This window comes from Clostridium peptidivorans (assembly GCF_900205925.1).
Taxonomy (GTDB): Bacteria; Bacillota; Clostridia; order Clostridiales; family Clostridiaceae; genus Clostridium_AK; species Clostridium_AK peptidivorans.
Genome location: NZ_OAOD01000012.1, coordinates 57,672 through 105,441 on the forward strand (window position 1 = coordinate 57,672; position 47,770 = coordinate 105,441).

At 31.2% G+C, this 47,770-nt stretch carries 47 protein-coding genes and 1 pseudogene (1 of these 48 running past the window's edge); 34 read left to right on the forward strand and 14 right to left on the reverse strand.

Going from position 1 to position 47,770, the window contains the following annotated elements; translation table 11 throughout:
- Together CRN98_RS11065 and CRN98_RS11070 are read right to left on the reverse strand one after the other, a co-directional pair.
- Positions 1–66 carry the 5' end (the start) of a TraX family protein gene (locus CRN98_RS11065; protein WP_097027486.1) on the reverse strand. The gene continues 618 nt to the left of window position 1, outside the view, so only the first 66 of its 684 coding nucleotides appear in the window; the start codon lies at positions 64–66; its stop codon lies beyond the left edge, outside the window.
- Between the two features lie 311 nt (positions 67–377).
- Complete coding sequence (locus CRN98_RS11070) at positions 378–1,340, reverse strand: DUF4349 domain-containing protein (protein WP_179632108.1); 963 nt, start codon at positions 1,338–1,340, stop codon at positions 378–380.
- Between the two features lie 850 nt (positions 1,341–2,190).
- Between CRN98_RS11070 and CRN98_RS11075 the strand changes: the two genes are divergently transcribed.
- The gene (locus tag CRN98_RS11075; RefSeq protein WP_097027488.1) at positions 2,191–2,583 is read left to right on the forward strand and encodes a hypothetical protein; all 393 of its coding nucleotides are present in this window, start codon (positions 2,191–2,193) and stop codon (positions 2,581–2,583) included.
- Positions 2,584–2,702: 119 nt separating this feature from the next.
- On the opposite strand, the gene CRN98_RS11080 is transcribed toward CRN98_RS11075, so the two are convergent.
- The 4 genes from CRN98_RS11080 to CRN98_RS11090 all read right to left on the reverse strand — a co-directional run bounded on the left by CRN98_RS11080 (position 2,703) and on the right by CRN98_RS11090 (position 4,966).
- On the reverse strand, positions 2,703–3,188 hold the full coding sequence (locus CRN98_RS11080) for a hypothetical protein (RefSeq protein ID WP_097027489.1): 486 nt from the start codon (positions 3,186–3,188) through the stop codon (positions 2,703–2,705).
- 1 nt (position 3,189) lies between these two features.
- Positions 3,190–3,366, reverse strand: coding sequence for a hypothetical protein (locus CRN98_RS17760; protein ID WP_179632110.1), 177 nt, complete (start codon positions 3,364–3,366; stop codon positions 3,190–3,192).
- On the reverse strand, positions 3,360–3,776 hold the full coding sequence (locus CRN98_RS11085; RefSeq protein WP_097027490.1) for a hypothetical protein: 417 nt from the start codon (positions 3,774–3,776) through the stop codon (positions 3,360–3,362). Before CRN98_RS11085 ends, CRN98_RS17760 begins: the two co-directional genes overlap by 7 nt.
- Before the next feature lie 209 nt (positions 3,777–3,985).
- Positions 3,986–4,966 (reverse strand): MBL fold metallo-hydrolase, encoded by a 981-nt coding sequence (locus tag CRN98_RS11090; protein ID WP_097027491.1) that lies wholly within the window; start codon positions 4,964–4,966, stop codon positions 3,986–3,988.
- A gap of 201 nt (positions 4,967–5,167) precedes the next feature.
- Between CRN98_RS11090 and CRN98_RS11095 the strand changes: the two genes are divergently transcribed.
- From CRN98_RS11095 to CRN98_RS11130, 8 genes are all read left to right on the forward strand, one after another.
- On the forward strand, positions 5,168–5,863 hold the full coding sequence (locus CRN98_RS11095; protein WP_097027492.1) for a FadR/GntR family transcriptional regulator: 696 nt from the start codon (positions 5,168–5,170) through the stop codon (positions 5,861–5,863).
- A gap of 355 nt (positions 5,864–6,218) precedes the next feature.
- Positions 6,219–6,599 carry an L-lactate permease gene (locus CRN98_RS11100; protein WP_097027493.1) on the forward strand — a complete coding sequence of 127 codons (381 nt, stop codon included), beginning with the start codon at positions 6,219–6,221 and terminating at the stop codon, positions 6,597–6,599.
- A complete protein-coding gene (larA, locus tag CRN98_RS11105) occupies positions 6,600–7,874 on the forward strand; it encodes a nickel-dependent lactate racemase (protein WP_097027494.1) in 1,275 nt (424 codons plus the stop codon).
- Positions 7,875–7,989: 115 nt separating this feature from the next.
- A complete protein-coding gene (locus CRN98_RS11110) occupies positions 7,990–8,775 on the forward strand; it encodes an electron transfer flavoprotein subunit beta/FixA family protein (RefSeq protein WP_097027495.1) in 786 nt (261 codons plus the stop codon).
- A gap of 21 nt (positions 8,776–8,796) precedes the next feature.
- Positions 8,797–9,735: an electron transfer flavoprotein subunit alpha/FixB family protein gene (locus tag CRN98_RS11115; RefSeq protein ID WP_097027496.1), complete on the forward strand. Its 939-nt coding sequence runs from the start codon at positions 8,797–8,799 to the stop codon at positions 9,733–9,735.
- Between the two features lie 144 nt (positions 9,736–9,879).
- Positions 9,880–11,436, forward strand: a complete 1,557-nt coding sequence (locus CRN98_RS11120; protein ID WP_097027497.1) for an L-lactate permease — start codon at positions 9,880–9,882, stop codon at positions 11,434–11,436.
- A 43-nt stretch (positions 11,437–11,479) separates the two neighbouring features.
- On the forward strand, positions 11,480–12,913 hold the full coding sequence (locus CRN98_RS11125; protein WP_097027498.1) for an FAD-binding oxidoreductase: 1,434 nt from the start codon (positions 11,480–11,482) through the stop codon (positions 12,911–12,913).
- A 55-nt stretch (positions 12,914–12,968) separates the two neighbouring features.
- Entirely contained in the window at positions 12,969–14,111 is a 1,143-nt protein-coding gene (locus CRN98_RS11130; RefSeq protein WP_097027499.1) for an acyl-CoA dehydrogenase, read from the forward strand.
- Positions 14,112–14,387: 276 nt separating this feature from the next.
- On the opposite strand, the gene CRN98_RS11135 is transcribed toward CRN98_RS11130, so the two are convergent.
- Positions 14,388–15,266: a LysR family transcriptional regulator gene (locus CRN98_RS11135; protein ID WP_097027500.1), complete on the reverse strand. Its 879-nt coding sequence runs from the start codon at positions 15,264–15,266 to the stop codon at positions 14,388–14,390.
- A 298-nt stretch (positions 15,267–15,564) separates the two neighbouring features.
- Between CRN98_RS11135 and CRN98_RS11140 the strand changes: the two genes are divergently transcribed.
- Positions 15,565–16,524 carry a threonine ammonia-lyase gene (locus CRN98_RS11140; protein ID WP_097027501.1) on the forward strand — a complete coding sequence of 320 codons (960 nt, stop codon included), beginning with the start codon at positions 15,565–15,567 and terminating at the stop codon, positions 16,522–16,524.
- Positions 16,525–16,593: 69 nt separating this feature from the next.
- Positions 16,594–17,349 carry an aspartate dehydrogenase domain-containing protein gene (locus CRN98_RS11145; RefSeq protein ID WP_097027502.1) on the forward strand — a complete coding sequence of 252 codons (756 nt, stop codon included), beginning with the start codon at positions 16,594–16,596 and terminating at the stop codon, positions 17,347–17,349.
- 146 nt (positions 17,350–17,495) lie between these two features.
- On the opposite strand, the pseudogene CRN98_RS11150 reads toward CRN98_RS11145, so the two are convergent.
- Positions 17,496–17,747 (reverse strand): annotated as a pseudogene (locus CRN98_RS11150) (L,D-transpeptidase); the annotation flags it as partial.
- A 307-nt stretch (positions 17,748–18,054) separates the two neighbouring features.
- Here CRN98_RS11150 and CRN98_RS11155 point away from each other — a divergent pair.
- On the forward strand, positions 18,055–18,327 hold the full coding sequence (locus tag CRN98_RS11155; RefSeq protein WP_097027504.1) for an NAD(P)H-dependent oxidoreductase subunit E: 273 nt from the start codon (positions 18,055–18,057) through the stop codon (positions 18,325–18,327).
- A gap of 27 nt (positions 18,328–18,354) precedes the next feature.
- A complete protein-coding gene (locus tag CRN98_RS11160; protein WP_097027505.1) occupies positions 18,355–19,860 on the forward strand; it encodes a 4Fe-4S dicluster domain-containing protein in 1,506 nt (501 codons plus the stop codon).
- A 165-nt stretch (positions 19,861–20,025) separates the two neighbouring features.
- On the opposite strand, the gene CRN98_RS11165 is transcribed toward CRN98_RS11160, so the two are convergent.
- Positions 20,026–20,424, reverse strand: a complete 399-nt coding sequence (locus CRN98_RS11165; protein ID WP_179632112.1) for a L,D-transpeptidase — start codon at positions 20,422–20,424, stop codon at positions 20,026–20,028.
- A 163-nt stretch (positions 20,425–20,587) separates the two neighbouring features.
- Between CRN98_RS11165 and CRN98_RS11170 the strand changes: the two genes are divergently transcribed.
- The 11 genes from CRN98_RS11170 (at position 20,588) to CRN98_RS11220 (ending at position 33,335) form a co-directional block, all read left to right on the forward strand.
- On the forward strand, positions 20,588–20,905 hold the full coding sequence (locus tag CRN98_RS11170) for a hypothetical protein (RefSeq protein ID WP_097027507.1): 318 nt from the start codon (positions 20,588–20,590) through the stop codon (positions 20,903–20,905).
- A gap of 179 nt (positions 20,906–21,084) precedes the next feature.
- Positions 21,085–22,239, forward strand: coding sequence for an amidohydrolase (locus tag CRN98_RS11175; protein WP_097027508.1), 1,155 nt, complete (start codon positions 21,085–21,087; stop codon positions 22,237–22,239).
- Positions 22,240–22,329: 90 nt separating this feature from the next.
- Positions 22,330–24,129, forward strand: coding sequence for a MutS family DNA mismatch repair protein (locus tag CRN98_RS11180; RefSeq protein WP_097027509.1), 1,800 nt, complete (start codon positions 22,330–22,332; stop codon positions 24,127–24,129).
- A gap of 263 nt (positions 24,130–24,392) precedes the next feature.
- Positions 24,393–25,043, forward strand: a complete 651-nt coding sequence (locus CRN98_RS11185) for a beta-eliminating lyase-related protein (protein WP_097027510.1) — start codon at positions 24,393–24,395, stop codon at positions 25,041–25,043.
- Positions 25,044–25,061: 18 nt separating this feature from the next.
- The gene (locus tag CRN98_RS11190; RefSeq protein ID WP_097027511.1) at positions 25,062–26,660 is read left to right on the forward strand and encodes an ATP-binding protein; all 1,599 of its coding nucleotides are present in this window, start codon (positions 25,062–25,064) and stop codon (positions 26,658–26,660) included.
- Positions 26,653–27,345, forward strand: coding sequence for a response regulator (locus tag CRN98_RS11195; RefSeq protein WP_097027512.1), 693 nt, complete (start codon positions 26,653–26,655; stop codon positions 27,343–27,345). Before CRN98_RS11190 ends, CRN98_RS11195 begins: the two co-directional genes overlap by 8 nt.
- Before the next feature lie 319 nt (positions 27,346–27,664).
- Positions 27,665–28,840, forward strand: a complete 1,176-nt coding sequence (locus CRN98_RS11200) for an NAD(P)-dependent malic enzyme (protein ID WP_097027513.1) — start codon at positions 27,665–27,667, stop codon at positions 28,838–28,840.
- Between the two features lie 38 nt (positions 28,841–28,878).
- Complete coding sequence (locus tag CRN98_RS11205; protein WP_097027537.1) at positions 28,879–30,123, forward strand: dicarboxylate/amino acid:cation symporter; 1,245 nt, start codon at positions 28,879–28,881, stop codon at positions 30,121–30,123.
- A 36-nt stretch (positions 30,124–30,159) separates the two neighbouring features.
- Complete coding sequence (cuyB, locus tag CRN98_RS11210; RefSeq protein ID WP_097027514.1) at positions 30,160–30,861, forward strand: cysteate racemase; 702 nt, start codon at positions 30,160–30,162, stop codon at positions 30,859–30,861.
- Positions 30,862–30,887: 26 nt separating this feature from the next.
- Positions 30,888–32,300, forward strand: a complete 1,413-nt coding sequence (locus tag CRN98_RS11215; RefSeq protein ID WP_097027515.1) for an aspartate ammonia-lyase — start codon at positions 30,888–30,890, stop codon at positions 32,298–32,300.
- Positions 32,301–32,786: 486 nt separating this feature from the next.
- Positions 32,787–33,335, forward strand: coding sequence for an NADH peroxidase (locus CRN98_RS11220; RefSeq protein ID WP_097027516.1), 549 nt, complete (start codon positions 32,787–32,789; stop codon positions 33,333–33,335).
- Between the two features lie 102 nt (positions 33,336–33,437).
- Here the strand turns inward: CRN98_RS11220 and CRN98_RS11225 are convergent, their stop codons facing one another.
- From CRN98_RS11225 to CRN98_RS11235, 3 genes are all read right to left on the reverse strand, one after another.
- The gene (locus CRN98_RS11225) at positions 33,438–33,770 is read right to left on the reverse strand and encodes a HesB-like protein (protein ID WP_097027517.1); all 333 of its coding nucleotides are present in this window, start codon (positions 33,768–33,770) and stop codon (positions 33,438–33,440) included.
- Between the two features lie 28 nt (positions 33,771–33,798).
- Complete coding sequence (locus tag CRN98_RS11230; protein ID WP_097027518.1) at positions 33,799–34,122, reverse strand: DUF3784 domain-containing protein; 324 nt, start codon at positions 34,120–34,122, stop codon at positions 33,799–33,801.
- 188 nt (positions 34,123–34,310) lie between these two features.
- Positions 34,311–34,643, reverse strand: a complete 333-nt coding sequence (locus CRN98_RS11235; RefSeq protein ID WP_097027519.1) for a HesB-like protein — start codon at positions 34,641–34,643, stop codon at positions 34,311–34,313.
- 147 nt (positions 34,644–34,790) lie between these two features.
- On the opposite strand from CRN98_RS11235, the gene CRN98_RS11240 reads away from it, so the two are divergent.
- From CRN98_RS11240 to CRN98_RS11260, 5 genes are all read left to right on the forward strand, one after another.
- Complete coding sequence (locus CRN98_RS11240) at positions 34,791–35,867, forward strand: hypothetical protein (RefSeq protein WP_097027520.1); 1,077 nt, start codon at positions 34,791–34,793, stop codon at positions 35,865–35,867.
- 50 nt (positions 35,868–35,917) lie between these two features.
- Positions 35,918–36,721, forward strand: a complete 804-nt coding sequence (locus CRN98_RS11245; RefSeq protein ID WP_097027521.1) for an inositol monophosphatase family protein — start codon at positions 35,918–35,920, stop codon at positions 36,719–36,721.
- 33 nt (positions 36,722–36,754) lie between these two features.
- Positions 36,755–37,255, forward strand: a complete 501-nt coding sequence (locus CRN98_RS11250; RefSeq protein ID WP_097027522.1) for a GAF domain-containing protein — start codon at positions 36,755–36,757, stop codon at positions 37,253–37,255.
- A 135-nt stretch (positions 37,256–37,390) separates the two neighbouring features.
- The gene (locus tag CRN98_RS11255; RefSeq protein ID WP_097027523.1) at positions 37,391–38,017 is read left to right on the forward strand and encodes a hypothetical protein; all 627 of its coding nucleotides are present in this window, start codon (positions 37,391–37,393) and stop codon (positions 38,015–38,017) included.
- Between the two features lie 306 nt (positions 38,018–38,323).
- The gene (locus CRN98_RS11260) at positions 38,324–39,016 is read left to right on the forward strand and encodes a signal peptidase II (protein WP_097027524.1); all 693 of its coding nucleotides are present in this window, start codon (positions 38,324–38,326) and stop codon (positions 39,014–39,016) included.
- An 82-nt stretch (positions 39,017–39,098) separates the two neighbouring features.
- Here CRN98_RS11260 and CRN98_RS11265 read toward each other — a convergent pair whose 3' ends face one another.
- Positions 39,099–40,100, reverse strand: coding sequence for a YeiH family protein (locus tag CRN98_RS11265; RefSeq protein ID WP_097027525.1), 1,002 nt, complete (start codon positions 40,098–40,100; stop codon positions 39,099–39,101).
- Positions 40,101–40,309: 209 nt separating this feature from the next.
- Between CRN98_RS11265 and CRN98_RS11270 the strand changes: the two genes are divergently transcribed.
- The gene (locus CRN98_RS11270) at positions 40,310–41,185 is read left to right on the forward strand and encodes a LysR family transcriptional regulator (RefSeq protein ID WP_097027526.1); all 876 of its coding nucleotides are present in this window, start codon (positions 40,310–40,312) and stop codon (positions 41,183–41,185) included.
- A gap of 607 nt (positions 41,186–41,792) precedes the next feature.
- Here the strand turns inward: CRN98_RS11270 and CRN98_RS11275 are convergent.
- On the reverse strand, positions 41,793–42,725 hold the full coding sequence (locus tag CRN98_RS11275) for a phosphate/phosphite/phosphonate ABC transporter substrate-binding protein (protein WP_097027527.1): 933 nt from the start codon (positions 42,723–42,725) through the stop codon (positions 41,793–41,795).
- Between the two features lie 348 nt (positions 42,726–43,073).
- Here CRN98_RS11275 and CRN98_RS11280 point away from each other — a divergent pair, with 348 nt between their 5' ends.
- From CRN98_RS11280 to CRN98_RS11295, 4 genes are all read left to right on the forward strand, one after another.
- On the forward strand, positions 43,074–44,591 hold the full coding sequence (locus CRN98_RS11280) for a hypothetical protein (protein WP_097027528.1): 1,518 nt from the start codon (positions 43,074–43,076) through the stop codon (positions 44,589–44,591).
- Between the two features lie 239 nt (positions 44,592–44,830).
- On the forward strand, positions 44,831–44,995 hold the full coding sequence (locus CRN98_RS11285) for a zinc-ribbon domain-containing protein (protein ID WP_097027529.1): 165 nt from the start codon (positions 44,831–44,833) through the stop codon (positions 44,993–44,995).
- A gap of 279 nt (positions 44,996–45,274) precedes the next feature.
- Positions 45,275–45,445, forward strand: coding sequence for a zinc-ribbon domain-containing protein (locus CRN98_RS11290; protein ID WP_097027530.1), 171 nt, complete (start codon positions 45,275–45,277; stop codon positions 45,443–45,445).
- 235 nt (positions 45,446–45,680) lie between these two features.
- Complete coding sequence (locus CRN98_RS11295) at positions 45,681–47,282, forward strand: DEAD/DEAH box helicase (RefSeq protein WP_097027531.1); 1,602 nt, start codon at positions 45,681–45,683, stop codon at positions 47,280–47,282.
- Positions 47,283–47,770: the final 488 nt, after the last annotated feature.

Consider the following 47,770-nt stretch of genomic DNA (forward strand, 5'->3'; position numbering starts at 1 on the left):
AGCAGCGCCTATGTGGTCGATCAGCATACATAAACAAGCAAGTAATTTAATAGTAAAATTAGACATAGTAACCCTCCTTGCATGATTTATAGAAATTTATAATTTCGTTATAAATCAGCACATCTCAATTCATTGAGATGTTTCCTTGCATAATCTATGGAAATTTATAATTTAATTATAAATCACTTTAAAAATTGTTTATTAATTCTTAATAATTTGATAACTACTAGTTAATAATTATTATCTATAATTGATTATAGAGTATAAGTCACAAACAAAATAGTTTTAATTCAGAGAACCTCCCCCTTTTAATATACACAAGGGTGCTTAAAAAAGCACCTTATTTTTTTTATCAAAATAAGGTGCCGTAAAGCTAGTTACTTGTCATCTTTATCTTTTTTGAATGGATTTTTAATACAAAATTTCTTAGTGCTTCTTTTTGAAACCTGCTTTATTATGAGTATTACAGGAACTACAATTATAAGATATGGTATAAAAGCAATTACTACTACAACCGAGTTTTTTAGTACTTCAATTACATTATTTATAGAATTTAAAAATTTATATTGAATTTTTTCTCCTAAAGTACTTCCAGCATTTCCAAGAGAAAGTACATCAACTTCCTGAAGATTTACGTCTATAGTGGAGTAATCTATAAGGTTATCAAGCTTTTTTAGTGTTCCAGTAAGATTTTCAATTTCATAGCGTACAGTTGCAAGTTCTTTTTCTATTTCAAGTACATCCTTTAAAGTTCCTGATTTTTTTAATAGTTCCAAAAGTCTTTCCTCTTGAAGTTTAAGTGATTTTAATCTAGCTTCTGTATCAAAATACTGAGAGGTTACATCTTCACCAGTTATGCTAGTGGTTACAACATTGCCTATAACAGAGGAGCCTTCCATAAAGGAGTTAAAATGTTTAGTTGGAATTCTTAAAGAAAAATTAGCATGTCTTTTTTGAGAGTTATTTATATTTTCAACTCTATTTCCAGATATACTTGAGTTTTCAATATATCCTCCCAAAGCCTTTACCTTTTCATTAAGAGCACTTATGGATTTTTCAAATTCCTTTGTTTGAATTTCTAGATATCCTCTTTGTATCAGTTTTCTTTGTGATACCTTAGATGCATCAATATTTTCTGGAGTGGTGGCAGCTTTAGATTCTTGCTTCATTTTTGAATTTTGACCACTGCCTATATCAGCTTTAGCATTCATTTGGTTATAGTCTTGAGCTAATCGATTTTCAGATGAAGATGATCCCTTTTTTGATCCGCAGGCATTAAATAAAAGAATAGAAAAGGTTATAGTTAATAAAACTAAGAACAAGGGTGTTTTCTTTTTCAATATTTTCACTCCTTATAAAATTAGTAAAAATAGGTTTATTTACTAATATATACGAGTAAACTAAGAATATAGTCTGAATAAAAAGGAAATCACGATATTTTTAATGTTGAAGCTAGCGTATGGAATTTGAACCTAGGAAAGCGTTCATTTCGCTAAAAACGGCTAATATTTATAAAATTAAAATATCTAAGTCTTCTAAACTCGCTCCGCTCAGACAGTAGAAGGCTCTATACGATATTTTAAATTTATAAATAAAGCCGTTCTAAAGCTCATTCAATGCTTTCTACGATTCAAATTCCATACTGCATTCAACATTAAAAATATCTTCATTTTAAAACTTAGTACATAAAAATCTTTTAGGGCGGTAGCCCGTTAAGTTACAAGAATTTGTAAGAAATAAATAGAAAAATTCAATTTATAAGTTAAAGATAGGGTAGTATGATAAAAGATTCTTAATAGAAAATTAGGTGATTAATATTTTACTACCTATCGGTCTGAGGCCTTATCAGCTCTTTGATAAGTATATATTTAAAAGGAACTTTCGCTAAAGCGAAATTCCTTCCTTCAGTCAGTAAGTCTGAGTGATATTTTTAATGTTGAACATAAGTATGGAATTTGCATTGTAGAAAGCATTGAGCAAGCAATTAAAAGCTCTTTATTTCTGATTTTAAGGTGCCGCTCGGAGCCTTCTATTGTCTGAGCCATTGCGAGTTTAGAAGGCTTAGGCGCCTTAAAAGGAAGAAATATTAGAGCTTTTTGCGAAGAGAAGCTTTCCTAAATGTAAATTCCATACGACCCGTTCAACATTAAAAACGTCATAATATTTCAAAACAAGGGGGTGCATTATACATTGGCTGCTTATTCAAATAGAAGGAGAGATCACATTCATTTTATAAAGCAATACAATAGAGAAACTGGCGAGTATACTGGTGCTCGTATAGTTATATTTATCAAAAATAAAGGCAAATTAATATATGATATAGATAACTTTCAAAAGCATCCTTATAAAAGTCCTAAATCTAAAAATCATAACAAATCTTTATGGAAAGTTATCCATTGTGATATAGAAGGATTGATTAAAAAGGAAATGATAAATGTTAGCGAAGATAATAAATATATTATGAGACATGTATTATATGAAAATCCTAAAGGAGATATAGAGGAGTATATAAGGGAATTAATAACTGAAGAGACAGGAATAGAAGACTTTAAATTATCAATTGACAGCTTACAATTAATGTAGAGTTTTTACAAAAGTAAAATTTATCTTATGATTGAAAACTGGCAATTGATATTTAAGAAATATAAATCCGTAATCCCCATTCCGTTCTATTAAGTTGTTAAATTACTATTGGGAATTTATTAAATCTTCTCTAATAACTTATTAATAATATTTCTATCATTAACCAAGGCTTCAATCTGCTTCTGCTGAACCTTAATAACGGACATCATTTCATTCAATAACTTTTGCTGTGCATCATGGGATTCTTGAAGGTGAAGTATATTACTTTTATTCTCCATGATAGCTTTAAGTCCCTTATCAAACCTTTCGGTAAGGTCGGTAAACTTTTCCTCCATTTCTTCTTTAGGTATAATCCCTGTTTCGATAGTAGCTGTTTGTACCAATGAAGCTTTACCTGCTAAACCTCTGACTTTTCTCCACTTCCATTCAGATGCTGTTACATTAGCTTCCTTGTTAACTTCAACCTTGCCACCTTCTAAGAACTTGTACTTTAACATGATAGTATCAGTTTCTTCATCAAACCACCTGTCAGTTATCTCAAACTTTCCACCACCATTTTCATGGATACTCCCTATTGCATACTTCTTGCTTTCTTTTAATCCCATTTTATACACTCCACTCCATGATTCTTGCCCTTAGTACAGCTTCCTGTTGCTTTAAGTTATGTAATTGCTGACGGATATTAGCATCCTCCTGGTACTCCAAAACTGCTTCAGCCATATCAATAGCTTCTCTTACCTCAACTAACTCCATTCTTAAATCATCTACTTTCTTTTCTACCATCTGTTATACCCCCTGCATTTGTAATCTCTTCTTCTACTACTTCTTCTACTTCTTCTCATACTCGCTGCTAACCCTTCCATTATTACGGAAGCCAAGGCATATTTGAACATTCCTTTTCTTGAATTTGGCTTAGGCTGATTTGAAGCAATCCACTTGTTTATCTTTTCTCTTCTTGCCTTCCTCTTAGCTTGTGTGATAGCATACTTAGCTTCCCATTCAGCCTGTTTGAGATTTTTTTCAACTAGGTTTTGATTTTGCTTCCTTCTCATTTCGGCCTTCTTCTCAGGACTTGCTAATGGGTAGATAATACACCATCTAACAATACAGGTGATTACCTTTATTACTAAAATTAGTGCGAAGAGTAATACCGCAAAGATAATGATTAAACCCATTATTACTTGACTATCCATTGTTACCAACCTCCTTAATTGAGTTGATATAAAGATTATACTAAAGGTTATGATAGAAGCCAATAAAAAAAAGGCGTGGAAGTTAATCCCAACCTTAATTAGAATTTCTTAAATATATCAGATACCATATTCCATTCTTCCGTCTTATTACCATTTACCAATGAGTTTAAAGGCGCAGAGCAAACCACCCGTTTTACGGGTGGTCCTGATTATTTTATCGAATAGTAAAGAACACCATCTTCTTCTTCCATAGTTACTTCTCCTAAAGCCCTAAGATGTTCTAAATGGGCATGGGCCTCTCCAGCTGCAAACCATTTCTGTGGTTTTGGAAACTCATCCCAATTTTTACTCTTGATATCCCAGTGCAGTTGTTTTGTTACTGTTCTCACAGTAGATTTTCCAGATTCTCTTAAAGCTTTTCTTGATTCGTCTAATCTTTTAGCATGATGTTTATAAAGTTCTTCAATCCTTTCACGATGATCGTCTACTAAAAAACGATGGGAAGAAAACAAATAATCAATATCCATATTATAAACATGATCTAAACTTTCTAAATAAGTTCCTAATATATCGTCATATTGGAAACCCCAAAATGTAATATTTGGAGTTATTTTTCCTAGTATATGATCCCCACAAAATAGTATCTTGTGTTCTTTTTCATAAAGACCTACTATCCCTGGCGTATGACCTTTTAAATCTATAATTTCAAAATTATATTCTCCAATTTGAATATATTCACCTGGAATTGCAGAAATGAAATTTATATGAGCTGTCGGGCGAAATTTAAATCCCGGATGATCTTCGATATCTAATTGATCTTCTTCTAATCCTTGCCAAGCTCCCTGTTGAATTGTATCTTGCCACATTGGATCTGATTTTTCCACACTATTATTTAATAAATCACCATCCATCTTACTTGCATATATAGTTAAACCCATTTCTTCTAAATAAGTAGCTAGCCCCGTATGATCTGAATGTAGGTGAGTCAGAAAAAGAATAGTGTTTTCTGGTTTCAAATTTAATTCTTTAAAAATTTTCATTATATCTTCTTTTGTATCTTCACGGTTAAAGCCCGTATCAATAATCATAGATTTTTCTTGACCTTTAATAATATAAAAATTCAAGTGTTTTAAGGGATTATTTGGTAATGGAAGTTCTTCCAAATAAATATTTTTGTATACTTCTCTCATAGATTACATCACCCCTCCTAAAATTCCATATTTTAACAATATCATAGTATATTATTAATATAAAGTCAACCATTTCATCTATTGATAAAACAGAGAAAAGAAGATTTAGGAATGATTTTTCGAATAATTATTGCCCTCTTGAATTCTATAATGTATCATTATGATTGGGAATTAAATACAATACTTAAGGAGTCTGATTAGATGTCTTCATCAACAAAAAATACAAAAGTTTATGAACAAGTAATAGATCAAATTAAAGATATGATAATAAATGGTACTCTTAAAGCTGGAGATAAATTATCTTCCGAAAGAGAACTTGCAGAGCAACTGCAGGTGAGTAGAACATCTATTAGAGAAGCTTTAAAAGCACTTCAAATTATAGGATTAGTTCAATGTAAACAGGGAGGAGGAAATTACATCAGTGAAAACCTTGAAAATGGTTTATTTGAACCTCTATCAATAATGTTTATGCTTAAAGATAGTAATCCTGAGGAAATTATTGAGGTAAGAAGAGTTATTGAGGTGCAGACTGCAGCTATAGCTGCACAAAAAATAACGGATAAGGAACTTGAAGATCTTGAAATACTTATAAAAGCCTTGAAAAATTCAAAAGATGAAAATGATAACGTAAAAATTGATAAAAGGTTTCACTATGAAATAGCCAAGGCTTCCAAGAATTTCATAATAGTAAATATATTAAATGCAATATCTTCATTAATAGATTCCTTTATTAAGGATGCTAGAAAAAAGATAATGGTAGATGAAGGAAATATGGAAGTCCTTGCAGATCAGCATGAGGATATTTATATAGCACTAAAAAGTCATAATCCAAAGAAAGCTTCAGAGGCTATGAAAAAACATTTAGAGTTTGCCAATAAATATTTTATGATAAAGTAATTTAGTTAAAATACTAGTTAGTTTAAAAGAATAAACTAATTAGTATTTTTTTGTTTCTAGATATAAATATATTAATAAACATCAGATAAAATTCCGTATAAAATATAACATAATATACAGAATATTGTTAATTAAGTAACAATATTGTAGATTTCAGTTTAATAAAAATAAAAATTTAAATTTTTTTTATCTCAATTCAAATTATTGCAAAGGTTACAACGGATAGGTTTACGTAATAATTTACATTTTTCGAAATATTGTTAATTGAATAACTATACTGGAAAAAACACCAAAGGAGTGGTATGATTAAATTAATACAAATTGGTCTTACCAGTTTGTATAACAGGGCGATAAAATGAATAATTATGTACTTTTTTTCATTGCTTTAATACCTGTAATTTGCCCGATGGTTCCATTAGGGGTATTAAAGGTGGCTGGACATAGGGCAACGCCAATTACTTCCGTGATAACGTTTGCATTTGCGGTTATTGTATGGAAAATGTCAGTTTTAGATGCTTTCAAAGCAAGTTTTAAGGGTGCAGCAAATACATTATGGCCTATAATTCTTGTCATAATGGAAGCAGTATTTATCTATAACTTATCCCTATACACAAAGAGTATGAATGTAATTAAAAACATGATGACTGGTATTACCAAAAATCAAAGGATATTGGTTCTGAAAATAAGAAAGCTTAATAATAACAATAAAAAATTATATGTTATGGAGGAAATTTAAATGAAGAAAATTAAAATACCATATCATAAACAAATGCTTGAAATTGAAATAGAAGATAAAAATTTAATTGGGGTATTAGAGTCAAAAGCAGAAAATTATAAAACAAAAGAAACCCAAGAAGAACTTGTTGAAATGGCTTTAGACAACCCTATAGGTAGTGAAAAATTGGAAGATTTAGTTAAAGATAAAAAGAATATGGTTATTATAAGCAGTGATCATACTAGGCCAGTGCCAAGCAAAGTTACAATGCCAATATTACTTAGAAGAATAAGAAAAGCAAATCCTAATATAGATATAACTATACTTATTGCCACAGGATTTCATAGAGCAACTACTCATGAAGAACTTGTAAACAAGTTTGGAGAAGAAATAGTTAAAAATGAAAAGATCATAGTTCACGATGCTTTTGATGATAGTGCTATGGTTAAGCTTGGAATACTCCCATCAGGTGGAGAACTTATAATAAACAAGCTAGCTGTTGAAACAGAATTATTAATTGCAGAAGGATTTATAGAAGCTCACTTCTTCGCTGGCTTTTCTGGGGGAAGAAAGAGTGTACTTCCAGGTATTGCATCAGCAACAACAGTTATGGCTAATCACTGCAGCGAGTTCATAGCAAGCTCTAATGCAAGAACTGGAATACTTGAAGGTAATCCTATACACAAAGATATGCTCTATGCAGCTGAAAAAGCAAATCTCGCTTTCATATTAAATGTTGTTATAGATAGTGAAAAGAAAGTAATAAAAGCTTTTGCAGGACATAGGGAAAAAGCTCATGAAAAAGGCTGTGAATTTGTAATAGAACTTTCAAAGGTTGATAAAATTCCAGCAGATATAGCAATTTCAACAAATGGTGGATATCCACTTGATCAAAATATTTATCAATCAGTAAAAGGAATGACAGCAGCAGAGGCAACTTGTAAAGAAGGCGGAGTTATCATAATGGTTTCAGCTTGCAATGATGGACATGGTGGACAATCCTTTTATGATAATTTAGCACAGGCTAAATCTCCAAGAGAACTTTTAGATAAAATAGCTAAGGTTCCAAGAAACGAAACTCTTCCAGATCAGTGGGAATTCCAAATACTTGCTAGAATGTTAGACAAATATACAGTAATAATGGTTACTGATATGTGTGATCCAGAGATGATAAAAAGTATGCACATGCAGCATGCATTTACATTCGAAGAAGCACTTAAGAAAGCTTATGAAATTAAAGGAAACGATGCTAAAGTAGTGGTAATTCCTGATGGAGTATCGGTTATAGTTAGATAATTATAGTTAACGGTATGCAATAATTTTTTAAAAATTTATTGTATAAAAATTATTAATTAAAAATGGTTATATCAAAAAAGTTTAATAATGCAAAAGTATAAAGGAGAGATAAAATATGAATATTCTGTTATGTGTAAAACAGGTTCCAGATGATTCTGTTGAAATTCATTTGGATAATAAGACGGAAAAACCAAATTTAAATGGGGTCACTAAGGTAGCAAATGCATTTGATACCTATGCATTGGAGTTAGCAGTTCGTTTTATGGAAGCTCATGGAGGAAATGTTAGTGTATTAAATGTTGGAGTAGAGGATTCTTTAAACACATTAAAAAATTGTCTTGCTGTAGGAGCTAAAGAAGCATTCTTTGTCAAAGATGATTTATATGCAGATTTAGATGCTCTTGGAGCAGCTGAGGTTTTAGCGGATGCTATTCATAAAATTGAAAAAGATAAAGATAAAAAATTTGATTTAATTCTTTGTGGAAAGGAATCTACAGATGAAATTACTGGTCAAGTAGGACCAATGCTTGCTGAGAAATTGGGAACAGGCTTTACCAGCAGCGCAGTTGAAATCAACTTAAAAGATAATGGTATGGAAGTTCATCAAGAAACTGATGAAGGATATAATGTAGTTTCTATAGCATATCCAGCTGTAGTAACAGTAAGTAAACCAGATTATGATCCACGTTATCCTACTATCAAAACTAAGATGGCAAGCCGTAAGGCAGTGATTCCAACTTATTCAGCAGCAGAAATTGGAGAGGTAAAACAAGCAAAAGTACGTTGCACTGAATATGTTGCACCTCCTAAGAAAGAGGCTGGTATCAAGATTAAAGAGAAAGATGCTGCTTTGGCAGTAAGTGCTGCTATGGAGCAAATGAAAAAAGATAAGGCAATTTAAGTTAAGGGGGGAAACGAAATTATGAAAACGTTATTGTTTATTGAAACAGATGGAGAAAAAGTATTAGGCGGAAGCCTTGAATTGATTAGCGCAGTAAAAGCATTAGATGCAGAAGGAACAGCTCTTGTAGCAGGTAACAGGGCTGCAGCAGATACAGTAGCTGCTTTAGGAATTCCAGTTATTTTTACAGATAATGCTACAGACTATGATACTTTAACAGAAGTATTATCAGAAGTTGTTAAGGAAGAAAATCCAGATATTGTTTTACTCGCAAATACAGCATTATCTAAAGATATTGCACCACGTATTGCAGGACGTATGTCTTTAGGATGTGTAAGTGACGTAATGGGAATGAATAAAACTGATGGTAAAGTTATATACACTAGACCAGCTTATGGTGGTACAGTTTTAGAACATATTGAAGTAGAAGGTACAGCCGTAGTTACAGTTAGAAATGGAAGTTTTTCCAAGCCAGAGGCCAGTTCAAATTTACATGTTACAGAGAAAAAAGTAGAAATTCCAGTTAGTGCTATTAAGGCAAAAATTGTAGATACAGTAAAAGAAATTTCTGAATCTGTTAATTTAGAAGAAGCACAAGTTATTGTTTCTGGTGGACGTGGAATGGGAAATGCAGAAAATTTCAAACTTGTTGAAGAATTAGCATCTGTACTTGGTGGTGTAGTAGGTGCAACAAGACCAGCAATTGAAGAAGGATGGATTTCTCGTGCACACCAAGTTGGACAATCAGGAAAAATTGTAGCACCAAAACTTTATATTGCATGTGGTGTTTCTGGAGCAACACAACATACATCTGGAATGTCAGGTTCTGATTATATTGTGGCAATTAATAAAGATGAAGATGCTCCAATTTTTGAAATAGCTAATGTGGGTATTGTTGGAAATGCAATGGATGTTCTTCCAGTTATGATTGAAGAAATGAAGAAAGTAAAAGAAAAATAAATCAATAGGGGACACATAATACAAAATAACATTGAAAACTAAATATATAAAAAATTGTATTTTAACTAAAAACCAAAAGATTATATAGGCACAATATAAGCGCTAGAATATAAAAATTGAAAAATTGAATGAGGGGATAAAAGAATGTTCTTTTTAAAATTTTTAATAGCGATATTACCAATTGTTTGGCTGATGGTTGCATTGAGTAAATTGAAAATGCAAGGTTATAAAGCTTGTTTTATTACACTGGTTCTTACAATGGTCTTGGCTGTTGGTTTCTGGAAATTAAATGCAGTTTATGCTGCTTCGGCGGTATTGGAGGGAGTACTCAACGGCTTGTGGCCAATTTGTATAGTTATTGTTGCAGCTTTGTTTGCGTATAATTTGACTTTACGTACAGGTGCAATGGACTCCATAAAAAAAATGTTGGCTGGAGTTTCTACTGATCAAAGGGTTTTAGCATTGATTATTGGATGGGGATTCGGTAATTTCATGGAAGGCATGGCTGGATTTGGTACAGCAGTTGCTATTCCAGCATCTATGCTGGCTGGTATTGGGTTAAATCCATTTTCAGCAGTTCTAGGATGTTTGGTTGTTAATAGTACGCCAACTGCATTTGGGTCAGTAGGAATACCTTTGGTAACGCTTTCAGCAGTAACTGGAGTTGATGCGAGCGTATTGGCAGCAAATACAGCAATAATTGAAGCAATTCTTTGTTTTATCAGTCCATTTATTATGGTATGCATTGTAGGTGGCGGAATAAAGGCATTAAGGGGAGCGTTTCTTATTACATTAGTTTCTGCAGTATCATTTGTACTGCCTTGGTATATTACAGCAACAGTAGTTGGAGCAGAACTGCCAAATATAGTAGGCTCTATTTGTTGTATGACATTTACAGTTGTTGCAGCAAAAGTCTTTAATAAAAAGCCTCAAGTTAAGCAGGAGTGTTGCGCTGCAATAATTGAAGTTCAGGATAAAAAGGAAGAAACAGTTTTATCATTTGGCAAGGCATTACAGGCATGGAGTTCGTTTATTTTAATATTCATAATGCTGCTTGCTACATCAACTTTATGTCCACCAATTAATCATTTTATTGCAAAATACAAAACCGTTATGGTTGTATATGCTGGTGAAGGTGGAAATAAATTGAGCTTTAGTTGGATTAATACACCAGGTGTTATTATTTTTGTTGCTACAATTATTGGAGGCTTTATTCAAGGTGCAAAAATATCAACCATGTTAGATGTATTATTTTCTACATTAAAAGCAAACTGGAAGACAATTGTTACAATTTGTTCAGTTTTGGCAACAGCAAAAGTAATGGGCTATAGTGGAATGATTTCAGATATGGCAAGCTTTTTAGTTGTAGCTACAGGAGGAGCATATCCGTTGATTTCTCCATTAATCGGAGCTATTGGAGGATTTGTTACAGGTTCAGGTACATCAACCAATGTTTTATTCGGAGGATTACAAGCAGAAACAGCGAAAAACCTTGGACTTCCTGCAGCATGGATGGCAGCAGCAAATGTTCTTGGAGGAGGTATTGGAAAGATGATTTGTCCTCAAGGCATTGCAATTGGTGCAAGTGCAATTAATCAACCTGGTTCAGAAAGTAAAATTTTGAGAAGTATGTTTAAATATTTTGTATTCTATGTAGTTATCGCTGGCATCATATGTTATTTAGGTACATTGTTTATTTAGGTACATTATAGAATGAGAAAAAAGTTAGAAAGGAATGATTACTATGGCTAACTATAATAAATTAACAGAAGAAATAATTTCAAGATTACAGGAGGCAGCTCCAGGACATATTTTAACAGGTGATGATATCAATGAAGATTATTCCCATGATGAAATGCCTATTTATGGAAAAGAAGCTCCACAGGTTGTATTAATGGCACACTCTACAGAGGAAGTTGCTGCAGTGGTAAAAATATGTAATGAAAATAAGATACCAGTAACCCCAAGAGGAGCAGGAACAGGACTTGCAGGAGGAGCAGTTCCACTTTTAGGAGGAGTTTTAATTGATCTTACAAAGATGAATAAAATACTCTCTTATGATTTAGAAAATTTTGTAGTTCATGTTCAAGCAGGTGTTTTGTTAAACGATCTTGCAGAGGATTGTGCAAAACAAGGATTATTATACGCTCCAGATCCAGGTGAAAAGTTTGCATGCCTCGGTGGAAATGTTTCAACAAATGCTGGTGGAATGAGAGCTGTTAAATATGGGGCAACACGTGATTATGTACGTGCAATGACAGTTGTTCTTCCAACAGGAGAAATTACGAGTTTTGGAGCTACAGTATCAAAAACAAGTTCAGGTTACAGCCTTTTAAATTTAATGATTGGTTCTGAAGGTACTCTTGGAATTATTACAGAACTTACTTTTAAGGTTATGCCAGCACCAAAGGTAGTTGCTAGTTTAATTATTCCTTTTGAAAATTTACATGATTGTATTTCTACTGTTCCTAAATTTAAAATGGAACATATGAATCCACAAGCAATTGAATTTATGGAAAGAGAAATTGTTCTTTCTAGTGAGAGATATATTGGAAAGAGTGTATTTCCACAAGTAATTGATGGAGTAACTGCAAATGCTTATCTACTTGTTACTTTAGATGCGAACGACGAAGATGAGTTAAATAACCTTATTGAGCAAGCTAGTGAAATAGTATTGGAGGCAGGAGCAATAGACGTTCTTGTAGCTGATACACCTTCAAAGATAAAAGATGCATGGGCAGCTCGTTCTAGCTTCTTAGAAGCAATTATGGCAGAAACAAAATTATTAGATGAATGTGATGTGGTAGTTCCAGTAAATAAAATTGCTTCTTATGTTGAATTTGTAAATAAAGCCGGTGACGAATGTGGACTTACTATTAAGAGCTTTGGACATGCAGGAGATGGAAATCTTCACATATATCAATGCAGTAATGATTTAGAAGAAGGGGAGTTTAAGTCAAGAGTTGATAAATTCTTCAAGATTATTTACGAAGAAGCAACAAAATACGGTGGCCTTGTTTCAGGTGAACATGGAATTGGCAGTGGAAAGATGAGCTATTTAGCAGATAGCGTTGGAGAAGTAAACATGGAATTAATGAGAGGCATTAAAAAAGTGTTTGACCCTAACTGTATTATGAATCCAGGTAAAGTATGCTGTCCATTAGATGGTACCAATTAATAAAATACAATTGAAATTGATATACACATATAAAAAAGAAAGGTAGGAAATTAATATGAATTTTAAACAAGATGAAAATCATGAGCAATTACAAGAAATGTATCGCGAATTTGCTGAAAATGAGGTAAAATCACTTGCAAAAGAAATTGATGAAAACATGCGTTTCCCAGAAGAAACTATACCCAAAATGGCTGAAATGGGACTACTTGGAATTCCATTTCCTGAAGAATACGGCGGAGCTGGAATGGATACATTAAGTTATATACAATGTGTAGAAGAATTATCTAAATGCTGTGCAACAACAGGGGTTATCGTTTCAGCACATACAAGTCTTTGTGCAACACCAATTTACTCATATGGTACAGAAGAACAAAAAGAGAAATATTTAAAACCACTTGCTTCAGGTGAAAAATTAGGTGCTTTTGGATTAACAGAACCTTCTGCTGGAACTGATGCTTCTATGCAAAAGACAACAGCAGTACTCGAAGGAGACCATTATGTATTAAATGGTAGCAAGATCTTTATTACTAATGCAGGATATGCAGACACATATATTATTTTGGCTATGACAGATAAAACTAAAGGAACAAAAGGTATTTCAGCATTTATCGTTGAAAAAGATTTCCCAGGTTTTTCTGTTGGAACTCATGAAATAAAGATGGGAATCAGAGGATCTTCTACATGTGAATTATTCTTTGATAATTGCATAGTTCCAAAGGAAAATCTTTTAGGACAAGAAGGTAAAGGATTTAGCATTGCAATGGGAACTCTTGATGGAGGTCGTATTGGTATTGCTGCACAAGCTCTTGGTATTGCAGAAGGTGCAATAGATGAAACTGTAAAATATGTTAATGAACGTGTTCAATTTGGACGTTCTATTGGAAAATTCCAAAATACACAATTTGAACTTGCTCAAATGCGTGCAAATACAGAAGCTGCAAAGCTTTTAGTATATCAGGCTGCATGTGCAAAGGATGATCATGAAAAATATACACATTTAGCTGCTATGGCAAAATTAGTTGCTTCTAGAAATGCCAGCGATGTAACAAGACGTTGTTTACAATTATTTGGTGGCTATGGATTTTCAAGTGATTATCCAATTGAAAGAATGATGCGTGATGCAAAAATAACAGAAATTTATGAAGGAACATCAGAAGTTCAAATGATGGTGATTTCTGGATGGATGGGTGTTAAATAATTAGTAAGCGAAGTCCTTACAGTGCTCCGCAAAGATACCTAGTATCACTGGAAAAACGTAAAAGCATGAGAACATGTCTATAAGTAAAATGAAAGGTTCATGGCAATATATGCATACTATGTTGCTATGAACTTTCTTTTATGATTTTCATTAAGCTTAAAATCAAACTGCTCTCTTTCTCCGCTCAACTTCCGAATTTAACTCTATTTAAAGTGCGAAGAACAAACTCGCACTTTTATTCAATTAGTATAGAAATATTATAAAAGTAAAATTTACTTATATTCGTTCTTTTATATAAACTTGTAAACTCCTATTAAATTTTTGTATTGTTAAAGCCCTATCAGAACGTGGCTTTTTATGTGTTACAGAATAACAACAACGCTCTGGAGGTGGATCTGATAAGCGTGATAAATAACAATCCTCTGGAAGTAATGCGCATGCCACAGACTCTGGCAAAATTGTCCAATCTTCCTCTTCATTGAGAAATTCTACTGTAAGCTGTGCTAAATTCACTCGTAACTTTGCAAATCCAGGCTTCCACCAATAATCATGCCAATGATTATAATCTGAGCCAAAAAATTGAAATATCTCATTATTTGATTTTAATTCAGAAGGATGTATTATTTGAGAAAAAGAATTCTTGTTTCCTTTTCTCATTACAACAAAATCTTCTTTAAATACTAAATTAGAATTTAATTCTGGGTAAGGTGCTTTTCCATTAGTTAACCCTATATCTACTTCTCGATTAGCTACCATCTCATAAGTAGGTATGGAATCAAGGAGAATGATTTCTAACTTCAAATTAGGATTTTTCCGTGATAATTGTTTAAAAAAATCTCTTAATATATAAGAAGCTAAACTATCAGGAACGGCTACAGATAAATGTTCAATTAAATTATTTTCTTCTAGGGAATTTACTTCGATAGAAAGAGCTAATATTTGTTCAGCTATTGTTAAAAAACGTTCACCAGCGGGTGTTAATTGAACCGTGTCATGTCCTTTGCTTCGGAAAAGTAATTTGACGTTTAATTCTTTTTCCAACATAGAAAGTCTTCTACTAACTGTAGATTGAGTTAAAAACAAGGCACGTGCTGCTGTACTAATATTACGGTAATTGTTTATTTCCAAAAATATTTTAATATCTTTAATATCCATAGTAACAACCTCATTTTTATTATATTTAATTTAAATACAACTATTATAATATGCATTTATTACATATTATAATGTGAAAATCATCATTTTACAAATATTTATTGTGATGATAGTATTTAACTATAGTTTATCCGATGTCTACCCGCCCTAAGACTCCCATCCTCTTAAGGTGGGAGTAAGGGCGGCTACGACCCTGGATAACGATTTCTAAGCTTCAGTTGTAGTAAAAACTCCATCTGAAGCCAAGAACTCTGTTTATAAGTTATATAAAACATTTTAATTTTAGGAGGTTGAAATCATGGTTAAAATTGAAGCAATTTACCAAGCTCAAAAACGTATTGCTCCCTATATCAATAAGACTCCTCTCCTTCGTTTGAATAATCTAGATGAATATTTAGGTTGTCAAGTATATGCCAAAATGGAGTCTTTTCAAAAGACCAATTCATTTAAAGTTCGAGGTGCACTTAATGCTTCAATGACCTTGCCAGAAGAAGCATTGAAAAAAGGAATTATAACAGCTTCATCAGGAAATCATGGAAAAGCTATAGCGTATGCGGCTAAACAACTAGGTACTAAGGCTTATGTTGTAGTTCCAGAAACTGCACCGAAAATCAAAGTTGAAGGAATTCAATCATATGGAGCGGAAGTTATTTCTTGTGTTCCCGCAGAAAGATTTAATGTAGCTAAAAAATTAAGTGAAGAAAATAATTGGAGTTTTATTTCACCATTTGATGATAATGAAGTCATTGCAGGACAAGGTACTGCAGGCTTAGAAATACTGGAACAACTGCCAGATGTAGATTATATAATTTCTCCAATTGGTGGAGGTGGATTAATTGGTGGATTATCTACAGCAGTTAAAGAAACTAATCCACAAGTAAAAATCATTGGAGCTGAGCCTACATTAATTGCTCGCTATACTAACAGTTTCGCAGTAGGTCATCCGGTTGCCTTGCCTCCAGAATCAAAGTCAGTAGCTGATGGACTACAAACATTAAAACCTGGTGAACTTAATTATCCTGTTGTAGAAAAATATGTTGATAAAATTGTCACAGTAGATGAAGAAAATATTCTTAAAGCAACTAAGTTATTTTTAACTAAGGGAAAATTATTAGCTGAAATTTCTTCATGTATCACCTTAGGTGCCATCTTACAAGGAACTGTTAAATTTAATCCAAATGACAAAGTAGTTTTGTTTATTTCAGGTGGTAATATTGGAATGGATCAATTTAGTAAATTTGAAGATATGAGCATATAAGAGCAGTAGCAAGTTCTTCGCCTCGAGGACACAGTTATTTAGATGAAATAAAAAGGAGATGGATGAACTATGAAAAAAGTGGGGTTTATTGGTTACGGCACTATTGGTAAGCAAATAGTAAAGCAAGTGCAGGAGGAAGGAAATTACAGCATAGAATTTGTTGTTATAGGTGATGATAAAGAAAAAGATGGACGAGAATTACCTTATGTGAAAGAAATTACTTCAGATTTATTTCAAAAAGTAGATTTGGTGGTAGAAGTTGCCCATGCGGATATTATTGCAAAATATGGAGAGGAAATTTTAAAAAGTGCTGATTTACTTGTGTTTTCAACTACAGCATTTTCAAACGAAGAGTTATATGAAAGAATTTTAGAAAGTTCTAAAAAATACGGAACAAAAGTTTATATCCCTCATGGTGCAATCTTAGGATTAGATGGATTGTTTGATGGAAGAATGGTTATAGATAGTGTTACTATTACTACTACTAAAAGCCCTAAAAGCCTTGGAAGACAGGATACAGAAAGAACTGTTGTTTATGAAGGTTCTACAAGAGAAATATGTAAATTGTATCCACGAAATGTTAACGTACATGCTGCAATTGCTATGGCAGGAATTGGGTTTGATAAGACAAAATCAGTTTTAATTTCAGATCCAGCAGTATCCACTAATGCTCATGTTATTTTGGTTAAAGGACAAGGAATTGAATTTGAATTAAAAATAACAAGTATATCTCTAGGTGGTGTAACTGGTGCGTATACTCCTATTTCAGCTTTTGGTAGTTTACAAAGAGCTGCAAGCAATCAGAAAGGTTTTATATTCGTATAGATAGTATAGAGAAATTTATCATTTTGTATAGTAAAAATTTAAAATTTAAAATATAGATAAAAAAGAGGTTGTCGCACTAAAAAATTAGTGCGACAGTTTTTTGCGTAAAAACAAATCTATATACTGTCCTAGCACCTAGCACAGTTTTACTGGCTTATAATTTGCACAGGAGTTCCAATGGGCACCTTATTAAAAATCTCCAGCACGTCTTTATTATACATTCTTATACAGCCGTGAGATGCTCTTGTGCCAATAGATGCTGGATTATTTGTTCCATGTATTCCATATCCAGGTTTATTAAGGCCCATCCATCTAACTCCAAAAGGGCCGCCGGGATTAACAGCTCTATTTATTATCCTAAAGTTTCCGAGAGGAGTAGATGGTTTACCGAATGACATGATATCTGGAAAAATTTACTTAAGAAAATTTTTCATATAACTAGGCTTTAAAGCAAGCTCACTGGTACCAGGTACCACCCGTAAAATGTCATAATTCAATAACTTGTTCATAAATAAAAGAGATAATCCTTGGTATAAAATTTCAAGAGACTATCTTTTTTTATAAGTTTAATATATTATTAGCATTTATTAAACAAACTTTTTAAATTAAATATTGTTTTTTTATTCCCTTGGTAGAAAGTAGTAGAAAAATATGCTTTAATATTAAATATAAATGATAAAATAGGAATGAATTTGGAGGGATATTATGAATGTGAAAGTTTGTGTAGGTTCAAACTGTACGCTGCTTGGAGCGATGAGTATTTTAGACCAAATTGAAGACTTAAATGACATTATTAATGAAGACTTAGATAACTATAATGTTGAAGAATTGGAAGTTGAAGTAGTCAAGTGTTTAGGATTTTGCAAAGGAACTAATAAAAAAATATCACCCGTAGTAGTTATAGATGACGAGCCAATATTTAATGCTACCAGTCAGATTGTAATGGAAAAAATTATCAACAAGGTAAGACGGAAATAAAAGAAAACTACGGAGGAAAAATTTATTATGAAAGAAAGCTATGTTAATCTAATTAATATTAGGAGAAAGGTATTTTCCACCATTGCCAAAATGGCATACGATGGTTCTGATTTAAGCGAATTAGAGAAAGCATCTTTTGAAATTTTACCTAATGAGATAGGTATATATAGAGATAGTATATTTAGAGAAAGAGCAATAGTAGACGAGCGACTAAGACTAACAATGGGTTTAGATGCAAGAAAACCAACTGAATATCACCGTGTTACTGATGGGATTTCCGAAGTAGATGTGGATAAAACTCAATTTGTTGAGCCTTTGGTAAATGTCATTACACATGCATGTGAAGCATGTCCGACTAAAGCCTTTTATGTAACAGACAATTGTCGAAAGTGCTTGGCTCATCCATGTACTAATGTATGTCCAACAAATGCAGTTTCTATAGGAAAGAACAGAGCAATTATTGATCAGGACAAATGTATTAAATGTGGTAGATGTAAGGAAACTTGCCCATATAGTGCAATTGTAAAATATGAAAGGCCTTGTGCCGCTGTATGTGGTGTTAATGCAATAGATAGTGATTATTTAGGAAGAGCTCAGATAAACAGAGACCGATGCGTATCCTGTGGAAGATGCATTACTCATTGTCCTTATGGAGCCATTGCAGATAAGTCTCAAATATATCAGCTAATCAAATCACTAAAGACTAATACTCATATGTATGCCATAATAGCTCCCTCATTTTTGGGACAGTTTGGACCATTAGCTTCCCCGGTTCAAATATTTGAGGGTATAAAACAGCTTGGCTTTAGAGATGTGGTAGAGGTAAGCTTGGGAGCTGATATTACGACTCTTCACGAAGCAAAAGAATTTCTTGAAAAAGTACCGAATGATATTCCTTATATGGGAACAAGTTGTTGTAATTCTTGGACTTTAATGGTTAAAAAGCTATTTCCCGATCAATACGAATATATATCTGACTCTGCTTCTCCGATGGTTGAGACTGCAAAGCATATTAAGAAAATTGACCCAGATGCAAACATAACATTTATAGGACCTTGTATTTCTAAGAAATTAGAAGCATTAAGAGAAGATGTTAAGGACTACGTACATTTTGTAATAACCTTTGAGGAACTTATGGGTATGTTTGTTGCCAAGGGAATAGAATTATCAGAAATAGAAGTATCTAAAGAAATACAGGATGCTTCAACATTAGGTCGAGGATATGCTATAGCAGGGGGAGTAGCTGAAGCAGTAAAAAAGACTGCTTTGATTATTGATCCTTCAAGGGAAATTAATATAGAAGGTGTATCAACTTTACATGAATGTGTAAAACTTATAAAGGTAGCAAAATCTGGAAAAAAGAATGGATATTTGCTTGAAGGTATGGCATGTCCCGGTGGTTGTATTGCTGGACCGGGAACAATAGCATCGATGAATAGAGTTAAAAAGGCAGTAATAAATTTTAAAAATGAGTCGGAATACAAAACTCCATTTGATAATGATATTATTGATAAAAAATTAAGAAATAAATAAAATGTCATAGTTTAAGAACTTGCCTATAAATATATAAATAAAATATAAGGTTCATATTAATGTAGCTTAGTATACATTAATATGAACCTTATATTTTATTCTGCAGGAAAATTATATTTTATTATAACATCACCTTTATTAAAAACTTCTATACTGTTTAAAAGGTTACTGATTAATAATTTGTACCGGTGTTCCAATGGAAACCTTATTAAAAATCTCTAGCACATCTTTATTATACATTCTTATACAGCCGTGAGATGCTCTTGTTCCAATAGATGCTGGATTATTTGTTCCATGTATTCCATAGTGAGGGATGCTTAATCCCATCCATCTAACTCCAAAGGGGCCGCCGGGATTTACAATTTTATTTACTATTGTAAAATTTCCTAAGGGGGTAGGAGTGGAAGGTTTTCCAACAGCTACAGGATATGTTTTAACTACATTATTACCGGAGTATAAAGTTAAGGTGAGATTTTTTGTATTAATTACAATTCCATAGTTCCCTTGCCTATAGCTTGATTGAGCTCTGAAATAAGAATTTTCTTCTGAAAATTGACTACCCATAATATAAGGGCAAATAAACATAAGGTAACCTCCAATAAATATTACATAAGTATTATATTCATGACTATTGAAATAAGTTAATGAATATTAACATACAATATATGGAAATAATGTAAATAATATTATATAATATTTATAAAAGTTAAAGTTGTGGGGTGATATTATGAAAAGCACTGTTAAAGATGTAGGTATTGGAAGTATATCTATATTTTTATTTATATTGTCTATAGGTTTTTCGCTAAGTTTTAAGGGGGCTCCCGCAGTTGGTGACTTGGTTTTACAATCAATAGGATTAAGAGCTTGGTCCAATGAATATGGAGGACTTCATTATACGATACTTTATTCATTAGGCATGCTTTATTTATCCTGGCTTATAGGAAACAGCTTTCCAAATCACTTATGGGCTTCTATGGGCAGAAAACTATCCATAGCTGTAAGTCTGTGTATAACTGCATTAATACTTGTAACCACTTCAATATGATACACTAAAAATGGCTTTCATTTGAAATGAGTTGAGTTAGTGATGTATAATAGCCATATAATACTTTATTATTTGGTTAATCAACAGTTTATGTGAAAGTTTTCCTATGTAGAGCTTTTGCAAATCTATTCACTGTTAATCATTAGAAAAAGAATTAAGGGGATAAAAGGGGGATAAAAATGTTAATTAAAAATGGAAAGATAATTACCATCACAGGTAAAACTTATGAAAATGGATGTATACTAATGAAAGATGGTAAGATAATAGAAATATCAGAACATATAGAAGAAAAGGACGAAAGAGTTATAGATGCAAAAGGGGGCTGGGTTATTCCTGGCATAATTGATGCTCACTGTCACGTTGGAATGTTTGAAGAAGGAATTGGATTTGAGGGAAGTGACGGAAATGAAGCTACAGACCCGATAACTCCGCATCTTAGAGCAATAGATGCAGTAAATCCTATGGATAGTGCTTTTGAGGATGCGAGAAACTCTGGAATAACTACAGTTATGACAGGACCTGGAAGTGCAAATGTAATAGGTGGGCAGTTTGTAGTTATGAAAACTCATGGAGTGTGTATTGATGATATGGTTATAAAGGATTCAGCAGCTATGAAAATAGCCTTTGGTGAAAATCCTAAAAGAGTATATCATGGTAAAGGAAAGACTCCATCTACAAGAATGGCCACAGCAGGACTTTTAAGGGAAACCTTAGTTAAGGCTAAAAATTACATGGGAAAAAAGAATTCTGCAAAGATTAAAGGAGACAGCTTTGAAGTAGATCTTAAGATGGAAGCATTAATACCTGTACTTCAAAAGAAAATACCTCTTAAAGCACATGCACATAGAGCAGATGACATATTGACTGCTATAAGAATAGCAAAGGAATTTGATGTAAATTTAACTTTGGAGCACTGTACTGAGGGAGAATTTATAGCTAAATATATAAATGAGGCTAATGTATCTGCAGTAGTAGGACCAACTTTGACCTCTAAAACAAAAGTAGAAACTCGAAATAAGTCCTTTAAAACTCCGGGGGTTTTACATAAAGCAGGAGTTAAAGTAGCTATAATGACAGATCATCCTGTAATACCTATTCAATATTTACCTTTATGTGCAGGAATTGCAGCTAAAGAGGGACTTGGAATAGATGAAGCGCTAAAGGCTATCACAATAAATGCAGCTGAAATAGCAGGAGTAGATGATAAAATCGGAAGTATAGAAATAGGAAAAGATGCAGATATAGCTATCTTTGACGGTAATCCATTAGAAGTATTTACAAATACCCTTTATACTATAATAAATGGAGAAGTTGTATACGAAAAAGAAAATTAATAGCTAAACTTAATAGAGTTAATACTGGATACTTAAAGTATTCAGTATTAACATAAAATTTAAAATGTGAATGGAAAAGAGGATTACATAATGGCTGCTTATGAAAAAAGAAAAGCTAGGTATGAAAAGCTACTTATAAAGCAAAGACAGCTTGTAAACTTTATAAGTTCTTTAAGAATTATTGTATTTGTAGCTGGGATATTTTTTACAATGTATCTTTACTACAAACTTAGAAGTGAATACATATCTACTATTGTATTTTTAGTTTCAGGTATAGCCTTTGGAATATTAATATATTGGCATGATAAGGTTATAACTTATAAGAATACCTTGGAAAATATATACATATTAAATGACAAAGGAACAAAAAGAATAAGTGATAAATGGAGAGAGTTTGAGGATAAGGGAGAGGAGTTTATAAATACAGAGCACCCTTATACTTATGATCTAGACATATTTGGTAAAAGTTCATTGTTTCAAAAGATAAATGAAACTAATACTTTTTTGGGAAGAAAAAGATTAGCAGCGGTGCTTTCAGGATTGAATTTTTCAACTAAAGAGTTATATGAAAGGCAAGAAGCCATTAAGGAGTTAAGTAAGAAAATTGGGTTTAGAGAAAGATTTATAAGCGAATCTATGATAAACAAAGGAACGTATAAGGACCCAGAAGAACTTTTTAAATGGGGAAAAGAAAAAATGCCCATATATGAAAATATGGCTATATTCATAGGCACTAGAATAATCTCAATAGTTTCAGTAGTTCTTATAATAATATTTTTTATGGGAATAGTTCCTTATAGAATGCCGCTTACAGCATTATTAATTGAAGGATTATTACTTTTACCTGGCAGAGATAAAAGAGGTGAGGCATTAGGCACTGTATACAGATATAAAAAAAATATAAGAAATTATTATAATTTAATTGCTCTTTTAGAAAAACAAAATTTTAAATCTCCTTATTTAAAAGAGCTAAAAGAAAAATTAAAAGAAAATAATAGTACAGCAACCAAAGCAATAGATGAGTTTTATAAAATTTCCAGCCTTACAGGGGATAGAGCTAACATGGTGTATATGCCTATAAATATAATTTTCCTTCTAGATTATTATATAATATTTCGTCTTGAAAGGTGGAAATCTAACTCAGGAGAAAAACTTCAGGATTGGTTTGAAGCAATTGCAGAGCTTGAGGCTTTAATGAGTTTAGCACTTCTTTGCTATGAAAATGAAACTTGGACTATGCCAGAATTTAAGGAGGAAGGGCTTTTATTTGAAGGTGAAAATATAGCACATCCTCTTCTAAGTAATAATAGGATTTCAAATGATGTAAAAATAAATGATAAAAATAAGATACTTCTAATAACGGGATCTAATATGTCAGGAAAAAGTACTTTCTTAAGAACTGTAGGAATAAATACAGTACTCGCTTATACAGGAGCACCTATTTGTGGAGAAAGGCTTATAGTAAGCCCAATGAAAATATATACCTGTATGAGAATAAGTGATAATTTAGAAAAAAACATATCATCTTTTTATGGAGAACTTCTTAGAATAAATATCATAGTAAAGGCAGTAGAACAAAAGGAACCTATACTCTTTTTATTGGACGAAATATTTAAAGGCACTAACTCATTGGATAGACATACCGGTGCTAAAATTCTTATAAATAAAATGAGTAAAGAAAATGCAATAGGCCTTGTGTCAACCCATGATTTAGAGTTAGGAGATTTAGAAAAAAGCAATAGAGTTGTAAAAAACTATAATTTTAGAGAGTACTATAGTGAAGGTAAAATACATTTTGACTATAAACTAAGAGAAGGAATATCAAAAACAAGAAATGCAATGTATCTTATGAAACTTGCAGGTATAGATGCAGAAGAAAGTGATTTATAAGCACATACTTTAAGTATGTGCTTATTTTTATTAGTAAAATTCAGATATACTAATTTATAAAAAAGACATGGTCAGAATATATCTGGTTTTTAGCACATATAATTAATAGGTAAAAATTTTAAATTGCAAGAATATTCCTGCATAATAAGTTATGTAAAGTAACAAATATGGAAGGAATTTTCAGTGAAATATTGAATTAGTATTATGGGGCAATATTTCAATAAATTTAAAGTATGCTGAGTTATAAATTGGGGGAATAAATTATGAAAAGTGCTATGTTAGATTCCTATGAGCCTAAACACGGGGAAGCATTAAGAATAATTCCTAAAGCACAGAGGGAGCAAGCTATAAAAAGAGCAGGATATAATACATTTCTTCTAAAGCCAAGGGAAGTATATATAGATTTATTGATATATAATAAAGTAAATAATAATAAATTTAAACAAGATATATTAAATGATAAAAGTTCAAATTGTAACTATGATAAATATAGATTAGAGCAAGTAGAATATCTTATAGAAAGACTTGAAAAGGCTTCAATACCTATAATAAATTCCGGTGGAGGTCAAGCGGTTTTTTTAGACGCCAAAAGGTTTTTACCAAGCATTCCTGAGTCCCAGTTTCCAGCACAATCACTTTCAGCAGCATTATATGTAGATTCAGGAGTAAGGGGCATGGAAAGAGGAATAGTTTTTGCAGGAAGAGACAGTAAAACAGGAAAAGACCGTATCCCAAAGCTTGAGCTTGTAAAGCTTACTATTCCACAAAGAATTTATACCTATGCCCATTTAGATTATGTAGCTGAAGCCATAATATCTTTATATAAAAAGAGAAATGAAATCAAAGGGCTTAAATGGGAGTATGAACCTAAAATTTTAAGATTTTTTACAGGTAGATTTGCTTTAATAGAATAAACTTTAGAAGGTACACATATGAAAAGAGTAAGAGTAAAACTTAGAACAAAAATTAGTGCGTTAAATATAAGTGTTGTAGTTATTTCCCTAGTGATTACTATAGTTTTAATATATCAAATGAGGATGTCTTGGATAACAAAAGAGGCAGAAATTAACTTGATGAATATAAGTAAAATCATATCCAAATCACCATTTATAATTGATGGGTTAAAGAACAAAAAAGATTCAGATGAGATGCAAAGTTATGTGAAAGATATAGTAAAATCCGGTAAGGATGTAGACTCAATAAGTATAGTGGATTTAAATGGAAATACTTATGCTAATTCTGATTTTGAAAAAATGTATGACACCAGTGTTCAGGGAATATCAGAGTTAGCTTCCATACAAAATAAAGAAATTTTAGAGGATAAGGTAGAAAGCTTTGGAAAACTTATAATATCATTTGTTGTCATAAGGGATGATAAGAAAGACCCCATAGGTTTTATAATGGCAAAAGTATTAACTAATAATATTGAAATAGCTAAATATGAAATAGTTATAACATTAATTCTTGTAATACTTTCAGGTTTACTTATAGGAAGTGTAGGTTCACTAATAATATCAAAGAGTGTAAAGGAATCACTTTTAGGATATGAAGCAGAGCAAATTTCTAAGCTGTTTATACAAAAGCAGGAGGTATTGGATTCTTTAGATGACGGTATAATTGCAGTGGATGAAAATTTTAAGGTAACTTTTTATAATAAGGGTGCGTTAAATATTCTCAAAATAGATGAAGATATAATAGGGGAAAAAATAATAAATATTATTTCAAATTCTAATCTCTATCAGGTATTTAAAGATGGTGAACCTCAATACAACAAAGAAATGATTATAAATAACACAATAGTTGTTACAAATAGAATTCCAATAAAAAGTAAAGAAAAAGTTATAGGTGCAGTGGCGATATTTAGAGATAAAACTGAAGTTACAAGGCTTGCTGAGGAAGTAACAGGAGTAAGACAAGTAGTAGAAGCGCTAAGGGCTAATAATCATGAATTTATGAATAAACTTCATGTTATTTTAGGGCTTATTCAAATAGGTGAAACTGATGAAGCTAAAAAATACATAATTAAGCAAACTAAGGAGCAGCAACAAAAGGTAAGTCTTGTTATGAATAAAATAGAAGATTCAACCATTGCAGCTCTTATTCTAGGTAAGATAAGCAGGGCAAAGGAAATGGGAGTAGAACTTTATATCGATTCCAATAGTAACCTTAAAAAAAGAAAGGGAAGAATTAATAGTCATGCGTTAGTTACTATAATTGGCAATTTGCTTGAAAATGCTATAGAAGCAGTGAGCATAAGTGATAAAGAAAAGAAAGAAGTAAACATACTTATAAAGGAAGATTCATTTTGTATTTTAATAGATGTAAAAGATACAGGCACAGGAATATCTAAAGAAAATTTGTCCAATGTATTTAATAACGGATTTTCAACCAAAGGTGAAAACAGGGGAAAGGGCCTTGTACTTTTAAATCAAATTGTTGAAAATTTAAATGGCAAGGTAGAAGTTTTTTCTAATGTAAACGAAGGATGCCGGTTTAAGGTATGCATTACAAAGGAGGAAAAGGATGATTAACGTACTGATAGTAGAAGATGATCCGATGGTAGCACAAATAAATAAAAGATATACAGAAAGCATAGAGGGATTTAAAGTAGTTGGGGTTTGTAGTAATGGAAATGAAGCATTAAACACAATAAAGACCAAACAAATGCAATTAGTTATACTAGACTTATATATGCCTAAAATGGATGGGATAGAATTCTTAAAAGAAATTAGAAAAGAACATATAATGACAGATGTAATAATGGTAACAGCTGCACATGAAACAAATAAATTAAATGAAGTGCTAAAGCTTGGCGCTATAGATTATCTTGTAAAACCCTTTGAATATGAAAGGTTTAAGGAAGCATTAAATAAATTTAAATTAAGGTATGATCTCCTTCAGGAAAAATCTACTCTTAATCAAGAAGATATAGATAAAATAACAAGTCAAAATTCCACAAGTTTAGGAGAAGACTTTCAAAAGGGAATAAATGAGAGAACTTTATATAGAATAAAAAAATTTATAAAGGATTATAAAGAGGAATACTTTACTTCAGAAGAAATAGCTGAAGGAATGAAATTATCTAGAGTTACCATAAGAAGATACCTAGAATACATGTCATCCTTTGGTGATCTAATAAGAGATATAGAATACGGAGAAGTGGGAAGACCAAAGACTAAATATAAAGCTTCGATAGATAATAAATTAACAATATAGTAATACATAGAAAAAATTAGTGAATGAGATATGCGTGAAAGTTGCAAATAGCTTATAGAAAGTCTTTTGTAACTTTTTATTTTTGCAAATATATAACTTTTTTAATTCATAACTAGTTTAAATTGATAAAGTCTATGTGTAAACGTTAACGATAAAAACATAAGTTACAAAACAATTGAAATACTTTTATAATATAGAAGTTGTTAGAAAATTAAGATAATATATATTTAACTAATAAATAAACAACTAAAATCAATTGGCCAATTGGTTTATGTCAGTATTAATTAAGTACTTAAGTTTAGGAGTGAAGGGGGATATTATGGATTATAAAGAAATGAGCTTAAAGCTTCATGAAGAAAAGTGTGGTAAGGTGGAAGTTATATCTAAAGTTAAAGTAAAAAATAAAGAAGATTTAAGTATTGCTTATACTCCTGGGGTAGCAGAACCCTGTAAAAAAATTCACGAAGATGCAGAAAATGTGTACAAATATACGGCTAAAAAGAATTTAGTTGCAGTGGTTACAGATGGAACAGCAGTACTAGGACTTGGAGATATAGGGCCAGAAGCTGCTATGCCAGTTATGGAAGGAAAGGCAATATTATTTAAGGAGTTTGCAAATGTAGATGCATTTCCTATATGTTTAGATACAAAGGATGTGGAGGAAATAATAAAGACAGTTAAGTACTTATCTCCAACCTTTGGTGGAATAAACTTAGAGGACATCTCAGCTCCAAGATGCTTTGAAATAGAGAAAAGACTTAAGGAAGAACTTGATATACCTGTATTCCATGATGATCAGCACGGTACAGCTATAGTGGTTTTAGCAGGACTTTTAAACGCATTAAAGCTTGTGGATAAAAACATAGAAGATGCAAAAATAGTTATAAATGGAGCAGGTTCTGCTGGAATATCCATATGTAAGCTTTTGATGGCAAGAGGGGCAAGAAACATAGTTATGTGTGATTTAAAAGGAGCTTTAGTAGAAGGAGAAGACTGGATGAACAAAGCTCAAGTAGAAATTGCAAAGGTTACTAACAGAAGCTTTGAAAAGGGCGTATTAAAAGATATCATAAAAGAAAAAGACGTATTTATTGGAGTTTCAGGACCTAACGTATTAAATGCAGAAATGGTTTCTACAATGAATAAGGATTCCATAATTTTTGCTATGGCAAATCCTACACCTGAAATCCTTCCAGAGGAAGCAAAGAAGGGTGGAGCAAGAGTTATAGCTACAGGAAGATCTGATTATCCAAATCAAATAAATAATGTACTTGTTTTCCCAGGGATATTTAGGGGAGCATTAGATGTACGAGCAAGGGAAATAACAGAGGGAATGAAACTTGCAGCAGCGGAGGCAATTTCAAGTATAGTTAAAGATGAAGAATTAAATGAAGAATATATAATTCCAGATGCATTTAACAAAGATGTGGTGGAAGCTGTTTCTAAAAAAGTAGGAGAAATAGCTATAAAAACTGGCATTGCTAAAATAAAATAATAAATATTATAGGGGGCGTTCAAATGGGTAAAAAGAAAATGAGTCTTGTAACAAAAATAATGCTAGGCTTAGTACTTGGAATAATAGTAGGATTATTTTTTACATCATCACCTAAAATTGCTACAAACTATATAAAGCCTATAGGAACATTATTTTTAAATCTTATTAAAATGACCATAGTTCCACTGGTATTTTCATCCTTAGTAGTTGGAGCAGCAAGTGTGGGAGATGTTAAAAAGCTTGGTAGAATTGGCGGAAAGACCATGATTTATTTCTTTGTGACCACTGCTATAGCAATAATTATAGGATTGATTCTTGCAAATATATTTAAACCAGGAGTAGGCGTGGCACTTGTAGCAGGGACCCAGCAAAAGGCCACTGAAGCACCAACTTTAATTCAAACATTACTTGATATTGTTCCAACAAATCCAATAGATGCACTTGCAAAGGGAAATATGCTTCAAATTATATTCTTTGCACTATTTACAGGAATAGGAGCAACTTATATTGGAGAAAAGGGAGAAATTTATTTAAAGTTTTGTGATAGTGTAGCTGAAATTATGTATAAGATAACTGAGGTAATAATGAATTTAGCACCTTATGGAGTGTTTGCACTTATAGTTCCAGTTATTGCAACCAATGGCCCCAAAGTACTGCTTCCACTAGTTAAATTAATACTAGTTTGTTATGCAGGATATATATTACATGCAATAATAGCTTACTCATTTTCTGTTAGTATGTTTTCAAAAATATCACCAATTGAGTTTTTAAGGGGGACTTCAGCGCCAACAGCAATAGCATTTAGTACAAGCAGCGGAGCAGGAACTCTTCCTGTAGCTCTTAAAACAGTAAGAGAAAAATTTGGAGTATCGGATGGAATAGCAAGTTTTGTACTTCCACTGGGTACAACAATAAATATGGATGGAACAGCTATATATCAAGCAGTTTGTGCAGTATTTATTGCTCAAGCCTATTCAATACCATTATCATTTTCACAGCAATTAACAATACTTCTTACCGCACTCTTAGCTTCAATTGGCACAGCAGGGGTTCCTGGAGCAGGATTTATGATGCTTATGATGGTTTTATCCTCTGTAGGACTTCCACTTGAAGGAGCTGCATTAATAGCTGGTATAGATAGAATACTTGATATGGGAAGGACTGCTGTAAACGTTACAGGAAATGTAGGGGCGTGTATTGTAATTGCAGGAACTGAAAATGAAATAGATTATAATAAGGCTTCAATAAGAAATAAGAACAACTCTAAAAATATAGAAGCTTAAAATATATAACACTATCTTTTAAATTGGGGGATTAATATGAGCAAAACCGTGGGGATTTTAGGAGGAATGGGACCTCAAGCAACTTGTGATTTGTTCAATAAGATTATAAGTTATACAAATGCTAAAAGTGATCAGGAAAATATTCACTTGCTTATAGATAATAATGTGGAAATTCCTGATAGAACTAACTATATTCTAGGCAAAGGGGAAAATCCAATAACGCCTATGGTAGAAACAGTAGTAAAACTTAGAAATGCTGGAGCAGAGATGATTATAATGCCCTGCAACACAGCACATTACTTTTATAATAAACTGACAGAAGCAGTTGAAATACCTTTTATAAATATGATTGAAGAAGTTGGAAGATATATTTATGAAAGCTATGGTGAATGCAAAGCAGGGCTTCTTGCAACCACAGGAACTTATGAAGGCAAAGTATATGAAACCTATTGTAAAAAGTATAATGTAGAGATTGTTTCGCCAAGGGATGAGGATAAAAATTTTATTTTAGATTTAATTTATAGGGTTAAAGCAGGGGATATGAACTTTGATATAGACAAAATACTAAAAGTATTAAATGAGTTTAAACATAATGGAGTTAATACAATAATACTTGGATGCACAGAACTTCCATTGGTGTTTGATAGTTTAGATAAAAAGCTATTTAAAGACTTTAATTTTATATCATCTACAGATGTTTTGGCAAAGAGAACGGTAGAACTAGCCAAAGCTAACTAATAATTAATACTTAGGGGGATTTAAAAATGAGATATAGAATAGAAAGTGATTCAATAGGGGAAAAGGAAGTTCCAATTAATGCTTATTATGGGGTGCAAACTTTAAGGGCCTATGAAAATTTCAATATAACAGGGCGTAAAATTCATCCACAGCTTATAAAAGCATTGGCTGAAATAAAAAAAGCAGCAGCTATAACAAACATGGATATTGAACTTTTAAACAGAAAAGTTGGAAATGCCATTGTAAAAGCCTGTGATGAAATTATAAAAGATAGGTTTCATGAAGAGTTTATAACAGATGCTGTACAGGGCGGTGCAGGAACATCTATGAATATGAATGCAAATGAAGTTATAGCAAACATAGCTATAGAAATCCTTGGAGGAGAAAAGGGAGATTATAATATAGTTCACCCTAATGACCATGTTAACATGGGGCAGTCCACAAATGACGTTATACCTACAGGAGGAAAAATTGCAGCTATAAGATTATTAAAGGGTGCTTTGATAGAGTTATATGCTTTAGTAGATGCTTTGGTAAACAAATCAAAAGAGTTTGATCATGTAATTAAGATGGGAAGAACTCAGCTTCAAGATGCAGTGCCAATAAGACTTGGACAGGAATTTAAGGCATATGCAGATGCAGTAAAAAGGGATATAACTAGAATAAAAAGAACTATGGAAGATTTAAGACATGTAAGCATAGGGGCTACTGCAATAGGAACTGGAATAAATGCTGACGAAGAATATGTAAAAAACGTAACTCCTAATTTAAGTATAGTTACAGAGCTAGAGCTTGTACAATGTGATGATTTAGTAGATGGTACTCAAAACTTAGATACCTTTGCAGCGGTATCTGGAGCTTTAAAAGTTTGTGCAATTAATTTATCAAAAATATCAAATGACTTAAGATTATTATCTTCAGGACCAAGAACAGGCATAGGAGAAATAAATCTTCCAGCAAAACAAAATGGGTCATCTATAATGCCTGGAAAGATTAATCCTGTAATACCAGAGGTAGTTAATCAAGTGGCATTTAATATAATAGGAAATGATATGACAATAACTATGGCAGCAGAAGCAGGACAGTTAGAGTTAAATGCCTTTGAGCCAGTACTTTATTATAACTTATTTGAATCTATAGAAACTCTTACAAATGGAGTTAAAACCTTTATAGAAAACTGTGTAAATGGCATTACAGCAAATGAAAAGCGCTGTAAGGATTTAGTTGAAAACAGCGTAGGGATAATAACTGCCATATGTCCACATGTAGGATATAAGAATTCAGCTAAAATAGCTAAAACTGCTATAAAAACTGGAGAATCCGTAAGAGAACTTATTTTAAAGGAAGGTTTATTAAAAGAAGCAGATTTAGATGTGATATTTGATGCCTATGGCATGACTGAACCAGGAATTTCAGGGAAGGAACTTTTGAAGAAATAGAAACCAGCATATTAAAAAAAGAAGTTTGTAGGTGTGCAAGCTTCTTTTTTTATGTGCGTTCAACATAGGCAACATTAGGGGCAAGGAATAGCATTAACGCCAGGACAGCAGCTATAGTAGTTGGTGCTACTGAAAATGAGCTTGATTATGATAAGGCTTCTGTAAAAAATAATTCTAAAGTGTAAGGGTTTAAAATGGGGGGCTTTTGAAGCGACCTCTTTATATTTTAAATATTAACAAATTGTTCTTTAAAATTTTATGGTAAAGTCCATCAACTTAAACTAAAATAAATATTAGACATTTTCCTTAAATAGAAAATTTATACTAAAACATGAAAAATAATCATAAAAAATTTTAAAAAAGGTATTGATAATTAATAATAATTATTATATAATAATAAATGTAGAGAACACACAGTGATAATAACCCCACAAGATGGGATTAGAAATAAAAAATAAATAAATGATTTTAGGGAGGATTTTTATTATGAAAAAATTTGTATGTACAGTATGTGGATATATTCATGAGGGAGATGCAGCACCAGAAAAGTGCCCACAGTGTGGAGTGCCAGCTGATAAGTTTATAGAAAAAGTTGAAGGCGAGTTTGCTTGGGCAGATGAGCATAAAATCGGAGTAGCCGAAGGCGTTGATCCAGAAGTTATAGAAGGATTAAGAGCAAACTTCACAGGAGAATGTACAGAAGTTGGAATGTATCTTGCAATGTCAAGACAAGCTGATAGAGAAGGATATCCAGAAATTGCTGAAGCTTATAAGAGAATAGCTTTTGAAGAAGCAGAACACGCAGCAAAATTTGCTGAACTTTTAGGAGAAGTAGTAACAACTAGCACAGAAAAGAACTTACAGTTAAGAGTTGAAGCAGAGCACGGAGCTTGCCAAGGTAAAAAAGATCTAGCAACACTTGCTAAAAAGTTAAACTTAGATGCAATTCATGATACAGTACATGAAATGTGTAAAGATGAAGCTAGACATGGTTCAGCATTTAAAGGTCTTTTAAACAGATACTTTGGAAAATAATCCAATGTAATAAAAAAGCAGTTGTGAAATTTATAAATTTCACAACTGCTTTTTTTATTAATCAGGAAAAACTGGCTTGTAGCAGCTTTTCCTAATCTTTAATTAGTGGCAGCCTGAGCAAGTGGAACAGCCATCACCATAGTCACCTTTAAACAGTGGTTCAAGAGAAAAACTATCTAGTCCTGTTTCTTCAGCAGACTTCATAACAAAGCCGCCAAATTCAGCAATTAAGTCCTTATCAACAAGGAAAATTATATTTCCAATTTTAACAGCCTCATCATTACTTTTTGGTTCATCTATAACAAGATTAAAAGATGGGCCTCCACAACCAATACCAGCTAAATTTATTCTGATTGTATCAGCAACTACATTGTTATGCAGTAAAAATAATTTAAATTCTTTATAAGCTAAATCGCTCATAGAAAATGCAGCCATTTAAGTTACCTCCGATATTTTTATGATGTTATTGTTTTTTGAATCTATTTCCAGTATTCATATAAATAACTGATATAATTGTTACAAGGACAAATAATATAGACCCAATAATTACTATATAACTAAAGTAAGCAAATTTTAATATCTTTGCAATTCCAATAAAAAGACAAATACCTGCAAGGGTAAATAATAAGTTACCTACAAATTTACATAAAGCCTTTTCATCATATTTTTCTTTCTCATATTTTGAAGAAGTGTTATAACCAGAAATTAAAAAGCTTGCTTTGCCAAATCTTATAGTTACACCTAAGATAGCTAAAATTAAAGGAGTAATAAAAATTGATATTTCCATAGCGATGCCTCCGTTAAAATTATTTTATTTCCCAATTATAGGCTGTCCCTATGTTAATTATAACATTGAAATAATTATATAAATATGTCTGGAACTATATATATACTACTAAAATGATTAGAAAAAGTAAAGAATCTATAAAATAACTAATTAAAAGGAGTTGAGAAAAATTTCTCAACTCCTTTTAATTAGTGGCAGCCTGAACAAGTGGAACAGCCATCACCGTCATCCTCTTTAAATACTGGATCAAGTGAAAAACCATTTAATCCATTTTCCTGGCTAGATTTCATAACAAAACCACCATACTGTGCAACTAAGTCCTTATCAACAAGGAAAGTTACATCTCCAATTTTAACAACCTCATCATTACTCTTTTGTTCATCCAGAACAAGATTAAAAGATGGGCCTCCTCAGCCAATACCTGCTAAATGTATTCTGATTATATCAGAGTTTACATTATTTTCTTGTAAAAATAACTTGAATTCTTTATAAGCTAAGTCGCTCATAGAAAATGCAGCCATTTAATTCACCTCCATTATTTTTTAATGTAACTATTGAAAGAATTTACATTATGGGTATAATTGTAGTACATAGAATATATATTTTCAATAGAACAATGATTCTGATTATACTTTAAATATAGTATAAGGGATAGGGGGAATCGGGAAATGTATGCTTGGCAGGAAGAACGATCTTTAGTTTTAAAACAATATACTCCAGAGATGTTTTTTAAATATGTGTGTATGCTTATAGGAAAAGAATTTAATACTGAACTTTATTACATAATTGAGAAAAATTTATATATACTCAAGATGCTTAAATATATAGTACAAATAGAAAAGAAAGAAGTGGAAAGACTTCAATATAAGAATCCATATGCTTTAGATAAATACTTGCTTGAAGAGTTAAAAAAACAAGGACTTGCCTTTGATATAAATAAGAGCACATATATAAAATGTTGTTATTATGAAGATGAATTAAAAAAAGTCCATGATGAAAACAATAAGGATTTAAAATTTAGTGAAAAGTTTAATATATCTATTCCAGAAGGGGGGCTGTTTTATCCATGTTGTGGAGAAGATAGCTATGAGCCTCTTTATTTGTTTATGGATATTATAGATGAATTTCATTTTGCAGATAGTAATAAAATTATCCTTCCTTATTTAGAATGTGGAGTAAGAAGGAGTAGCGAAGATAGGAATAGCCTAGAAAATAATATAGGAGCATTTAATTCAAAGGATGTTCCTTTTGCAGTAGCTATGTTTAACAATAAAAATTTTGAAACTCTAAAAGTCTTAGAAGATAGCCTTTTAATGAACTTAGAATTCATTAAGTTTTCAGATATAAGTACTAAAGAAATATGGAAGACAAAGTATGAAAATAATAAGAAAATAGAGGTGTATTCTCATAAATATGATGGCTTTTTAGGAATAATGAGCATAGAAAAAATATCTGTATTTTATTATAGAGGAAGAAATAAGAGGAATAGTAATTCAGCATTTAATTGGTTTGAAGAAATGGCTTTTAATACTATGCTTGAAAAGCTTCAAGATGGAGGAATTATAGTTACAGATGGTATAAATCCTCATGAAAAAGATAAAGATAAAGATGCTAATTGGAATGTTTTATGGAAGGATGAAAATATTAGCTTTAATTATAAAAACAGAAAATTTAGTTTTATTGGTGAGATGGGTAGTTCACTAAAGGTATGGAAGGTAGAAAAAACAGTGATAGAAATGGACTGATATAGTATAATGTCCATAATAGAAATAAAATTGGGAAAGAGGGAATTTTTGTGAATCTTTATGAGGTACTAGAAAATGTTAAGTTATGGACAAGGGAAGTTGGAAAGCTTCAACTGGAAAAATATAATTCTAAAATAAAATACACAAGTAAGTCAACTGTAGTAGATATGGTTACTGAGGTAGATATATTATCCGAAAAGATTATTATAGATAAGATAAAAAGTACTTATCCCAATCATGCTATATTATCTGAAGAAGAAGGAGAAATTAAAAGTGAAAGCGAATATTTATGGGTAATTGATCCTTTAGATGGTACAAATAATTATTTGCATGCTTTTCCAATATTTTGTGTATCCATTGCACTTAAAAAGGGAGAAGAAACTGTACTTGGAGTTATCTATGTGCCAAGACTTGATGAAATGTTCTATGCTATAAAGGGAGAAGGCGCATTTTTAAATGATGAAAAAATTGAAGTAGCTAAAAAAGAGAACTTAGAACAATGCATACTTACCACAGGATTTCCTTATGATAAAAAGATCTCAAAGCATAATAATGTAAATTTATTTAATAATTTAGTAACCGAAATTCAAGGGGTAAGAAGAACAGGAAGTGCAGCCTTTGATTTATGCTGCGTGGCGTGTGGAAGAATTGATGGATACTGGGAGCTTAAATTAGGACCTTGGGATTTAGCAGCAGGAGCACTTATAGTAGAAGAAGCAGGCGGAAAAGTAATGACTTCTTATTTAAACAAGGAAAATGGAGAAATAGGAGTTAATATAATAGCTGGAAATAAATCTGTAGTAGAAAAGGTTTTAAGCAAGTTGAACGAAGTAAGTAATTATTTTAATAAATAGTTTAGAGATACAATCTAAGGGGGATGACTAATAATGTTTGATTTAAGTGTTTTTGATAATCTTACTCAAAAGCAAAAGTATGAAAGTTTGCTTTCGATGATGGATTCTTTATTAAAGGATGAAACAGATGTAATTGCTAATTTAAGTAATGCTTCTGCACTTATAAAGGCATTGGTTAGTGATGTAAATTGGGCAGGGTTTTATATTATTAAAAATAATGAATTAGTTTTAGGGCCATTTCAGGGGCTGCCAGCATGTAATAGAATACAAGCTGGTAAAGGCGTATGTGGAACTTCAGCACTTAAAGGTGAAACAATGCTTGTAAAAAATGTACATAGTTTCCCAGGACATATTGCTTGCGATTCTCAGTCTAATTCTGAAATTGTAATACCTTTAAAGCAAAATAATAAGGTATATGGGGTACTTGATTTAGATAGCCCAACGGTAGGAAGATTTGATGAAGAAGACAAGATATATTTAGAAAAAGCCGTTGAAATTATAAATAAATATGTAAATTGGGAAGAAATAAATTAGTACATTTCAATTAGTTGAGAGAGTTCTTTGTAATATTTTTGAATAATTTTAATATTAACACAAAGAAGAAATTCCGTATTTTTTGTTATATAATAATCAATGTTACTTAAAAAATATATAAAAGGAGTCGTTGTCGTGAAGATAAGCAATTTTGTTTTATCAAGAAATACAATAGACAACAGGTTTAAATACGGAATAAAATTTGTCCCAGAGAAGGTTTTAAATAAATATTTAGATTATATGTTAGTAGTTTTAAAAAAGTTAAATGAAAAAGAATATGGATTTAACTTAACATTTAAAAAAGACAAGCTTTTTAATAATATACAGCTTTCAACTAATGAATTTAAAACATATATAAATATGTTATATGACTTTTATAATTCATCAGAAAAGGAAGAAAACTTTGAAGTAGAATTTATAGCTAAAAATTCAAAGGATAAAATAATACTTACCTCTTTAAATGATAATCACATAAAAGTATGTTCTATAAAAGAAAATTTCAATGGAGAAAAAAGGGTGTTTTTTATACTTATGAAGGAAGAATTGATAGATTATATAACTTCATTAAATGCTGTATATAGAGAAAATCAAATTCAAAGAAATTTAGATGGTGTTTCTAAAGAGTTTATAAGAAAGTCTGAGAGGGATGCACTATACCTGCAAACATTATATATATGGACAAATCAGGCTTTAGACAATAAGGATATTGAAGCTTTTGAGGTACTATCATCAGAAATTAAAAAGATAAAAGAAAATTTATAAAAATATGAATAATGTGAATATTTTCTTGAGATAAGGGAAGTATAGCTAATGGATAGAAGTAAAAATATTCTATTCATTTGATGAACAAGCAGCACACTAAAATCATCATTAAACAATTTCATAATAAGCTCCCCTTATCCAATATTTTATAAACACAGCACTGCGAGTTAGGTAGTTGCTGTGCTATTTTTATTTTTTGCTATAATTTGAACTGGTTCTAACTTAAGTTTTACGTTATAAAATAGTATAAAGTAAACTTTTATTAATTACAAAATGTAAAGCTAATACTTGATTGGGGGAAGGCTTATGAAAGATGATAAGAATAAAAGAAATAAGGCTTTATGGCTTAATATATTTATATATAATTTAATATGGCTTGTTTATTATATATTTGAAATGTTAAATGGAAGAATGGAAACGTGGTATTTAAAGGTGATGAATTTAATATTTCCAATGATATTTTTTACCTTATGGAGCTTACTTAGTTATATAGCATCCTTAAGATGTAAGCATGAAATGTCTAGAGCTAAAATATTTAACGTCATATTTATTTTTGTTATTATAGATCAGGGAATTAAAGATATAATAAGAAACTACTTCCCATTAGAGCATCATATACAATTATTATCAAATTGGTTATATTTGTATCCTATTGTTAATACTAAGGGTTCCTGGGCTGCTAGTAGATTTGGATTGGATATGGGGATAAAAGTATATATTATTTTTAATATTATATTCTTTCCTGTTACTATATACGTTTATAAGTATTACTCACAGAGCTATAGAAAAAGCTTTTTTTTAAATAGTTCTTTTATACTTATCTTTGCAGGAATAGTATGCTCACTTATAGATAAGGTGTTTTGGGGAGGAAGTCTAGATTATATACTTATTAAAGATATTTTTGTAGCAGATTTAAAAGACATTTATATAACCTTAGGAGCTGGTAGTTTAATTATAGAGATGTTGTTAAATAATAAAATTTATTTAAAAGAAAATTAAAATGGGTGCTTTATTTTGTTAAGCACCCATTTTATAAAAAATGATTAGATTTTAATTTAAAGTTTTTAGCTTGAAAATTATTTTAAATTAATAAGTTAATTAGCACAAGTGCAGATATTATTTGGACAGTGGCAATTAAAAGGCCGTATATTGATGCTTTAGGACCTTGAGTTACTAAGTCTTTAAATTTCACTCTCATACCAATACCTGCTAAAGCTATAATTTCAAAATTACTACTTACAGTTTTAAATAATTTAGATACTGATTGAGGTATAACACCAAGACTGTAAAGTGTGCAAGCTATAAAAAATCCCATGACATACCAAGGAACTTTAGCCTTAGCACTTCCATGTGTTTCACCTTGAGATTTTTTCTTCATATTAGCAAAGACAAGTACTACTACTACTAAAAATATAATTCTAACAATTTTAAATATGGTTGCCAGATCTTTAACTTCATTATTAACAAGACTTCCACTTGCAATAACTTGTCCAACTGATTGGAGTACTCCACCTATCAAAGCGGAAGTTTTTAAAGTATCCAAGGAAAATGCTAAGTTGGCAATTATAGGTAAAAGAAGCATAAGTATAGTCCCTACTACGTTAACGATGGTAATTGCAATTCCCTTGTCTTTATCATCAGCTCCAATAACAGGTGCAGTTGAAGCAATGGCGGAAGAACCACATACAGCATTCCCGCTTGCCATGAGCAGTCTAAAGTTTTCGGAAAAACCAAGCTTTTTACCAATGAGTATAGCAGCTATTATGGTAATAGTCATTTGAATAACTATAAATCCTACTCCGGAAACCCCTAATTTAAATATGGTATTGAAATTTAATGTGCCTCCTAAAAGTACTATGGAATAAGCAAGTAAATCACTTTCGGAAAATTTAGATCCCTTAGCATATATTTTTTTATTTCCAAAGGTATTTCCTACAAACATACCTAAAAATATAGCTAAAGATGCACCTCCTATAGCAGGCATATATATTCCTATAAATTTACCTATATAGGCAATGGCTGTACACATAAGTACTCCAGGAAAGATATCTGCTATTTTGTTTTTAAGTTTAGATAAGTCCATTTTATGTCCTCCTTATATTAGTTAATAGCTAATAGTTAATAGTTAATGAAATTTGTTCAATAAGTATTAAGTATTAACTATAGAAAGTTACTATTCAGCTTTTAAGAACTTCTATTATAGATTATAATACCTTTATAACCATAATAAAAATAAATCTTTTTAATTGTAACAATTAAAAAAACTTATGGTTTTATTAGGAGATGATATAGATGCTTGATGAATTTAGATATTTTACAACTGTAGTAGAATATAAAAATTTTACTAAAGCTGCAGAACACTTGAATATTTCTCAGCCAAGTGTAAGTTTACATATAAAGCACCTAGAAGAGGAGCTTAACGTTATTTTAATAGAAAGATCAAGTAAACAAAAAAAGATAGTAATAACTCCTGCGGGAAAGCTTTTTTATGAAAGAGCTAAAGAAATAGTAAATTTAATGGAAAAGACTAAATTAGAGCTTTTAGATTATAATAAAGTTATTAAAGGCAATTTAAAGATTGGAGCAAGTTTTACTGTCGGGGAATATTTTCTGCCAGAGTTTTTAAAAGATTTTACCAGGGAATTCTCGAAATTAGATATAGAAGTAGTAATAAAAAATACTATGGATATATGTGATTTAGTAAAAAATAAGGAAGTAGATATAGGACTAGTGGAAGGGAGTGTGCCAAGTTCACATTTTAAGTATGATGCATTTTATCAAGATGAAATGGTCTTAGCTGTTCCATATAACCATGAACTTTCCAAAGTGAACTTTTCTTTAAAGGAATTGCAAAGTCAAACGTGGATAAGCCGTGAGGTAGGTTCAGGTACTAGAGATTATTTAAACTTTTTTCTTTCATCTAATAATATAGAGCCAGAAAATATAATGATATTTGGAAGTAATTATGCTGTAAAGGAAGCAGTTAAAAATGGGCTTGGCATAACCCTTATATCTTCATATGTAACCAAGAGCGCTGTAGAAAGTAAAGAGATTACAGTGATAAGTCTTCCAAAGCATTATATTAGACACTTTAATTATATAATACCTAAGGAAGGAAGTACCTCTAAAGCAGTTGAAATGCTTATAGAAAAACTGCGACATTTTTAATATTGGGGTAGCAGTATAGGATTTGCACCTAGGGAAGCATTCATTTCGCTAAAAACGGCTAATATTTATAAATTTAAAATGCCTAAACCTTCTAAACTCGCTTTAGGCTCAAACAATAGAAGGCTCTATACGGTATTTTAAGTTTATAAATAAAGCCGTTCTAAAGCTCATTCAATGCTTTCTACGGTGCAAATCCTATACTGCATTCAACATTAAAAATATCTTCATTTTAAGATTTGGTACATAAGAATCTTTCAGGGCGGCAGCCCGAGCGGTTACAAGAGCTTATAAGTAATAAATAGAAAAATTAAATATCAGGAAGTCTGACAGCAAGTAAGTCTGAGTAATACTTTTAATATTGAATAATAGTATGGGATTTACATTGTAGAAAGCATTGAGTAAGCACTAAAAGGTCTTTATTTCTGAACTTAAAATATCGTTAAGAACCTTCTATTGTTTGAGCAAAGCGAGTTTAGAAGGTTTAGATATTTTAAGTTCAGAAATATTAGACCTTTTTGCGAAACGAACGCTTTCCTAAATGTAAATCCTGTACGATATATTCAATATTAAAAATGTCGCAATTTCATTTTTAAGTGCCTATTAAACTCTAAGGACTAGTGTTTTCAACTAGTCTTTTATATTCCCTTACTATATCAAATTTGCTATCATTAGAGCTAATGTAACCTACATGGGAATACACATCGTTAAGTATTTTCTTTCCAGCAGGATCTTTAGATATATCTATAAAGGCATCTTTGATATTTACTTGCCATTCAGCAGACATATCTGATCTTACAGATATAGTATCGTTTGGGATAGGCTTAGAAAAATAAATAGGTACAACTTTATCAAATACATCCTTGATATCCTCTTTAACTGTGTTTCGTGCATCTTCAAATACTGCAGCGGCATCAACTTCATCATTTAATAATGCAAGTATGGCAGTATCATGTCCTTTTATCTTTACTTGTTCAACATCTGTTTTTATATTTATTCCAGCTTTTTTCATTTCAGCTATAGGCCATATATATCCACTAGCAGAAGAAGTGTCTTGAAATGCTATTCTTTTTCCTTTAAGGTCTTCAAGTTTTTTTATATTAGAATCCTTTTTTACAACTATAATAGAGCGATAGTAATCTACTAAATCTTTAGTATTTTTACCACTGGGTTCGTTTACTCCATATCTTTGAGCTTGCACTAAAATATCAGCTATACCTCTATCCTTTGCTAAAACATAAGCTGATGGAGGTAAAAATCCAACATCTATTTGCTTTGAGGCCATTGCATCTATTAAGCTATTAAAGTTAGTTGCAACACTAATTTTAACTGGAATGCCAAGCTTTTTGGATAGTAGTGCTTCGAGGGGTTTAACTTTTTCTTCTAAAGTATCTTTATGGTGAGAAGGAAAAAATTGAACAGTGAGTTCTTTGGGGATATAAGCTTCTGGAGCAGGGGTATCTTCAGCTTTATTTGAACAACCGACAAACAATATTACGAGCAATATTAATGTTAGCATAATTACCGTAATCTTTTTATTCATGATACAACCCTCCAATACCAATAATGCCATTTCTAGAAATTCTTATTTTGTTATAAATCAGCATTTATCTATATTATTCATAAATGACAAAAGTAATATACAGGCAAAAGGAAAATAATTCATCATTATAAGGAAAATAGTTCATGATTTACATGAATAAATTGTAAAATTAAATAAAGCATTTTAAAGTATAGTTTGTTATATGAGATACAAATTATAGGAGGATGTATTAAATATATTAAATATGGCATTCTAATAATTAATGTAAAAAATCCCTATTGGGTGACTTTTATCTTAAATTATTATTTGTTATTTACTTATTATTCATAAGACAGAGGAGAGTTATATATGAAAAAAGTTGCATTGTTCTTTGGAGCTGGAGCAGAACTAGATTATGGACTTCCTTCTGGAGGAGAATTTGCACTGGATATATTTAGAATGGATGTAGCAGAAGATAAGGAAACATTTAAAAAGGCACTTGAAAATATAGATTTAAATTCTGATTATGCTAAATGGTTTCCAGATAAATTTTTAGAGAAAAATAGGAGTGCTTTTATAAGATCACAGTATGAAGAACTTGTGAAGGGAAGTCTTGAAAGTAAAAGAGATACTATCATTAAATATATGGACAGTTTTGATGAAAATGTATCACATATAGTAAAAAAAATAGAAGAAGGAAATATTTACATAGATAAAATATTTGAAGAAATGCTTTCTTGTTCTTTAGAAAACTTAAGTTATAAAAAGCATGTGAAGTTAAATACTTTACTTGATGGCAATCATGATGCTTTATTTTCATCAAAGTATTTTTCAGCATTTCTTATTGCTATGGAAACTAAAGATACAAATATAGCTTTTAAAAATAGCATGAAGGATATGGTAAGAACATTACTGGAACTCTTAATTGGTTCTTTAGGAGAAAGTTTAATACATAAATTAAATGATGGAATATTTGAAAGAAGTCCAGATACCTTAGATGTTTTCGATGATTTAGGAAGTATATTTTCCTTAAATTATGAAGCTACAGGTATGAGGGGACTAGAATGGATAATAGAAAAAAGTGAAAAGAATATATTTGAGTTAAAATCTAAAGAGGACATCATAGTAGAGTTTAGCAGAATGATACTTGAAGATTTATTTTGTAGAGCGTTAGATTATAAATCTCTTTTAGATTCCAACTGGAGTTACTTATATAATCCTAAAACAGATTGGACTAAGTTTACAAAAGTTGCGATATTTCTACATACTGTTAGAAGATATATATTAAATATTGCAAAAGGAAATTATGATAATATAAAAAATGGAGATGGATATTATCATGATTTAATAAAAATTAAAAGGAAGTATGAAATAGTTGCAGTAGGGACTGCTAATTATAATACATTTATTGAAGATATCACTAACGAAGAAGTTTGTTTTTTAAATGGTTCTGTAAGAGATTTTTATGATCCATATTTAAATACAATAATAGATGAAGAAAAAGCAAAAGTTAGCAAGCATCTAACCGTTCCATTTCTTTTTACTCAAAATGGGATAAAGCCTTTAACATCTGTAAGAATGGCGGAAAGATACGTTGATATATATAATAGATTTAAGATGGCAGATATAGTATGTATTTGTGGATTTGGATTTAATGATTATGACAGTCATATAAATGGAATGTTTAGAGCTTTAATAGAAGACGAGAAAAAAAATATAATTATAATAATTCATGCGTCGGAAGGGAATACGGATTTAGATAAATTGATGGAAACTTATAAAAAGAAATTAAGAATAGAAAATACAGAGCGTATAAAAATATTACAAGTTAATAAAGAGAGAAGAATTAATAATGAAGGCATAATGTGGTATGAAAGTTTAGAGTAAATAATGTATAAAAGCTTTGAATAAAAGTACTTATGAAATAAACTATATAATAAATATTGGTAAGGGTTAATTATTTTTCAAATATGTATTGCATATTAGGTGCAATCATGCTATACTGAGCAAGTCGTAGTAATTAAGCTATGGCCAAGATTTAGTATGATTAATAACTATTCCTCTTTTTAGGAACGTTATGTATCAATTTTAGATCTTAGTTTTAAAATAAAAGGAGGAATTTTAAAATGGCAGATAAAACATTAGTATGTAAAGATTGCGGAAAAGAATTCGTATTCACAGAAGGCGAGCAGGCTTTCTACAAAGAAAAAGGATTCGAAAACGAACCACAGAGATGTGCTGATTGCAGAAGAGCTAAGAAGCAACAGAACAACAGAGGATTCAGAAGATAATAATTTTTGAATACTTACCCTGTAGAAGGTAACTTCTATAGGGTTTTTATATGTTAATTCATAATAAAGTTTGAAAATTCTATAGATTGTGTAAATAATAAATATTTTAAAATAAATGTTGCATATTATTTACAATCATGATATAATAATTAAGTCGTAGTAATTCAAAATGAATTACTGCACCAAGATTTAATACGATTAATAACCATTCCTCTTTTTATAAGGAAAGTTATGTGAATCCGTTTTAGATCTTAATATAATAAAAGGAGGAATGTTGAAATGGGAGATAAAACATTAGTATGTAAAGATTGCGGAAAAGAATTCGTATTCACAGAAGGCGAGCAAGCTTTCTACAAAGAAAAGGGATTCGAAAACGAACCACAGAGATGTGCTGATTGCAGAAGAGCAAGAAAGCAACAGAACAACAACAACAGAGGATTCAGAAGATAATAGGTTTTTGAGCACTTAGTCCTATAGGAATCAGTTCTTATAGGACTTTTTAGTTTGTTCGGCATGGCTGTGTTATGAATGATTATTAAATTTAGTAATTATTCACAACATAGCCTGAAAAAAAGTTATATATAATTCAAAAATGGGAAATTATATATAGTGAGTGATGTCGTAAGTGCTTATTCTGAATTAGAAGTAAAATTAGAAAATTTAAAGCAAAAAGGATGGAATGTTAATGAAAGAAATAAAATTTAAAGATTTAGGATTAAATGAGGATATATTAAAAGCAATAGATGATATGGGATTCGAAGAACCTTCAAGCATACAGGCTGAAGTAATACCAGTATTATTAGAAGGAAATGACGTAATAGGCCAGGCACAAACAGGTACAGGAAAGACTTTGGCTTTTGGAGCTCCAGTACTTAATAATATAAGCAAAGGTGGTAACAAGCCAAAATGTCTTATATTAGCACCTACAAGAGAGCTTGCTATACAGGTAAATGATGAACTTGTACGTATAGCAAAGCATAGCAGAGCAAGTGTTCTTCCAGTATATGGTGGTCAGCCTATAGATAGACAAATTAAATCTATTAGAAGAGGTATTGATGTAATAGTAGGAACTCCTGGTAGAGTACTTGATTTAATAAGAAGAAGAGTGCTTGATTTAAGTGATATTGAATTCTTTGTATTAGATGAAGCAGATGAAATGTTAAACATGGGATTTATAGATGATATCGAAGAAATTATAAAAAATTCAAATGATGAAAGACAGACATTACTCTTTTCTGCAACAATGCCAAATGAAATCAAAAAGCTTGCTAAAAGATATATGAAGGAAGAAGCAAAGCATATATCAATTGTAAAAAATGCTATGACTGTATCTACAGTAAGTCAGTATTATTATGAAATAAAGCACAAGGATAGATTCGAAACTTTATGTAGAATATTAGATGTAGATGAGCCAACTGCAGCTATAATCTTCTGTAAAACTAAAAAGGGTGTGGATGAACTTGTAGAATCCATGCAAGCAAGAGGATATAGTGTAGAAGGTATGCATGGGGATATGACTCAATTGCATAGAATGAACACTTTAAGAAAGTTTAAAGAAGGAAATCTAGAATTTTTAATTGCAACAGATGTAGCAGCAAGAGGAATAGATGTAGAAAATGTAACACATGTAATAAACTATGATCTTCCTCAAGATACAGAATCTTATGTTCATAGAATAGGAAGAACAGGAAGAGCTAATAGAGAAGGTGTAGCATATACTTTAGTTAGCCCAAGAGAATACATGGTTCTTAAACAGATAGAAAAAGCAACTAAAGGCAAAATAAAAAGAAAAGAAGTTCCAACTGTAGATGATATATTCAATGCAAAATATAAAAATATAACATCAAGAGTAAAAGAAGCTTTAGAAAATGAAGAATTTAAGAGATTTATACCTATGGCTACAGAATTAGATGAAGAATTTAATCTTGTAGATGTAGCAGCAGCTCTTATGAATATTATATATAGTACAGAAATATCTTTTGATTATACAGAAAATGCTATAGAATCAACAAGATCTTCTTCTAATTCTTCTTACTCTTCTTCAGGTTCTGTAAGATTATTCTTAAGCCTTGGAAAGAAAGATAATATGAATCCAAAAACTCTTCTTCAATTCTTAATAGAGAAAGCTAAAGTAAGAAAAGATGAAATTGGAGAAATACGTATATTAGAAAACTTCTCCTTTATAGACGCAGCACAAGATGCTGTAGATTCAATTATGAATAATTGTAGTGGTAAAAGTTTTGGCGGAAGAAGATTGAATATAGAAGTAGCTAAGAAAAAAAGATAATATTAATTAATGATAAAAAGAAGTTTGTATTTGCAAGCTTCTTTTTTTATTTATAGTTAAAGTTTTCATGATGATTATAAGAGAAGTTCAAATAAATAAGGAAGAAAGATAAGATTTTATTTCATGAAATATATATAAACGAGCTCAGGTGTGTCTGTATGCAAAATATTAAGTATATGAAATAATAATTAAGAATGTCATAGATAATTTCGTTTAATAACAATTAATGAGATTAATGTATAAATTAAATCATGATAAGATAACATTCGTCGCTGAGATGAGCGACAAACAAATCAACTAATTGATAACAACTTGAAAAAATGTTTTTTAAAAGTTGTTGACAATAAGAAACAAAAATGTTAATATATAAAAAGTCGCTTGGAGCGACAGGGTCTTTGAAAATTGAACAGAGAATAGAAACCAGTCAATTACTTAACAGTTAAATGTTAAGAAACGCGATGAGCGAAACAGATTAAACTTTTAAATTG

Excerpts from the sequence above, each read along its gene's own strand:
- CRN98_RS11080 (WP_097027489.1), bottom strand. The coding sequence starts at position 3,188 with ATGGGATTAAAAGAAAGCAAGAAGTATGCAATAGGGAGTATCCATGAA.
- CRN98_RS17760 (WP_179632110.1), bottom strand. The coding sequence starts at position 3,366 with ATGGTAGAAAAGAAAGTAGATGATTTAAGAATGGAGTTAGTTGAGGTA.
- CRN98_RS11085 (WP_097027490.1), bottom strand. The coding sequence starts at position 3,776 with ATGGATAGTCAAGTAATAATGGGTTTAATCATTATCTTTGCGGTATTA.
- CRN98_RS11090 (WP_097027491.1), bottom strand. The coding sequence starts at position 4,966 with ATGAGAGAAGTATACAAAAATATTTATTTGGAAGAACTTCCATTACCA.
- CRN98_RS11095 (WP_097027492.1), top strand. The coding sequence starts at position 5,168 with ATGTCTTCATCAACAAAAAATACAAAAGTTTATGAACAAGTAATAGAT.
- CRN98_RS11100 (WP_097027493.1), top strand. The coding sequence starts at position 6,219 with ATGAATAATTATGTACTTTTTTTCATTGCTTTAATACCTGTAATTTGC.
- larA (WP_097027494.1), top strand. The coding sequence starts at position 6,600 with ATGAAGAAAATTAAAATACCATATCATAAACAAATGCTTGAAATTGAA.
- CRN98_RS11110 (WP_097027495.1), top strand. The coding sequence starts at position 7,990 with ATGAATATTCTGTTATGTGTAAAACAGGTTCCAGATGATTCTGTTGAA.
- CRN98_RS11115 (WP_097027496.1), top strand. The coding sequence starts at position 8,797 with ATGAAAACGTTATTGTTTATTGAAACAGATGGAGAAAAAGTATTAGGC.
- CRN98_RS11120 (WP_097027497.1), top strand. The coding sequence starts at position 9,880 with ATGTTCTTTTTAAAATTTTTAATAGCGATATTACCAATTGTTTGGCTG.
- CRN98_RS11125 (WP_097027498.1), top strand. The coding sequence starts at position 11,480 with ATGGCTAACTATAATAAATTAACAGAAGAAATAATTTCAAGATTACAG.
- CRN98_RS11130 (WP_097027499.1), top strand. The coding sequence starts at position 12,969 with ATGAATTTTAAACAAGATGAAAATCATGAGCAATTACAAGAAATGTAT.
- CRN98_RS11135 (WP_097027500.1), bottom strand. The coding sequence starts at position 15,266 with ATGGATATTAAAGATATTAAAATATTTTTGGAAATAAACAATTACCGT.
- CRN98_RS11140 (WP_097027501.1), top strand. The coding sequence starts at position 15,565 with ATGGTTAAAATTGAAGCAATTTACCAAGCTCAAAAACGTATTGCTCCC.
- CRN98_RS11145 (WP_097027502.1), top strand. The coding sequence starts at position 16,594 with ATGAAAAAAGTGGGGTTTATTGGTTACGGCACTATTGGTAAGCAAATA.
- CRN98_RS11155 (WP_097027504.1), top strand. The coding sequence starts at position 18,055 with ATGAATGTGAAAGTTTGTGTAGGTTCAAACTGTACGCTGCTTGGAGCG.
- CRN98_RS11160 (WP_097027505.1), top strand. The coding sequence starts at position 18,355 with ATGAAAGAAAGCTATGTTAATCTAATTAATATTAGGAGAAAGGTATTT.
- CRN98_RS11165 (WP_179632112.1), bottom strand. The coding sequence starts at position 20,424 with ATGGGTAGTCAATTTTCAGAAGAAAATTCTTATTTCAGAGCTCAATCA.
- CRN98_RS11170 (WP_097027507.1), top strand. The coding sequence starts at position 20,588 with ATGAAAAGCACTGTTAAAGATGTAGGTATTGGAAGTATATCTATATTT.
- CRN98_RS11175 (WP_097027508.1), top strand. The coding sequence starts at position 21,085 with ATGTTAATTAAAAATGGAAAGATAATTACCATCACAGGTAAAACTTAT.
- CRN98_RS11180 (WP_097027509.1), top strand. The coding sequence starts at position 22,330 with ATGGCTGCTTATGAAAAAAGAAAAGCTAGGTATGAAAAGCTACTTATA.
- CRN98_RS11185 (WP_097027510.1), top strand. The coding sequence starts at position 24,393 with ATGAAAAGTGCTATGTTAGATTCCTATGAGCCTAAACACGGGGAAGCA.
- CRN98_RS11190 (WP_097027511.1), top strand. The coding sequence starts at position 25,062 with ATGAAAAGAGTAAGAGTAAAACTTAGAACAAAAATTAGTGCGTTAAAT.
- CRN98_RS11195 (WP_097027512.1), top strand. The coding sequence starts at position 26,653 with ATGATTAACGTACTGATAGTAGAAGATGATCCGATGGTAGCACAAATA.
- CRN98_RS11200 (WP_097027513.1), top strand. The coding sequence starts at position 27,665 with ATGGATTATAAAGAAATGAGCTTAAAGCTTCATGAAGAAAAGTGTGGT.
- CRN98_RS11205 (WP_097027537.1), top strand. The coding sequence starts at position 28,879 with ATGAGTCTTGTAACAAAAATAATGCTAGGCTTAGTACTTGGAATAATA.
- cuyB (WP_097027514.1), top strand. The coding sequence starts at position 30,160 with ATGAGCAAAACCGTGGGGATTTTAGGAGGAATGGGACCTCAAGCAACT.
- CRN98_RS11215 (WP_097027515.1), top strand. The coding sequence starts at position 30,888 with ATGAGATATAGAATAGAAAGTGATTCAATAGGGGAAAAGGAAGTTCCA.
- CRN98_RS11220 (WP_097027516.1), top strand. The coding sequence starts at position 32,787 with ATGAAAAAATTTGTATGTACAGTATGTGGATATATTCATGAGGGAGAT.
- CRN98_RS11225 (WP_097027517.1), bottom strand. The coding sequence starts at position 33,770 with ATGGCTGCATTTTCTATGAGCGATTTAGCTTATAAAGAATTTAAATTA.
- CRN98_RS11230 (WP_097027518.1), bottom strand. The coding sequence starts at position 34,122 with ATGGAAATATCAATTTTTATTACTCCTTTAATTTTAGCTATCTTAGGT.
- CRN98_RS11240 (WP_097027520.1), top strand. The coding sequence starts at position 34,791 with ATGTATGCTTGGCAGGAAGAACGATCTTTAGTTTTAAAACAATATACT.
- CRN98_RS11250 (WP_097027522.1), top strand. The coding sequence starts at position 36,755 with ATGTTTGATTTAAGTGTTTTTGATAATCTTACTCAAAAGCAAAAGTAT.
- CRN98_RS11260 (WP_097027524.1), top strand. The coding sequence starts at position 38,324 with ATGAAAGATGATAAGAATAAAAGAAATAAGGCTTTATGGCTTAATATA.
- CRN98_RS11265 (WP_097027525.1), bottom strand. The coding sequence starts at position 40,100 with ATGGACTTATCTAAACTTAAAAACAAAATAGCAGATATCTTTCCTGGA.
- CRN98_RS11270 (WP_097027526.1), top strand. The coding sequence starts at position 40,310 with ATGCTTGATGAATTTAGATATTTTACAACTGTAGTAGAATATAAAAAT.
- CRN98_RS11275 (WP_097027527.1), bottom strand. The coding sequence starts at position 42,725 with ATGAATAAAAAGATTACGGTAATTATGCTAACATTAATATTGCTCGTA.
- CRN98_RS11280 (WP_097027528.1), top strand. The coding sequence starts at position 43,074 with ATGAAAAAAGTTGCATTGTTCTTTGGAGCTGGAGCAGAACTAGATTAT.
- CRN98_RS11285 (WP_097027529.1), top strand. The coding sequence starts at position 44,831 with ATGGCAGATAAAACATTAGTATGTAAAGATTGCGGAAAAGAATTCGTA.
- CRN98_RS11290 (WP_097027530.1), top strand. The coding sequence starts at position 45,275 with ATGGGAGATAAAACATTAGTATGTAAAGATTGCGGAAAAGAATTCGTA.
- CRN98_RS11295 (WP_097027531.1), top strand. The coding sequence starts at position 45,681 with ATGAAAGAAATAAAATTTAAAGATTTAGGATTAAATGAGGATATATTA.